Annotated in this window: 51 protein-coding genes and 3 pseudogenes; 38 read left to right on the top strand and 16 right to left on the bottom strand. The window is 29.4% G+C overall.

The features are described from left to right. Window positions 1-215: 215 nt before the first annotated feature. From AC5EAH_RS02055 to AC5EAH_RS02065, 3 genes and pseudogenes are all read left to right on the top strand, one after another. Window positions 216-428 carry a hypothetical protein gene (locus tag AC5EAH_RS02055; RefSeq protein WP_493493088.1) on the top strand — a complete coding sequence of 71 codons (213 nt, stop codon included), beginning with the start codon at window positions 216-218 and terminating at the stop codon, window positions 426-428. A gap of 150 nt (window positions 429-578) precedes the next feature. Further along, window positions 579-716 (top strand): annotated as a pseudogene (locus tag AC5EAH_RS02060) (transposase); the annotation flags it as partial. Window positions 717-951: 235 nt separating this feature from the next. Next, window positions 952-2,706, top strand: a complete 1,755-nt coding sequence (locus AC5EAH_RS02065) for a restriction endonuclease FokI C-terminal domain-containing protein (protein ID WP_493493089.1) — start codon at window positions 952-954, stop codon at window positions 2,704-2,706. 63 nt (window positions 2,707-2,769) lie between these two features. On the opposite strand, the gene AC5EAH_RS02070 is transcribed toward AC5EAH_RS02065, so the two are convergent. The 3 genes and pseudogenes from AC5EAH_RS02070 to AC5EAH_RS02080 all read right to left on the bottom strand — a co-directional run. Continuing rightward, window positions 2,770-4,722, bottom strand: a complete 1,953-nt coding sequence (locus AC5EAH_RS02070) for a Dam family site-specific DNA-(adenine-N6)-methyltransferase (RefSeq protein WP_493493090.1) — start codon at window positions 4,720-4,722, stop codon at window positions 2,770-2,772. A 208-nt stretch (window positions 4,723-4,930) separates the two neighbouring features. After that, window positions 4,931-5,131 carry a hypothetical protein gene (locus AC5EAH_RS02075; RefSeq protein ID WP_493493091.1) on the bottom strand — a complete coding sequence of 67 codons (201 nt, stop codon included), beginning with the start codon at window positions 5,129-5,131 and terminating at the stop codon, window positions 4,931-4,933. A 279-nt stretch (window positions 5,132-5,410) separates the two neighbouring features. Continuing rightward, window positions 5,411-5,980 (bottom strand): annotated as a pseudogene (locus AC5EAH_RS02080) (transposase family protein); the annotation flags it as partial. Between the two features lie 662 nt (window positions 5,981-6,642). Here AC5EAH_RS02080 and AC5EAH_RS02085 point away from each other — a divergent pair. The 10 genes from AC5EAH_RS02085 (at window position 6,643) to AC5EAH_RS02130 (ending at window position 20,410) form a co-directional block, all read left to right on the top strand. Next, window positions 6,643-8,382 (top strand): hypothetical protein, encoded by a 1,740-nt coding sequence (locus tag AC5EAH_RS02085; protein ID WP_493493092.1) that lies wholly within the window; start codon window positions 6,643-6,645, stop codon window positions 8,380-8,382. An 89-nt stretch (window positions 8,383-8,471) separates the two neighbouring features. Next, window positions 8,472-9,401 carry a DUF4268 domain-containing protein gene (locus tag AC5EAH_RS02090; RefSeq protein ID WP_493493093.1) on the top strand — a complete coding sequence of 310 codons (930 nt, stop codon included), beginning with the start codon at window positions 8,472-8,474 and terminating at the stop codon, window positions 9,399-9,401. 97 nt (window positions 9,402-9,498) lie between these two features. Continuing rightward, entirely contained in the window at window positions 9,499-9,798 is a 300-nt protein-coding gene (locus tag AC5EAH_RS02095) for a hypothetical protein (RefSeq protein WP_493493094.1), read from the top strand. Between the two features lie 221 nt (window positions 9,799-10,019). Continuing rightward, window positions 10,020-11,057 carry an AAA family ATPase gene (locus AC5EAH_RS02100; RefSeq protein ID WP_493493095.1) on the top strand — a complete coding sequence of 346 codons (1,038 nt, stop codon included), beginning with the start codon at window positions 10,020-10,022 and terminating at the stop codon, window positions 11,055-11,057. Then, window positions 11,057-13,300, top strand: a complete 2,244-nt coding sequence (locus AC5EAH_RS02105; RefSeq protein WP_493493096.1) for a S8 family peptidase — start codon at window positions 11,057-11,059, stop codon at window positions 13,298-13,300. The genes AC5EAH_RS02100 and AC5EAH_RS02105 overlap by 1 nt, the downstream gene beginning before the upstream one ends. 53 nt (window positions 13,301-13,353) lie before the next feature. Further along, window positions 13,354-14,607: an SIR2 family protein gene (locus tag AC5EAH_RS02110; protein WP_493493097.1), complete on the top strand. Its 1,254-nt coding sequence runs from the start codon at window positions 13,354-13,356 to the stop codon at window positions 14,605-14,607. Then, a complete protein-coding gene (locus tag AC5EAH_RS02115; protein ID WP_493493098.1) occupies window positions 14,597-16,237 on the top strand; it encodes an ATP-binding protein in 1,641 nt (546 codons plus the stop codon). The genes AC5EAH_RS02110 and AC5EAH_RS02115 overlap by 11 nt, the downstream gene beginning before the upstream one ends. Before the next feature lie 377 nt (window positions 16,238-16,614). Continuing rightward, window positions 16,615-17,427, top strand: coding sequence for a hypothetical protein (locus AC5EAH_RS02120; protein WP_493493099.1), 813 nt, complete (start codon window positions 16,615-16,617; stop codon window positions 17,425-17,427). Between the two features lie 486 nt (window positions 17,428-17,913). Beyond that, window positions 17,914-19,545, top strand: coding sequence for a Na/Pi cotransporter family protein (locus AC5EAH_RS02125; RefSeq protein WP_493493100.1), 1,632 nt, complete (start codon window positions 17,914-17,916; stop codon window positions 19,543-19,545). A gap of 52 nt (window positions 19,546-19,597) precedes the next feature. Further along, window positions 19,598-20,410, top strand: coding sequence for a hypothetical protein (locus AC5EAH_RS02130; RefSeq protein WP_493493101.1), 813 nt, complete (start codon window positions 19,598-19,600; stop codon window positions 20,408-20,410). 156 nt (window positions 20,411-20,566) lie between these two features. On the opposite strand, the gene AC5EAH_RS02135 is transcribed toward AC5EAH_RS02130, so the two are convergent. The 7 genes from AC5EAH_RS02135 to AC5EAH_RS02165 all read right to left on the bottom strand — a co-directional run bounded on the left by AC5EAH_RS02135 (window position 20,567) and on the right by AC5EAH_RS02165 (window position 25,617). Next, the gene (locus AC5EAH_RS02135; RefSeq protein ID WP_493493102.1) at window positions 20,567-20,932 is read right to left on the bottom strand and encodes a PH domain-containing protein; all 366 of its coding nucleotides are present in this window, start codon (window positions 20,930-20,932) and stop codon (window positions 20,567-20,569) included. A 127-nt stretch (window positions 20,933-21,059) separates the two neighbouring features. Then, entirely contained in the window at window positions 21,060-21,749 is a 690-nt protein-coding gene (locus AC5EAH_RS02140) for a TMEM164 family acyltransferase (RefSeq protein WP_493493103.1), read from the bottom strand. A 9-nt stretch (window positions 21,750-21,758) separates the two neighbouring features. Next, window positions 21,759-21,947 carry a hypothetical protein gene (locus tag AC5EAH_RS02145; RefSeq protein ID WP_493493104.1) on the bottom strand — a complete coding sequence of 63 codons (189 nt, stop codon included), beginning with the start codon at window positions 21,945-21,947 and terminating at the stop codon, window positions 21,759-21,761. Next, the gene (locus tag AC5EAH_RS02150) at window positions 21,944-22,591 is read right to left on the bottom strand and encodes a CPBP family intramembrane glutamic endopeptidase (RefSeq protein WP_493493105.1); all 648 of its coding nucleotides are present in this window, start codon (window positions 22,589-22,591) and stop codon (window positions 21,944-21,946) included. Before AC5EAH_RS02150 ends, AC5EAH_RS02145 begins: the two co-directional genes overlap by 4 nt. A 99-nt stretch (window positions 22,592-22,690) precedes the next feature. Beyond that, window positions 22,691-23,386 (bottom strand): LutC/YkgG family protein, encoded by a 696-nt coding sequence (locus AC5EAH_RS02155; protein ID WP_493493106.1) that lies wholly within the window; start codon window positions 23,384-23,386, stop codon window positions 22,691-22,693. Between the two features lie 4 nt (window positions 23,387-23,390). After that, on the bottom strand, window positions 23,391-24,860 hold the full coding sequence (locus AC5EAH_RS02160) for a LutB/LldF family L-lactate oxidation iron-sulfur protein (protein ID WP_493493107.1): 1,470 nt from the start codon (window positions 24,858-24,860) through the stop codon (window positions 23,391-23,393). Between the two features lies 1 nt (window position 24,861). Beyond that, complete coding sequence (locus tag AC5EAH_RS02165) at window positions 24,862-25,617, bottom strand: (Fe-S)-binding protein (RefSeq protein ID WP_493493108.1); 756 nt, start codon at window positions 25,615-25,617, stop codon at window positions 24,862-24,864. A 255-nt stretch (window positions 25,618-25,872) separates the two neighbouring features. Between AC5EAH_RS02165 and AC5EAH_RS02170 the strand changes: the two genes are divergently transcribed. The 11 genes from AC5EAH_RS02170 (at window position 25,873) to AC5EAH_RS02220 (ending at window position 36,598) form a co-directional block, all read left to right on the top strand. Next, a complete protein-coding gene (locus AC5EAH_RS02170; protein WP_493493109.1) occupies window positions 25,873-26,373 on the top strand; it encodes a GNAT family N-acetyltransferase in 501 nt (166 codons plus the stop codon). A 161-nt stretch (window positions 26,374-26,534) separates the two neighbouring features. After that, entirely contained in the window at window positions 26,535-27,239 is a 705-nt protein-coding gene (gene yycF / locus AC5EAH_RS02175; RefSeq protein WP_493493110.1) for a response regulator YycF, read from the top strand. Between the two features lie 9 nt (window positions 27,240-27,248). After that, a complete protein-coding gene (locus AC5EAH_RS02180) occupies window positions 27,249-29,096 on the top strand; it encodes an ATP-binding protein (protein WP_493493111.1) in 1,848 nt (615 codons plus the stop codon). Then, window positions 29,096-30,430: a two-component system activity regulator YycH gene (gene yycH, locus AC5EAH_RS02185; protein ID WP_493493112.1), complete on the top strand. Its 1,335-nt coding sequence runs from the start codon at window positions 29,096-29,098 to the stop codon at window positions 30,428-30,430. The genes AC5EAH_RS02180 and yycH overlap by 1 nt, the downstream gene beginning before the upstream one ends. 12 nt (window positions 30,431-30,442) lie before the next feature. Then, window positions 30,443-31,291 (top strand): two-component system regulatory protein YycI, encoded by an 849-nt coding sequence (gene yycI / locus AC5EAH_RS02190; protein ID WP_493493113.1) that lies wholly within the window; start codon window positions 30,443-30,445, stop codon window positions 31,289-31,291. Between the two features lie 118 nt (window positions 31,292-31,409). Beyond that, window positions 31,410-32,285, top strand: a complete 876-nt coding sequence (locus tag AC5EAH_RS02195; RefSeq protein WP_493493114.1) for an ABC transporter ATP-binding protein — start codon at window positions 31,410-31,412, stop codon at window positions 32,283-32,285. Beyond that, window positions 32,278-32,994 carry an ABC transporter permease gene (locus AC5EAH_RS02200; protein ID WP_493493115.1) on the top strand — a complete coding sequence of 239 codons (717 nt, stop codon included), beginning with the start codon at window positions 32,278-32,280 and terminating at the stop codon, window positions 32,992-32,994. Before AC5EAH_RS02195 ends, AC5EAH_RS02200 begins: the two co-directional genes overlap by 8 nt. 11 nt (window positions 32,995-33,005) lie before the next feature. Further along, window positions 33,006-34,082 (top strand): sensor histidine kinase, encoded by a 1,077-nt coding sequence (locus AC5EAH_RS02205; RefSeq protein ID WP_493493116.1) that lies wholly within the window; start codon window positions 33,006-33,008, stop codon window positions 34,080-34,082. Between the two features lies 1 nt (window position 34,083). Beyond that, entirely contained in the window at window positions 34,084-34,686 is a 603-nt protein-coding gene (locus AC5EAH_RS02210) for a response regulator (protein WP_493493117.1), read from the top strand. A 69-nt stretch (window positions 34,687-34,755) separates the two neighbouring features. Further along, the gene (locus AC5EAH_RS02215; protein ID WP_493493118.1) at window positions 34,756-35,895 is read left to right on the top strand and encodes an ABC transporter substrate-binding protein; all 1,140 of its coding nucleotides are present in this window, start codon (window positions 34,756-34,758) and stop codon (window positions 35,893-35,895) included. A gap of 184 nt (window positions 35,896-36,079) precedes the next feature. After that, window positions 36,080-36,598: a hypothetical protein gene (locus AC5EAH_RS02220; protein WP_493493119.1), complete on the top strand. Its 519-nt coding sequence runs from the start codon at window positions 36,080-36,082 to the stop codon at window positions 36,596-36,598. A gap of 42 nt (window positions 36,599-36,640) precedes the next feature. Here the strand turns inward: AC5EAH_RS02220 and merB are convergent, their stop codons facing one another. After that, on the bottom strand, window positions 36,641-37,252 hold the full coding sequence (merB, locus tag AC5EAH_RS02225) for an organomercurial lyase (RefSeq protein WP_493493120.1): 612 nt from the start codon (window positions 37,250-37,252) through the stop codon (window positions 36,641-36,643). A gap of 106 nt (window positions 37,253-37,358) precedes the next feature. Beyond that, entirely contained in the window at window positions 37,359-38,207 is an 849-nt protein-coding gene (gene ispE, locus AC5EAH_RS02230; RefSeq protein WP_493493121.1) for a 4-(cytidine 5'-diphospho)-2-C-methyl-D-erythritol kinase, read from the bottom strand. A 146-nt stretch (window positions 38,208-38,353) separates the two neighbouring features. Between ispE and AC5EAH_RS02235 the strand changes: the two genes are divergently transcribed. The 8 genes from AC5EAH_RS02235 (at window position 38,354) to mfd (ending at window position 47,937) form a co-directional block, all read left to right on the top strand. Further along, on the top strand, window positions 38,354-39,001 hold the full coding sequence (locus tag AC5EAH_RS02235; protein WP_493493122.1) for a CpXC domain-containing protein: 648 nt from the start codon (window positions 38,354-38,356) through the stop codon (window positions 38,999-39,001). Further along, window positions 38,994-39,533: a GrpB family protein gene (locus AC5EAH_RS02240; RefSeq protein WP_493493123.1), complete on the top strand. Its 540-nt coding sequence runs from the start codon at window positions 38,994-38,996 to the stop codon at window positions 39,531-39,533. The genes AC5EAH_RS02235 and AC5EAH_RS02240 overlap by 8 nt, the downstream gene beginning before the upstream one ends. Before the next feature lie 4 nt (window positions 39,534-39,537). Further along, window positions 39,538-40,473, top strand: coding sequence for a UDP-N-acetylmuramate dehydrogenase (gene murB / locus AC5EAH_RS02245; RefSeq protein WP_493493124.1), 936 nt, complete (start codon window positions 39,538-39,540; stop codon window positions 40,471-40,473). Continuing rightward, window positions 40,454-41,296: a pur operon repressor gene (gene purR / locus AC5EAH_RS02250; RefSeq protein ID WP_493493125.1), complete on the top strand. Its 843-nt coding sequence runs from the start codon at window positions 40,454-40,456 to the stop codon at window positions 41,294-41,296. The genes murB and purR overlap by 20 nt, the downstream gene beginning before the upstream one ends. 6 nt (window positions 41,297-41,302) lie before the next feature. Then, complete coding sequence (glmU, locus tag AC5EAH_RS02255; RefSeq protein ID WP_493493126.1) at window positions 41,303-42,691, top strand: bifunctional UDP-N-acetylglucosamine diphosphorylase/glucosamine-1-phosphate N-acetyltransferase GlmU; 1,389 nt, start codon at window positions 41,303-41,305, stop codon at window positions 42,689-42,691. Window positions 42,692-42,817: 126 nt separating this feature from the next. Beyond that, window positions 42,818-43,771, top strand: a complete 954-nt coding sequence (locus AC5EAH_RS02260; protein ID WP_493493127.1) for a ribose-phosphate diphosphokinase — start codon at window positions 42,818-42,820, stop codon at window positions 43,769-43,771. Between the two features lie 77 nt (window positions 43,772-43,848). Beyond that, complete coding sequence (gene pth / locus AC5EAH_RS02265; protein ID WP_493493128.1) at window positions 43,849-44,415, top strand: aminoacyl-tRNA hydrolase; 567 nt, start codon at window positions 43,849-43,851, stop codon at window positions 44,413-44,415. Window positions 44,416-44,430: 15 nt separating this feature from the next. Further along, window positions 44,431-47,937: a transcription-repair coupling factor gene (gene mfd, locus AC5EAH_RS02270; RefSeq protein ID WP_493493129.1), complete on the top strand. Its 3,507-nt coding sequence runs from the start codon at window positions 44,431-44,433 to the stop codon at window positions 47,935-47,937. Window positions 47,938-48,083: 146 nt separating this feature from the next. On the opposite strand, the gene AC5EAH_RS02275 is transcribed toward mfd, so the two are convergent. Genes AC5EAH_RS02275 through AC5EAH_RS02285 form a run of 3 tightly spaced genes read right to left on the bottom strand, consistent with a single transcriptional unit; the run spans window position 48,084 to window position 50,128 of the window. Next, on the bottom strand, window positions 48,084-48,494 hold the full coding sequence (locus tag AC5EAH_RS02275) for a sensor histidine kinase (RefSeq protein WP_493493130.1): 411 nt from the start codon (window positions 48,492-48,494) through the stop codon (window positions 48,084-48,086). Between the two features lie 17 nt (window positions 48,495-48,511). Beyond that, window positions 48,512-49,420 carry a histidine kinase dimerization/phospho-acceptor domain-containing protein gene (locus AC5EAH_RS02280; RefSeq protein ID WP_493493131.1) on the bottom strand — a complete coding sequence of 303 codons (909 nt, stop codon included), beginning with the start codon at window positions 49,418-49,420 and terminating at the stop codon, window positions 48,512-48,514. Between the two features lie 9 nt (window positions 49,421-49,429). Further along, entirely contained in the window at window positions 49,430-50,128 is a 699-nt protein-coding gene (locus AC5EAH_RS02285; protein WP_493493132.1) for a response regulator transcription factor, read from the bottom strand. A 170-nt stretch (window positions 50,129-50,298) separates the two neighbouring features. Between AC5EAH_RS02285 and AC5EAH_RS02290 the strand changes: the two genes are divergently transcribed. The 4 genes from AC5EAH_RS02290 to AC5EAH_RS02305 all read left to right on the top strand — a co-directional run bounded on the left by AC5EAH_RS02290 (window position 50,299) and on the right by AC5EAH_RS02305 (window position 53,656). Further along, on the top strand, window positions 50,299-51,195 hold the full coding sequence (locus AC5EAH_RS02290) for an ABC transporter ATP-binding protein (RefSeq protein ID WP_493493133.1): 897 nt from the start codon (window positions 50,299-50,301) through the stop codon (window positions 51,193-51,195). A 6-nt stretch (window positions 51,196-51,201) separates the two neighbouring features. Beyond that, a complete protein-coding gene (locus AC5EAH_RS02295; protein ID WP_493493134.1) occupies window positions 51,202-51,951 on the top strand; it encodes an ABC transporter permease in 750 nt (249 codons plus the stop codon). Then, the gene (locus AC5EAH_RS02300) at window positions 51,951-52,676 is read left to right on the top strand and encodes an ABC transporter permease (RefSeq protein WP_493493135.1); all 726 of its coding nucleotides are present in this window, start codon (window positions 51,951-51,953) and stop codon (window positions 52,674-52,676) included. The genes AC5EAH_RS02295 and AC5EAH_RS02300 overlap by 1 nt, the downstream gene beginning before the upstream one ends. Before the next feature lie 299 nt (window positions 52,677-52,975). Continuing rightward, window positions 52,976-53,656 carry a Crp/Fnr family transcriptional regulator gene (locus tag AC5EAH_RS02305; RefSeq protein WP_493493136.1) on the top strand — a complete coding sequence of 227 codons (681 nt, stop codon included), beginning with the start codon at window positions 52,976-52,978 and terminating at the stop codon, window positions 53,654-53,656. Between the two features lie 66 nt (window positions 53,657-53,722). On the opposite strand, the gene AC5EAH_RS02310 is transcribed toward AC5EAH_RS02305, so the two are convergent. Next, the gene (locus AC5EAH_RS02310; RefSeq protein WP_493493137.1) at window positions 53,723-55,093 is read right to left on the bottom strand and encodes an ATP-binding protein; all 1,371 of its coding nucleotides are present in this window, start codon (window positions 55,091-55,093) and stop codon (window positions 53,723-53,725) included. A 483-nt stretch (window positions 55,094-55,576) separates the two neighbouring features. Between AC5EAH_RS02310 and AC5EAH_RS02315 the strand changes: the two genes are divergently transcribed. Further along, on the top strand, window positions 55,577-55,813 hold the full coding sequence (locus AC5EAH_RS02315) for a hypothetical protein (RefSeq protein WP_493493138.1): 237 nt from the start codon (window positions 55,577-55,579) through the stop codon (window positions 55,811-55,813). A gap of 160 nt (window positions 55,814-55,973) precedes the next feature. Continuing rightward, a pseudogene (locus AC5EAH_RS02320) lies at window positions 55,974-56,105 on the top strand (hypothetical protein); the annotation flags it as partial. Window positions 56,106-56,311: the final 206 nt, after the last annotated feature.

Consider the following 56,311-nt stretch of genomic DNA (forward strand, 5'->3'; position numbering starts at 1 on the left):
AGGCTAGTTTTTTCCCAGCCCCTTTTTGTAGGGAAAACACATTGTAAAAGATACTAAAATAAACAGATTTATTGTATAATATATATAAATAAAATTATATGTTTAGGAGAAAATGAATGGATAGATTACAGGAATTGAAAGAAGCTCAAGCAGCAGCAAATGAAGTCCTTGTGAGAATAGATCACGCGATATTATTTTTTGGATAATGCTTGTTTATGGGGCGTAGTAGGATATGTTTAGTAGGAGTGCATTTACCAGGAGAAATTAGTGATGCTGTCAGTGATAATGTTTTAGATGTTAGATTGGATAATATCTTTATAGACGTTACAGTACAAAAAGAAATCAAGACGAGTTTGAATAATTTGAAAGAATTTAGAGAGAGTATAGTGGAAGTATTGAGGGAAGAGGAGGAGATGGAGGAAAAGTAGATGGTATTAATAAAAAATATAAATTAAAATGGTTTAATTAGATGATAGTATATATTAAAGTAGGTGTTATATGTCTGGTTTGGGTATACTAATATAGACAGATAAAATAGTGGTCTTATAATTAAAAAAACAATATCAGGAGAAATTATTATGTCAAATAGAAAAAAACGTCGTCACTTTACATCAGATTTTAAAAATCAAATCGTTAAATTGTATCAAAGCGGTAAACCTAAAATAGAATTAATTAGAGAGTATGAATTAACACCAAGTGCATTAGATTGTTGGATTGGATTATCAACACTTGTCTGAACGAAAACAATTATAACTAGAAAGTTGATTTAGCAGTATGTCTATTTTACTTAAAACTTAGAAACCACAAATATTTGAGTTTTTAGAGGTGTTCATAATTATAAGCAGTAAAATTAATAGCTTACTTTTTATACTAGCTACACTATTGGTATTCTAGATTTTTTTTGGTAAAATATACGTGAGGCTAATAAAATGAGAAATGCGAGGGTATTTTATGAAATTAAGAGCATTTGGCTGGATACAAAACCCATCCAATTTACGTACTTTAAAAAAAGTTGTACAAGTTTTCGACCCAGAGTCCTTACATTATAAAAATTTACGTGATCATGTCATTGTGGATCAAATTATTTACTTTCCAGAAATTCGTGATTATCTATTGAAAAAGCTTCAAGATGGTATCGCAGAATTTAATTATTCAGAACTAGTAGGTAACAGTAGAGATAAAAACGGTAATCCTACTAATTTTAGAAAAAAACAGCAAGCAAATTCACTTCTTCAAATAACTATTTTACCCCAGTCAGTTAATACAACAGATAAACGCTTCACCGATAACTGGAGTTCAGATGGATTTTTAAGATGGGCTGTCAGTTGGAATTTTATCTCACATAATAGAGAAACAGATTTATTTACAATCACTGAATTAGGCATTGCTTTTTCGCGTTCAGAAGATGAATCTTCAGCAGAACAAACTATACTAAAAAAAACAATTCTAGCGTATCCACCAGCAACACAGGTTTTACGTATTTTAAGTGAATTGAAAGAACCTTGCACTAAGTTTTATATAGGTAATAGGCTAGGTTTTTCTGGAGAAAACGGCTTTACATCTTATGAAGAGTCTACAATGTTAGATTGGTTAAGGAATCTAGATAAAGCTGAGGAACAAAAAATTATTCGTACAAATGTTGAGGGAACAAGTGATAAATATGCTCGTATGATTGCTGGGTGGTTAAAACAGTTGGGTTTTGTAAAGCAAAGTTCATTTAAATTAATGACCAATAAAGGTAAGGAGATCACTAGCTTCCCTGTTTATCAAATCACAGCACAAGGGAAACATGCATTGGGACAGTCTGAAGGTGAATCGAAAAATAAAAAAATAACTAAATTTATCAAATGGGAGTTCTTGGCTACAAAAGATTCAAATGCTAACTATTTGCGAACTCGTAGGGCCTACATTTTAAAGTATTTACAAGAAACAAAATCGTTTAAAACCTTATTGGAGAAACTTTCAGTTATTGGATTTGAAGATGAGCCAGAAATCATTAAAAATGACATTCAAGGGTTGAATAATTTTGGAATCCGTATAGAATTAGATGGAAATAAAATTATTTTAAAGGATAGTATCAATGATTTTGATATTCCTAATCTACAAATCACGCAAATATTAGTAGATATAGAAAAAGAACGAAAAAAAGCTTACTTCTTAAAAGAAACAAGTCTTTCTCCAAGATATATAGAATTGCTTGAAATTGCATTTGATCCTAAACGAAATCGGGATTTTGAAGTAATAACCGCTGAGTTACTCAAAGTTGGGTATGGTCTAAAAGCCAAAGTTTTAGGTGGTGGTCGTCGACCAGATGGTATCGCCTATACTAAAGACTATGGTTTAATTGTTGATACAAAGGCGTACTCAAATGGTTATGGCAAAAACATTGGACAAGCCGATGAAATGATTCGTTACATTGAAGATAATCAAAAGCGTGATAGTAAACGAAATCCGATTGAATGGTGGCGTGAATTTGAGGTGCAAATCCCTGCTAATTCGTACTATTATTTATGGGTTTCAGGAAGATTTACAGGGCGATTTGATGAACAGTTAGTCTATACTTCTTCTCAAACAAACACTAGAGGCGGGGCTCTAGAAGTAGAACAACTGTTGTGGGGAGCTGATGCCGTAATGAAAGGAACACTTAATGTGTCAGATTTACCTAAATATATGGATAATAGTATCATTAAATTGACTAAAAAATAAAAAAGAGCATAGTTGCTCTTTTTTATTTTTACGAAAACATAGCACTGAGTGACTCACTTTTTTTTATGACATAGGTTCGTAGTTTGTAATCAATACCTCAGTACTACCACTGCCAATTGTATTATAAGAAGAATGATTGTAATGATAATCAAGATGGTGGACATAAACAGGATGGTCATCAATAAAATTAGTTAGTAGATCATTTGTACGACCTTTGTGTGTTAGAACATTGCTAAGAGCATATCTAATACCACGTTCAGTTAGGTTATTCATTAGCTTATACATAGCAATTTCTTGCTTTTCACCCCAGTTTACAAAACCTCTATTCCCATCATTATAGTTTCCTGTTGTAATTAGATAAGGAGGATCCAAATACACGAAATCATTTTCAGATAGGAAATCCAAATTTAAATCAGTAAAAAGATGGTCAGTAAATAGAGCATCTATTTTACTCAATTTATTGACAAATAATCGTAAATTCTTCTCCATATTTTCACTAAATTGACTGCGGTTTCTTCCAAAGGGATTGTTAAACTCCATTGCATTATTAAATCTGAATTGATAGTTATAGCTATAGGATACTAGTACATATAAATCCAAGGGATTAGGATTACTATTATAGTCTGTTCTAAATTTAAGATAAGCATTTTCATTGGTTTTACTCAAACCATATTCGTGTATCCTTGATTTGATTTTTGTAATTAAATCTTCCGCTTCATGGTTATTAAAGTAGCGAAACATCTCATTAATTTTGTTATTCATATCATTAAAAATATAGTGTTTTGCTGGTACGTTTATCCCAACATTTGCTCCTCCACTAAATAAATCAACAAATGTATCGATATTGTCAGGGAATAGAGGAATAATTTGATTTAATAGTTTATACTTACCACCGATGTAATTTAAGGGACTCTTTAAATATTTTTGAGTTTGTGGTTGCCATGAAGTTTCCTTTGTTCTTGTTGTTTTAATAGGTACTTTTAGTTTTGGAATAGGTTTTCGTTGTATATAAATTAGTAATTCGTAAAGATTATCATTTTTAGTTGGTACTTTTGATTTATATTTTCTATAAGGTATTCGTTTTACTTCGATATTTCCATTAACTGCGTATTCTGATAATAACCCAATTAGGTCATTTTCTTTGATAATTCCCTCGTTGTTGTAGCTGACAATAATATGAGTAGCATCAATGTTTTTAATTAAGTTGGTCATCGCATTCATCGCATTTCGTTTCATGGAATAATCGCTTCTCAAATCCGACCAATCAAAGATTTTTGTTTTTCCGTTTAAATCAGGTTGCTCATTTCGAGCGATATTTTCTAGTAAATGGTAGTTAGATGCATATTGACGTGTATTATAGGGTGTATCAATATATGCAATATCGGCTGATATGTTTTTAACTAGTTCATTTGCATCTTGATTAAATGCAATATTTTTCTTTTGATTATCAATGATTTCAAGGGGAACTAGCTCCAAAGGTTTTAAAGCACGTTTGTCCCAATGTTTCAAATAAGCTCCATATGTGCCAGTTGTATTGCTTACAAATGGAATGGCTTCAATTAATGACGATAGTAAGTAATAATATTCTACGTCAGTAATCCAAGCGTCTGTCTTCCATTCTTCTAACTTACGTCGAATGAAGTCAATTTTTTTACCATTCTCAATAGATAAATACATTGCGTTCCCTTTTGGGGTATAAGCGTTTTGATAATAGTCACATTTATCTGGTATAATATTTTCTTCATTTTGAAGATAAGTGAATGGATTTGAAATACCATTTTTTTTTAAATTAGAAAATTCTAGTTCTTTGTTGTTTTCAATTACAGCTTTAGCATGAATATAACTAAAATAAAGTAAATCATTTGAAAAAACAGTGTATCTATTTTTAAAGTATAATCCTACGCTGTTAGTGCCACCAAACAAATCTAAGAAAGTTTCTTCATTGCCTGATAGATATTTTTGTAGTAAAGTTTTGATTTCTTTTAGCAATAGTTGTTTTGATCCGATGAATCTCAAAAACACATCCCCTTTCATCCTACTTATAATATATCATAACATTTGAAATTTGTTAAGAGTAAGTTTGTCCTTTTTAAATGATGAATTGCAAATATATTGCGACACTTATAACATATTAAGTTCGTGCATAAATATTTCAAAAGGAGTTTGATAGCCAAGATATTTTCTCGATCTGCTATTAAGCTCTTTTAAATTTTCAATTAATTCTTTAACTGCTACTTTTGCTAAGTCTGTTTTTTTTAGGATAGTATTCTATCAATAATCCATTTGAATTTTCATTACTACTTCTTTGCCAAGCCGAATAAGGACCTGCAAAATAAAAATCTATGCTATGATCTTCTATTTCTTTGTAACAAGCAAACTCTTTTACTCTATCTGAAGTAAAACTTTTTCTTACTTCTCTTGGCAAAGATTGAATTAACTGGTGTACCAGTTTTAAACATAGAATCTTTTGTTCTAGCTTTCATTGGTATGGAGATATAAAATTTTGTTTTCATTTTTACAAAAGTGGCAAAACATCCTTTGCTTTTTCCTCTTGAAGATACCACTGTATCTACTTCCCAATGACCAAAATTTATTCTTTTCTTCTGAGTTTTGTAATATTAAAATTTTGGATTGTCAGTACTTTTCTAAACAAAAAATATAAGGGTGTTGATATAAATTATATATTATTATTTAAATAATATTTTTTAAAATGATGTTGATAAAGAAATTCTGTTTTAAATGATTTATAGGTTGATTCTGCAAAGGCATTTAATACAAGTTCACTATTTTTATACTTACCTGCTGAATAACCAATAATTTCTCTATTAAATAAATCTAAAATTAAACAAACATAGTGCCATTTATGGTTGACCTTTACGTAAGTTAAATCTGTCACAATCGCACGAAGTGGTTGTGATTGTGTAAATTCTCTATTTAATTCATTACCTATTAATGATTCATTCACTTTACAAGCATGATTTTTGTAACTTTTACATTGATAAGTTGAACGATTCATATTTAAAGCTTTACACATCGCTGATATTGAGTATTTATGTGCATTCTGTTGAATGATTAGCCTTTTCGTCCCATTATCAGCGCCTCTTGCTTTAAAATATCGTTCTCCATTTCTAATTGTTTGTTTCTTTTACGTAAGTTAATCAATTCTTTATCTGTATTCAATAAATTATCTTGATGTTTAAAAGAACCTGTTTGTGTGGCTTATTTAATCCAACGATCTAATTAATTCTATTTTAGGTTTACCACTTTGATACAATTTAACTAGTTGATTTTTGAAATTTGATGTAAAGTGACGATGTTTTTTCTATTTGACATAATAATTGCTCCTGATGTTGTTTTTTAAATTATAACACCCTTATTTTATCTGTCTACATTAATATACCCAAACCAAGACAAAAATCTAAGAAAATAGAGAGAATTACACAATGTGTTGTGAAAAATAGTAAAAAGAAAGATTATGCGAGATGAGGACATTTATCATCATTAATGCATAGTAAAACAGCGAATACAAGAAAGTACTATAGGTTATTATTAAGTTAGAGCAAAAAATAACATTTTGAAAAAATGTGCCTTTTTTGACAGGTGCAGCAAGCGAAGCGCGGTAGTATGAGAAGGCACCAACAAAAAGTTGACATTATCTATCAATCACTTTTTGTTGAAAAAAATAATTATTTAATATATGATGAATATATAATTCTATAATTATTAGAGATACATGCATTAGTATTTGAAATAAAGTATGTAAGGATAATTCCTCCAATTGTTTTAGAGTTGTGTTATTTTGGATTAAATGAATATGTCGGATGTAGAGTATCTTTCTGATATATTCATTTTTATATTTTTATTTAATTAAACCTAATTGGAGGAATATATAAAATTATTTATAATTAATTGAATTTGAAAGTATGAGGATAATTTATGTTAAATACATTAAAGAATGAATGGTATTATAATTGTAATCAGAATGAATTGGTAGAGTATTTAAGTAAAACTGATTTTAAAACAACAGTGGATAATATAGAGAAGTTATTAAATTATTATATATTAAAAGATTGGTTTGAAAATTATGAAAGAAGATTATTGCCTATACAAAAAGTATTGAATCAATATCAGAATTTAAATAAAATTTTAAAAGCTACGATAGGAAAATCTTTAGCTTTAATGAGTACAGATGATTGGGTAGAAAAATTTATTAATATTTCACAGGAAGAGTTTAAAGCTATTAATATTGTACAATATTTTTTTGATATGCTTATTGAATATAAGTGTTATAAAAAGATAAGTAGTAGTAAATTTAAAGATTATCTTTGGGGTAATAGAGTATATATAGATCAAATACTACAAAATAAAGATGTAGTAGAGAAGTTTTCCAATATTATCTTTGATTATTTAATAAATAGTGAAAAAGATCTAATTTATAATTTAGAAGTAATAAATAAATTATCATCTTCAGGTAATACAGTATACTTTCCACAGAAATTTGAAAATGAACACGGGTTACAAATTATGATTAATAAGGTTTTAAATAAGATGGAGGAAGGAGATATATCATTGTTTGCTACAGTATGTCAGTTTAAAAATTATAAAAACTTAGATGAAGCAATAAAAAATAGAATTGATAATTATGAGAGACAGTCTTGGAAATATGAATCCCCTAGTATGATAACTACAGAATATAAATATGGATTTAGTATTAGTGATGAGTGCAGTAACCCTATAGAATATGCATTTATAGGAGATACCCCACGGATTACAGTAAGTAGAAAATGGTTAGATACTATTCCAAACAGAGAGATTATTGGCATGCTCATATCGAAGTTTATGTTAGATAGATATAATCGACCTAATTCTTTACCTGCATATAGCATAATGGAAGAACATATTTTGTATAAAATATTTTTATCAAATCATTCTCAAAACAATAAAAAATATTGTGATGATTTTGTAGCATTTGCTGCTAAATATCAATTGGATTTAGTTATAAAAGGATTAATAGACTATTTAGAAGATCGAGATGAGTTTTTTGAAAATTTAATTGCAGATTATTTCAATAGAAGAATTAAGGAAATGCATAATGTGGAAGGATTTTCTATGTTAGTAATAGATGGAAATTTGCCTTTAGATTATAAAATAAAGCTATTGTCTATAGAACTAGAATCATTATTAAAACAATTTAAATTATTAGAAAAGTATGGAGAAATAAATTTGGATTATTTATCATATATGGAACCACTTGATTTTAATTCTATAAAATCGATAATCCCTAATAAATATACTCAAATTAACATCACGGAAATTAGAAATATTAAAGATAGTAATTTAGAAATAGTAAAACAAATGTTTCAAGATAGAAATTATTGTTGTACACTAATATTACCGATTGAAGTAATAGAAATGTTAAAAAATACAAAAGGGTTTAAACAGTATTCTAAATTATTTTCAGAAGAAGAATTGAATTTCTTACATTATTGTTTGAAAAATAAACATACCAATAGTCTTGCTATAAGAAATAAATATCTGCATGGATCAACTATTCAATTGAATGACGAGGAACATTTGTTAAATTACATCACATTAATTCAAGTTTTTTTAATAGTTATTGCTAAGGTAGAAGAAGAATTATTGTGGAAAACAAAATTTGATGATAGAAATAATTGATTTCTATTTGATATTGTATATAAATTAATATAAGTTAGAATAGTAAGAATTAATTTAAATTATAGTTATGAATATGGGAGGAGCTACATATGCTGAAACTCGGTAAACTTAAAGAGGTAGACATTAGAACATTATGGCAACATGAACAGTATGATTTTTCTGAATGGTTGGCTCGTGCAGAAAATATTGAAATGTTAAATGAAGTAATTGGGCTGACTTTAACAGATATCGACAAAGAAGTGTTTGTGGGCAGCTATCGTTGTGATTTAGTTGCAGAAGATGAAACATCAGGTACGAAAGTCGTCATTGAAAATCAATTAGAGGCAACGAATCATGATCATTTAGGTAAGATTATTACCTATGCTTCTGGGTTGGATGCGGATGTCGTCGTGTGGATTGTTAAAGAAGCACGTGAAGAGCATCGTAGTGCTATTGAATGGTTGAACAATAAAACAACTGATATTTCATTCTTTTTAATTGAAATTCATGCTTATAAAATAGGTGATTCTGTGGCAGCGCCTAAATTTGAAGTCATTGAAAAACCTAATGATTTTTCAAAAAATAGTAAGCGACTTAGCTCGAATATTGAGTTAAGTAAAGTACAGGCTGAACGTTTAAATTTTTGGACACAATTAAATGAGACATTATTAGCTAAAAATAAACCTTTTAATATTCGTAAGGCATCTATAGATCATTGGTATTCTGTAGCTATTGGTACAAGTGAAGCACATATCTCTATTACACTTGTTAATAAAGATAATATGATAGGTGTTGAAATTCAAATACCGGATAATAAAGCACTGTTTGATAAGTTATATGAACAAGCAAAAATTATTGAGCAACAGTTGGGTTTTACAATGAAATGGGATAGAAAAGATAACAACAAAGCTGCTAAAATTCTTTATTATATATCAGGTCTTGATTTTAACAATCATGATAATTATCCGGAACTAATTAATGAAGTCATTGAAAAAGTCGTTAAAATGAGAAATGTATTTAGAAAATATATAAATAATTAATGTTATATAATAAAATTATTTAAACTTTATTTTCACAAGATTTTCAAAGTCAATTATTGTATAATTAATTTAAATATAGTTTAAAAGGAGTCATAGTATGAATACATTTGATCCAACATATAAAAATATTATTAAATTGGCGTTCGTATTTCCTATAGTCATTAAGATTGTAGAGTATTATTTAATGAATGGTTATGATGGTATTTTTAATCATTTAAATAGTCAAATTTTTTTGGCAGCAATAGCTATTATCAAAGATAATATGACGTATTATGCGATTGTTTTTGCTACGGCAATAATTGCATATGCTATCGCATATACGAAGGGATCTGAAACCAAAGAAGATGGACTAGGTATATCTGTTAAAGTAAAGAGAGTCGTTGAAGAAAGTAAGTAATTGATAAAATTAATGATTTTTCATTATGAGAAATGTACTGATTCAAATATTAATTACAAAATATTGTTTGATGAATGATATAAAGATAAATATCAATTGTTAAAAATAATTAACTCTAATATCTCAAGTATGTATGCTTGAGATATTTTTTATTTTTTAGTCTTAAATTTATTGTTTTTGTCCCAAGATGAATGTATACTAAATTATAAGGAGGTACTGTCATGAAAAAAGAAGATATTATCAATTTAATAAAGTATCATGTAGAGCGTCGAGAGAGCGAGTTTAAAAATCAGGCGATTAATATTGCTAGGGATTTTAATAGAATTGGTGATTCACAGTTAGCACAATATATTATGGGATTATTATCTCAGGTTGATCAATTTGTGCCACAAAATGCTGATTTTAGTCATTATTTAATACCTATGAGTAGTAAAATAGGTGTTTTACCTTTACCTACGGTAATACTTAATGATTTGAAAGGTATTATTAATGCTGTTAATCATAATGTAGGTATTAATAAATTTTTGTTTGTGGGGGCACCGGGTACTGGGAAGACGGAGAGTACTAAAAAAGTAGCTGAATTATTAAATAGAGAGTTATTGATGGTTGATTTTAGTCAACTTGTTGATAGTAAATTGGGTCAGACTAATAAAAACTTAACGGCTTTGTTTAAAGAAATTAATGAATTGCCTTTTTTGAATAGGTATATTATTTTATTTGATGAAATTGATACGATTGCTTTGGATAGGATTAATCAGAATGATATTAGAGAAATGGGTAGGGTAACGTCTACATTTCTGAAGTTACTTGATAATTTAAATCCAGAAGCGATGCTTATCGCAACAACGAATCTTTACGCTAATTTAGATAAAGCATTAGTTAGAAGATTTGATGCAACGATTGATTTTAATCGCTATGCGAATAGTGATAAAGTTGAAGTGGCTGAATTGATTTTAAATGATTTTTTAAAACAGTTTAAATATGCTAAGCGAAATATGAGATTGTTTAGAAAAGTTATTGAAAGCGTTGATAACATTCCGAATCCGGGTGATTTGAGGAACTATATTAGAACATCACTTGCATTTAGTGATCCACAGGATCCGTATGATTATTTAAAAAGATTACTTAGTAATCTGCATAATGGTAAAACTTTGTCGATATTAGAATTATCTAAAAAAGGATTTACGGTGAGAGAAATCGAACTTTTAACGGGTGTGTCTAAAAGTAGTGTGTCGAGGGAATTACAAGAGGTGAGGTAATGAATCATATTTTAAAGTTAAGTGGTAATAAATTTACGCAAGAGAGTAGATCAGGCAGTATGGGTGGCATATCTATTCCTAAAAATTCTGAAGTTACTTTACAAAAATTACAAAGTATTCATGAATCATTATTGAAGTTAAGAGAATATTGGCAAGGTAAACAAATTATTAATGGTATTTTAGTGAGTGTTTATTACAATAGAATTGTAGCCAAAAGCAATCGAATTCAGGGCTATTTTAGGAGTCAAAAAGAGCCTAATGATTCTATTGTAGGTGCAAAATTTGATGAAAGTCAAACGAAGCATATTATTACGCATTATGTAAGTAGAGATATTTTAGATAAGACAATTAAAATGTCTAATGAAGTGATAGAATTGTTCTTACTAAATTTTTCTAGTGAGGTGCTTAATCAAAAGCAATTTGATGATGTTGAAATTTTTAATAGGATTAACTATGATGATTACACTTTGTCTAAAACGATTTTCAAACAATATTTACGCGATTCAGTTTTTATTGAGAAGTTTGATGTTGAATATGTGAAGCAAGAAGATTTGAAGCGATCTATTATTACATTTTATGATATAAAAGAGAATATTCAAGCTGTCTTGAAAAAGATTGATATAGATGTAGCTATAAGTGACATTTTAAATGATACGACAGTGTTATTAGATGCTAAAAATATATCATTATTATTAATGAAAGCACCTTATTTAGTTTCTATGGCTGTAGAAGATTTTTCTGCACTACATTCAGATGATTTTTATATGCAGAGTCATGAAGCAATTCATTCTTTACCTGAACCGACTAATGAACCTTGGATTGGTGTTATTGACACTTTGTTTGATGAACGTGTTTATTTTTCAAATTGGGTTGAATATCATGAGATGGTAGCAAAAGATATTCCTAGAGAAGCAAAAGATTATCGACATGGCACAGCAGTAACATCATTAATAGTTGATGGTGAGAATTTAAATCATCGTTTAGATGATGGCTGTGGTCATTTTAGGGTTAAACATTTTGGTGTGGCCTTGCATTCAGGATTTAACTCTTTTACGATTATTAAACAGATAGAAGAAATTGTTTCACAGCATCGTGAGATTAAAGTGTGGAATTTATCTTTAGGGTCAAATGAAGAAATTAGAGCGAATTTTGTATCGATAGAAGCGGCGTTACTTGATGATATTCAAGCTGAATACGATGTGATTTTTATTATTGCGGGTACGAATTCAAATAAAAAAGGAAGCGTAAGAGAGAGAATTGGGGCACCGGCAGATTCGTTAAATTCTATTATTGTCAATTCAGTGGATTTTAATGATCAGCCTGCTGATTATACTAGAACCGGTGTGGTGTTATCATTTTTTATTAAACCGGATGTTGCGTATTATGGCGGTGGAAATGGTGATTTTATCAATGTATGTGAACCATTAGGCTTAGCTCAAGTCGCTGGTACAAGTTATGCCGCACCATTGATCGCTCGAAAAATAGCGTATTTAATTTATATTATAGGTTTAAGTAGAGAAGAAGCAAAAGCTTTATTAATAGATTCAGCGATTGGTTGGCATCAAAATCATACATTTGAAGAATTAACTTTAATAGGTATGGGCATTGTGCCGATTAATATACAAGATATATTATCAGCACCAGATGATGAAATTAAATTCATTATTTCAGATGTCTCAGAAAAATATAATTCATATAATTATAATTTCCCTGTACCAATCTCACAAGATAAGTATCCTTATGTAGCAAAAGCGACAATGTGTTATTTTCCAAAATGTTCAAGAAATCAAGGTGTAGATTATACCAATACGGAATTAAATTTAACATTCGGTCGTTTAAAACCAAATGGAAAAGAAATTCAAGCCATTAATAATGACAATCAAAATACAGAAGATGCACCGGGCTATATTAGAGAAACTACAGCACGTAATATGTTTAGGAAATGGGATAATGTTAAGCACGTAAGGGAAGCTTTTACACCACGAAGTCGTGCAAAGAAGATTATTAATACTGATAATCCTCAATGGGGCATGAGTGTTAAAACAATCGAACGTCTTCAAAAACGTGACGGACACGGTATTCGATTCGGCGTAGTTGTGACCTTAAAAGAAATTAATGGTAAAAATCGTATTGAAGATTTCATTAATCGTGCACAATTACGTGGGTGGCTAGTAGAACAATTACAAGTAGAAGCAAAAATTGACATTTATAATAAACTGACAGAAGAAATAGAGTGGGAGTAGAGGAAGCTTTGGGAAATTGTAATATAAAAGTTTAGATGATTGGAGATGAAGATATGACAAATCAAGTAGAATGGTATTATAAATCATACACTAAAAAATATGGACAAGAAAATAGTAAGACGTATGTAAAATTTTTATCTGATTCGGAGAATGAAGAATTAAAACATGATACTGGTGATAAGTTGGAAGAAGTAGAATTTAAAAAATTAATTCAAAAAGAGATAGATACTATTATTAATGTGAGATATGATAACATTATTTTACTGGCTGGAGCAGGAGCTTCAGTAGTTGTTCAAAAAGAAGATAAAGCAATTGATAAAAAATATGGAAAAACCGTCAATATGATTGCAGAAGATGTTTATAATCAATTGAATAAAGACAATAAAGACAATAAAGATAATAATGTATATTCAATAAAAGAATTATCAGAAATAAGTTTATTTAAAGAGTGCATAGTAGAGGATTCAAAGATATATTATAATTTAGAAGATTTTTTATCTAATCTCTTAAATTTTAAGCCGTATGTAATAGAAGATAAGTTGAAAAAATACACAAATTCAATTAATAAGATATTGGAAATTGTAAAAACTAATACAAAGTATGATTATAACTCTACAGAATTAAAACATGGTACATTATTAAATATATTGTCGAAAAAAATTAAAGCACCTAATAAACTATCTATAGTTACCACTAATTATGATACTCTTTTTGAAGAAGCAGGAGCAGATTTGAATTATATAGTTTTTGATGGATTTAATTTTTCCGAAAAACCAAAGTTCGAAAGTGATATTTTTGATTGGAACTTGGTAAGAAATATATCAATAATGAAAACAAATGAAGTTGAATATCATAGCAAAGTTTTTAATTTGATAAAAATACATGGTTCTTTAACTTGGATGAGAGATAATAAAGGTAATATTTATAGAAAAGATAAAAACGAAATTCAAAATATAGAGGATACAGTGATGATTTTCCCAAGTTCAAATAAATATGCACAAAGTTATCAAGCACCTTATTTTGAGTTATTTACTAAGTTTCAAGAGCTATTAAAAAAGAAGAATACATTATTAATTACTACAGGATTTAGTTTTTCAGATAATCATATTTTCAAGATGATTACACAAGCAATTAAAAATAATGCTACTTTAACAACACTGATTTCTGATTATGATATTGACCAGAAAAGTGAAAATTGGCAAGAGTTAATTAAACTAATGGATGCGCACAAACCTGTTTACTTTTTAAAAGCTACATTGAATGATGAATTAACGAAATATTTAGGGGGAATATATCATGAGAATTGATGAGTTCTATGAAACTATAAATAAAAGTCATGTTTATTTAGGTATGATTTCACAAGTGTATCGTAGTCATGTTGTTTTACAAGTGGAAAATTTAACTTTATTAACTTTTAAAAAAATAGAAGGAAATATATTTATTCCAAATACAATAAATTATTATGTATTAGTGGATTCTGCTAATGGTATATATTTTGGGGAAGTTTATGCATCTAAAGTTCCTAATAATGATAGTGTACATGAAGTATTGAGAGATGGTTATCAAGAAAAAGTGTATCCTAAAATATCTATAAATATTTTAGGATATCTCCCTATAGGAGAACAAAATTTTCAATTACCAGGAAGTAATACGGTAGGAATTACAGATAAAGTATATTTGGCAAGTGAAGAAATAATTAAACGTTTTATATCTTCAATTGAAATTGGAAAAAACTCTGAAAAGAAATTATCATCATTTTGCAAATTATATGTAAATACTCATAAATATCCCATTGAATTACAACCTAGAACATTATTTAATAGACATTTGATGACAATAGGTACAACAAATAGTGGGAAATCTACTTCTGCGTTATCAATATTAGATAAATTAATTCAAGATAAAATAAAAATGTTAATCATTGATCCAACAGGAGAATATTCAGAATCTTTTTCAGAAGAAGAAGTTGATAAATATACACTAGGCATTGATACAGTTATCTCGACTTCTGAAATATCTATGCAACAATGGTGTCTTCTATTTGAAACGAATGATGGTACACAACCAGCATTTTTATCAGAAGCAATTAAAAGTTTAAGATACCAATATAAAAAGAAGGAAGAGTCGGTATTAAAAAAAGATGAGGAAAATGCTTTGGATATAGAAAGATTATTAAATGAATTAACGAAAAAAGATAAGGCATTTAATTTATCTTTATTAGCTCAACAAATAAAAGAAGAGTCAGTACGACTAAAAAGTAAGGAAAATGTTGGATATTATGCTAAAGATATAAATAAATTAAATTATAATCAATATTTAATAAATAAAGTTGACAATAAATTAAAAAATACGAGTTTGTTAGAATTTTTTCAACCAACAAAAGATGAACGCAAAAAAAATTTATTGGATATCATTTCTGAATTTGCAAAGAATAGTAAAAAATCGCTGTATATTAATGTGTCAAATATAGGTGCTACAGATGGTGTAGGTAAAATGATTATTGATTTAATTGCTAATTATATTTTAAATATTACAGAAAAGATTAATCCGTTTATTCTTTTTATAGATGAAGTACATAGATACACAACGTCAATGATATTAGGAGATTTTGAGTACTCAGGGTTGGCAGGAATAGCTCGAGAAGGAAGAAAAAAAGGCATATTTCTTTTTTTAACAACACAAAATCCTAAGGATGTTGACAATATTTTGTTTGGTCAAATTGGGACGATGTTAATTCATCGTATAACAGCCTTAGATGAATTAAAAGCTATCAGTAATCATTTGTCAATACAAGAGTTAGAACAAGTAAAAAATCTTAATACAGGTGAAGCTATTTTAAGTAGTGTTAACTTGCTGAAAAATTTAAATTTAAAAATTGAAAAGTGTAATAGAATTCATAAAAATGAAACACCTAGTTTGTGGGATGTTAAAGAATAAAATAGATTAAAAGAGTTGCACAAATGAAAAATTAAACAATATAAATTCGAAATAATTAATTGCAAAGATTGTTTAATTGTTATATTCTAAAAATATGATTTTAAAATTATAAGTATTTATTTTATGATTTACAGGTGAAGCTTTGTCAAAGCAAATAACGTATTTATAGTATTCTATAAAGTTGTGTAATTTCAAATATAATTATGCTTATACAAGAGATTTTTCTCTCCAGTTATTTTAGAGTCATGTTATTTTGATATTTATAAATGTTGGAAATGATAGAGATTATCTTTTTCGACATTTATTTTAAAAATATGTTGAAAAAAACCTAACTGGAGAATATAATTAATTTATAAACTAGAAAGGATAGATTAATTATGTTTAAATTAACACTTAACGAAATTATAAATAAATATGACTTTATTATAAAAGTAATAGGAATTATAGGTATATCTACAATTATATCATCTATATATCAATTTTTTAAAAATGTATATGCTATAAATTCACAGTTTTACTATCATATATCAGGGAAATATTTTTTAAATATATCCTATTCAAATATATTATATTTTTGGGGTAACATATTAGTAATAACATGTGTGATATTATACGTAGTTTACCGAACAAAAGTATCGAATTATATGATAGATGCTTTAGGGAGAGGAATGTATAAAATTTTAGAGTGGCTGATGAGTATTATTGTAACAGTAATTATATATGTAATGACTATCAATAATTTAATTAGCTTAATGAATAGATATCCTATATTGAATTATTCTATTTCAGAATTTGGGGATTATATTCATACAATATGTCTTATATTTTTATTTATATTAACTATGTTATTCATTCAATTTTTTAATAACACAAAACGAAAATATTTACAAAGATTATTGAAAATATCTGCACTGATAGTGTTAATTATGTGTTTATTCAATGTAATTATGGCTTTTTGTAGTTTACTAACCCCTGAATTCAATAGGAATTATGAATGTGTGGAGATAAATAATAGAGAAATGATTGTTTTATCGGAGTATGATAATAAATTTTTAGTTGTAGAATTTAAAGAGGATAATCAAAATAAAAAATTTGAAATTAATACAGGCAATTATAAGTTAGTAAATAAAGATAATCAGATGATACATATTATTCATATTAATAATGGTTACGAAAAAATAATTAAGTAAGGAGGTGTAAGTTATAAGAAATTAGTTCGTCTCGGTGTCAAATATAGTTGATATAAATTTGATTAATTACATATAAGTAATAGACATTCAGAGCACTAATATAATTCTATCTTTAAAATTAGAAAATTATGATGACCAAAAGTGATATGTTTTAATATTTCATAATGAACTAATAGTATAACGATGTCTCATCATATTATCAATCTATTCAAAATTTAATCTTTGTCAGAGCAAATGACAAAAATCTAAACTCAGTTTTCGATAGCTTTAGAGTTATGTTATCTTGAATAATTTCAAAATGTATTATATGTAAGAGAAGTTATAGTAAATAATCAGATACCGAGTCTTAATATTAGATTTGGTATCTTTTAATGTAAGTTGTGTTAACTTTATCAAATTTATTTTGAATTCACTTGAAAATGTGGTCTATATTGCATACAATGAGAGTAGGTAGTAATATCTAATTAAGGTTTGGAGGACAAAGAAGTGTCAGTTAATTGGCAAGAAATTATTTTCACCTTTCTGGGTGGATTAGGGATGTTTTTATTTAGTATTAAATTTATGGGAGACGGGCTACAACAAATTGCTGGTGATAAATTAAGATACTATATTGATAAATATACGAGTAATCCATTTCTAGGTGTTTTAGTGGGGATTGGATTTACAGCTTTAATTCAATCGAGTACGGGTGTGACAGTTATTACAGTTGGTTTAGTGAGTGCAGGTTTACTAACATTAAGACAAGCTATTGGTATTGTAATGGGTGCCAATATTGGAACAACTGTAACGTCATTTTTAATTGGATTTAAATTAGGTGACTATGCATTGCCAATTATTTTTGTTGGGGCAATGTGTTTATTCTTTACAAAGAAACGTTCAATTAATAATATAGGTCGTATTTTATTTGGGGTAGGTGGTATTTTCTTTGCTTTGAAATTAATGAGTCAAGGGATGGCGCCATTACAACAAGTACCTGCATTTAAAGAAACGATGTTATCATTAAGTGCTAATCCGATTTATGGTGTAGCGGCTGGTGCGATTTTAACGGTTATTATTCAATCATCTGCTGCAACAATTGGTATTTTACAGAGCTTATATGCGAGTGGATTAATGGACTTACATGCAGCTTTACCTGTATTGTTTGGTGATAATATCGGAACAACTTTAACTGCTGTTATTGCGGCATTAAGTGCTAATATTTCTGCTAAGCGTGTAGCTGCATCTCACGTGATGTTTAATGTTTTAGGAACAATCATTTGTTTAATTTTATTGTCACCTTTTACGAGTTTAATTCAATGGTTCCAAATGCAATTAAGCTTATCACCAGAAATGACGATTGCTTTTGCGCATGGGACATTTAATATTACGAATACAATTGTTCAATTTCCATTTATTGGTTTCTTAGCTTATATTGTAACGAAAGTTGTACCTGGTGAAGATGAAATTATTAAATATGGAACAGTTTATTTAGATAAAGAAATGATTAAACAATCATCATCTATTGCGGTAGGTCAAGCTAAAAAAGAATTGCTGCATATGGGTGGCTATGCTTTAGAAGCACTTGAAATTTCTTATCGTTATATGACTGAACGTAAAATTAAAATTGCAGAAAAAGGTAGAAAATTTGAAAATGCAGTGAATCATTTAGATGAAGAATTGACAGAGTACTTAATTGATTTATCACGTGAATCATTAAGCCAAAAAGAAAGTGAAATTTTAACAAACTTACTTGATAGTTCTCGTGATGTTGAACGAATTGGTGATCATGCTGAAGATTTATTAAATTTAATTGATTATCAAATAGAAAAAAATATGATCTTCTCATCAACTGCATTGAAAGAATTAAATGAAATGTATGAATTAACAACAGATATGTTAAAACGTTCATTAGTTGCAGTAGAAAATAATGATGTTGCATTAGCCAATGAATTGATGACACAGCACCACCAAATTAGAAAATTAGAACGTACATTACGAAAAACGCATATTAAACGTTTAAACAATGGTGAATGTACAGCACAAGCAGGTGTCAATTTTGTAGATATGATAGGTCACTATACAAGAATTGCCGATCATGCTCAAAATCTAATCGAAAAAGTGATTGTTAATCAAATATAGCTATAGTTAAAGTGAGGAAGAAATTCCTCACTTTTATTAAAGGAGTAGAATAATGAAAAAAATTATTAGTATAGTACTTGTTGTAGCAATGGTGCTAGGTATGGGCTATTATTTTATGATTGTAAAACCTTATAATGAAGCGGCTAAAAATTTTAATGAAATGATGATACCTATTAAAGAAAAAAATAAAAAATTAGACGAATTAATTAAACAAGCCGAGATGACTTTAGCAAATAAAGAACAGGTGTTAGATAATCAAGTCAAAATTGAATTAGAACAATCATTAAAAAAAGCTAAAGTAGTTTATGTTCATGTACCTGAATTACCTAAAAGTACTGAAAAAATAGAAAAATTAATTAAAGAATTATCTCATCCTATTGATTATTCTGAAGTGCAAACAACTTTAGAAACTGCAATGAATAATTATCAAACTAGTATGAAACAATATAAACAAGTGATAAATCCAAATCAGTCTTTTATTATCGATAGATTAAAATTAGTTAATACGATTACTGAATGGCAATCTGTGACAGAAGATAATGATCCAAATGGTGGATTGAATAAATCGGGTGGTTATACATCAACAACATATTTTATTAGTAGCCAAGTTACAGAACCAATAAGTGGTCGAGATATTATAGATAAAGGAACTGATGCAGGTGGTGCGATAGAAGTCTATAAAACAGAACAGGAAGCTCGGAAACGTGAAGCTTATTTATCAAATTTTGATGGTGTAGGTGTATTAAATTCAGGTTCACATAAAGTTGTAGGTACTATCATTATACGTACATCACGTTATTTGACGGCAAGTCAACAAACAACATTAACACAACAAATAGAAACAGAATTAATAAAACTGAAGTAATATAATAAAATGGTTAGTATTAAGCATAGTTTTATTTATCTTTGGTAATTTTCATGAAAAATATTATCTTGAAATGTTGTTAGGTTAAATTAATAGAATATAAAAAAGCCCTTAACATTGTGGAATAAAGTTGCAATGTTAAGGGTTTTGTTTATTTTACAACACACACTCTGCAAGTAAGCGATTAAAAGCGTGTACGTCGATGCCTTTTTTTAGATTGATTTTGATGTGGCCTGCACGTGTCCATAATTCAACTTCTGAATTGAAGTCGAGTAGGCGACCGGCATTTTCTGTTGACCACATATTAATGGCGTTATAAGGTAAGCTATAAATTTCTTTTTTGCGTCCTGTGATACCTTGTGCATCACGAATAATTAAGCGTTTGTTAGTGAATGTAGCACTATCTCTTAATGTGGCATAAGATGCTTTAGCAACCTCACCATCAATTAAAATATCGTGGATATCATCAGGTGTGGGGCATTCACGTATAAATGTCCATGATAATAAATTAAGTTCGTTCATTGTTAAGTTCCTCCTATTGTTCTGTTGAGTTATAGTAGTACATGTATGTTATTGTTTAAAAGTATATGTAATAGTAGATAAAAAATCAACTACTGTATATATTTAAATATGTACAAAAATTTGAACATTATTTCATCTTTTTTTGATAAATCATAAACAACCAACCAAAGAAATAAGTAATACTGTTGAATGCGATTAGTAATAATATTTGTTTAACAATAAGTGGTTCGGGATTAGGAATAATAGGTACTTCCATGAAGAAACCGTAATTAGCATTTATCATAAAATTAATAATAATGAGACCGATGTTTATTGCTAAAATAATAAAATGATTACGTAATAAATCATGCTTTGTAAATAGGGGACGTTGAGTAAGTATTAGCCACCAAACATACCATCCTAAAAAAGCATGACCGATAACATAAGTGAATTGTGTAATATGTGGAAATAAAAATGGATCGGGTACGAACATAGTAATGGAAATGATACTACCAAACAATCCGATTTGTGTAGCTACTTGAGCTAACAAAGGTTGACGAGTGAAGTAATAAATTGTTAACAATAAAATAGCAATACGACAATGATATAAAGGTAAACCTTCCGTGAGTAAACGATAACCTGACAAAAGGTACCAACCATATAGTAATAATTGATGAATAATTAATACACTAATAAATAATTTTTCTAGATAAGGTTGATAGGCATATTTTTTTACTAAAATAAAACCTAATAAGAAAATAATAAAAATCAATAGATGCACACCTGGACTGAGAATATTTGAGGTTGTATCAGGTATCGTTCTAAAAATATTTGGCATATGACCTCCTTATTTATGGCGTTTGATATTTAAGTAATAAATTAGGTAACTAACTGTAATGATTAAGTATAAACCGCCGATAGTACGTAATAATGTTTGACTTAAATGATTAGTTAAGTCGGCAATGACTAAGATGGCTGCTAATAGTAAATAAATAATAATAACAATAAAATAGATTTTTTGTTCTAATGTTTTCATGAACCAAAATAAATCATGACAATTGCTGAAACACCGTTATTGATGACATGTAATATCAAACTACCTATCATGCGTCCTTTCGTTAAAAAGTAAGCACTAGTTAAACCGACAGTCAAAGGTAGATAAATGAATAAAGCTTTAATGTCATTACCAGCATGTGCACCTGCAAAAAGTAACATTGATATAATAGTGGCTACTGGAACTGGCATGATATGACCTAATTTATTAATCAAAATATGACGAAAAATCAGTTCTTCAACAAAAGGTATAGTTATGGCAACAGTTAAAATTAATAAAACCATGGGCATATATTGTACAATTGCTTCTAGAGTTGCTTGATTGTCAGTTTGTTTAACTCCTAAAAGTGTTGAAATAATACCCATTAATAAGCAAGCAGTTAACCACATACTAACAATGAAAAATAAAGGTAATTTCCAATTAGTTTTGAATTGTTGAAATAAGGGGATTAAGTCGTTACGATACATAAAATAACCTAATATAGCACATAGTAAAGCACTAAATGCCATTGCATAACTTACATAGTTAAGTTTTTGTGGATACATCAATAAGACAATTAAAGGTACTAATTGTGTTAATGCTAAGTAAAGAATAATAAAGCTAAAATGTTTAAAAAATTTTTTCATAATGCCTCCTAATTAAAATATATCTTTAGTATACATGAAAGTGTGCCGATTTTTAAGAAAATTCCACATATTCATCAATTTTGAATATGTGGAAATTATTTATTGATCTTCAATTAAAATATATGTAGAAGCAATTGGACCGTGCACACCAACTAGCAAGTTCATTTCAATATCTGCTGAATTAGAAGGGCCTGAAATGAAATCAATACAACTTGGTGTTGTACCTGTTTGACGTTGCATTTCTGTAATTTTGTTAGCAACTTGTGTAAAACGTGGGACCAATTGTGATTTTTTTATAATTGCTACGTGTTTTTCTGGAAGGTAAGCGACTGAACGACCACGTTGACTATCAGCTAAAATTGTTAATGTACCTGATTCAGCCATACAGTAATCACAAAATGTTAAGCCGACTGTTGCATTTGTACCAAAAGCAATATTTTCTTCAAAATTATCTGACCAACCTTTAATTGTGACAGTAGGGTCAGCTGCTTTGTGTGCAAGATCTAATAATTCTTGATTGTTCCACGTGAAAACAGAAGTTGTTTTGTATTCTTTGAAAGTATCTGCCAAAGTTGCAACAAGTTGTTCACTTGTTGTCTTTTTGAATTTTGTATGGATGACTTGACATTGTTCTTCTAGCATGATTGCCAAATCATCTTGAGTTAAACCTTGATACATTTCGTGTTGGGGTGAATATTTATAGTTTTTGACAGGCGGTTGTGTTGGAATTGGACGACCTAAAGCTTCTGACACATTATTTAAAAATTCTTGTTCATTTTGAATTAAATTTGTCATATCATTACTCCTTTTCTACGAGTTCTTTATCACGTTCTTTTTGACGTTTTTTAAACCAACTTCTAAATGAAGTATATTCAGGTTTAGCTAAGTCACGATCAGCTTCTGTCCAAGCTTTTACTGGACCTAAACCACTTTTAACAAATTTATCTGGATGATGTTCGGCATTACGGCTAATCATATTCATACCGATACCTGCCATTTTTCCTGTCATATCCCATAATTTATTGTTGTTAAACATGAAGTTAACACCACCCATAGATGCTTTTTCAAGGAATGGTGCACCACCATATTGTTCCACAATGACTTGGCGATGTTTATGAATCATTTCGTATAATGGAATTTTAACAGGACAAGCTTCACTACATGCACCACAAAGTGTTGAGGCGTAAGGTAACTCTTTAAAGTCTTCGTAACCACCTAATAATGGCGTTAAAACAGCACCTACTGGTCCTGGATAAATAGCACCATAAGCATGACCACCAATATTACGGTAAACAGGACATACATTAATACATGCAGCACAACGAATACATTGTAAAATCGGTCTAAAATCAGGCTGTGCTAAAATTTTCGAACGACCACTATCAACAATAACAACGTGGAATTCTTCTGGACCATCAATTTCACCTTCACGGCGTGGTCCAGTAAATGTATTAATATATGAAGTTAATTTTTGCCCAACAGCTGAACGTGTTAACATAGATACCAATACTTCTACTTCATCATATGATGGCACAATACGTTCCATACCCATCACGACAATTTGCGTTTTAGGTAAGTTAGCGGTCATATTAGCATTACCCTCATTAGTTACAACACAAACACCACCTGTTTCTGCAATGGCAAAGTTACAACCTGTGATACCTACTTCAGCATCGATAAATTTTTGACGTAACACGCGACGTGCAAAACCACCCAGATGTTCAGGTACTTCATCACCATCATAACCTAATTTATTATTAAATGTATCTCGAATTTGATAACGATTTAAATGTAATGCAGGTGCAACAATATGTGAAGGTGGATTGTAATCATCTACTTGTAAAATCCATTCACCTAAATCCGACTCAGTAACTTCCACACCAATGTCTTCTAACACATGGTTCATGCTAATTTCTTCAGTTACCATTGATTTTGATTTAATTACACGTTTAGCATTTTTACTTTGAACGACGTTTTTAATATAGTCAGCAGCATCTTCTTTAGATTTAGAGAAATAAACATGACCACCTAGTTTAGCAACATTTTGTGCGAATTGGTTTAAATAGTAATCTAAGTTTTCTAAAACGTGTTGACGAATTTCTTCGGCATGATTACGCCATGTTTCCCAATTACCTAATTGTTCCATGGCTAAATATTTTTTACCACGTAATAAATCTTGAGCATTAACCATTGATTGACGCATTTGTGTGTCTTTTAAGCCTTTTTCTTCACGTTCTTTAAAGGATGCATTACCTATTTTTAATGACATATTAAACACCTACCTTTTGTTGTTTTTTTGCAAGCAGCGCATCACGCAATAAGACCATTAAATGAACAGGTTGAATTTGTGAACCTAGACGATTTAATTTTCCAGAAATATTTAATAAACATGCCATATCATTACCTACAAGGTATTCGGCATCAGTTTTCATAATATCGTGTGCTTTTTCATCGACCATGGCACCTGAGATATGAGGCATTTTAATTGAGAATGTCCCACCAAAACCACAACAATTATATGGGTATTTTAACGGTGTATATTCAATACCTTCGATATTTGTTAGTACAAATGTAGGTTCTTCAGCAACACCTAGTAATCGTGTCATATGACATGATTTATGTAGTGTTACTTTGTGTGGGAAGTAACCTTCAAATTGTTTAACACCTAATACATTAATAATAAAGTCTGTTACTTCATAAGCACGATTTGCTAAATTAACTGCACGAGGATACCATTCAGGATCATCTTTCAAAATGTGTGGGTATTCTTTTAACATATAAATACATGAACCTGAAGGTGATACGACATAACTATCGCCTTCAAAAGCTTCGATCATATGCTTCATTAATGCTTTTGTATCTTCTACATAACCTGAATTATACGTAGGTTGTCCGCAACAACTTTGTTGTTCTGGAAATGATACATCACATCCATAATGTTCAAGCACTTCAACAGTTGCTTGACCTACAGATGCGTACATAACATCAGTAATACAAGTAATAAATAATTGTACTTTTGTTTTCATGGCAATTCCTCCTTAAATTTTAATTTCATCAATAAAATTAGTCTTTTCTTATTATAATGCTTTATAAGATGATTTGAAAGATTAAACCCACTATTTTTGTTCACAAATTCGACAAATTTATGGACAATGTTAATGATAATCATTATCATCTGGAATATATTAAGATAACAGTTGTTACAATACTTGAAACGCTTACAAAAAATGTGTTAAAATGATAATGGAAAAATCAAAAATTGTATGATGCGGGGGATAATAATGAAAAAAGTTAGAAAAGCCACATTTAATGATATCCAGCAAATTGCAACGATACAAGTCGTAACTTGGCAACAAAGTTATCAAAATATACTAGAACCTGAATATTTATCAACAATGACGATAGCATCGCAACAAGAAATGTGGGCATATATTTTTACTTCTACATGTCATCATATTTTTGTTTGCGAAGAAGATGGACAAATTCTAGGATTTTTAATGATAGGTCAAGAAAGAAATCAAAATATTGATATTGATTTAGAAATTTATGCACTGTATGTTTTACCACAATATCAACAACAAGGTGTAGGAACCTTACTATTTAAACAGGCCATTGTTTATTTACAATCGCAACAAGCTAAATCAGTGATTATTTGGATATTATCAGAAAATCCATCCATTGATTTTTTCCGACATCAAGCTCAAATAGAACGTCAAGAGCGTATACAATTAGGACAACAATCATATATTGAATTAGGTTTTGTTTATAGAATAGCTTCATAAAAAGGCTTATCCTCTACAATAGTTAACAGATGTAAAACTATTGTAGAGGATAATTTATGGATATGAGTAGGGACATATTATCAAAGATGTTCTATGAATAGACTGTTATTAGGGCGTGTGTTAAAATGTAGTTATAAATATGCTTGAAAGGAGTTAAAAGTATGAGTCATAAAAAAATATTAGTAGTGGATGATGAAAAACCGATTGCAGATATTTTGCAATTTAATTTAGAGAATGAAGGTTTTGAAGTGCGTTGTGCTTACGATGGGGTAGAAGCAATTGAAAAAGTTAATGAGGCTAAACCAGATTTAATATTATTAGATGTGATGTTACCTAAAAAAGATGGTATGGAAGTATGTCGTGAGTTACGTAGAACATATAATATGCCAATTATTATGTTAACAGCAAAAGATTCAGAAATTGATAAAGTTTTAGGGTTAGAACTAGGTGCAGATGATTATGTTACAAAACCATTTAGTACGAGAGAATTAATTGCACGTGTTAAAGCTAATTTACGTCGACATTATAATGATAATAATGAAGCATCAAAAGAAGAAACAAATGAAATAAAAATTGGAGATATTACAATCTATCCTGATAAGTATATGTTGAGAAAAAAAGGAGAAGAATTAGAATTAACACATCGTGAATTTGAATTATTTTACTTTTTAGCACAACACCGTGGGCAAGTGCAAACACGAGAAGATTTATTACAAACAGTATGGGGTTATGATTACTTTGGTGATGTGCGTACAGTTGATGTAACAGTTCGACGTTTACGTGAAAAAGTAGAGGATGATCCATCCCAACCTTTCTATATTATGACCCGTCGTGGTGTAGGTTATTTTGTAACTGATCAAGATTAGGATAAGCTAATGTGGAGAAATGGGTTTAAAAAATTAAAATCAATTCAATTTCGTTTTATTATTATTTATTTACTAGTGATTATTATTGGTATGCAAATTATTGGTATTTATTTTAATAATCAATTGAATGAACGTAATCAAGAGCAATTTAAAATTACTGTACAGAATCAAGAACGCTTATTGGCTACGTTAGTGCGAGAAGAAATGTTGAAAGATAGAAATGTATCAACGCAACAAAAAAATGTTAATCAGATTTTAAATAACTTTTCAACAAACGGTACAAATATTTTATCTATTAACATTATCGGTGTTGATCGCTTAGTCATTGCTTCTAAAAATAATACAATTGATTATAATACAGGTACGTTAAATTTAACGAATGATGATAATATTAAACAAGTATTAGCGACAAGTGAAAATATAGATAAGGTGACAATAGATCATCAAACTAATAAAAGTATTTATACACGTATGTCAGCTATTAAAGATGATAAAGGTAAAATTTTAGGTGTTATCTATATCACTGCAAATATTCAGGAAGTATATGATAATATAGATGCGATTAATAATATTTTTATTATCGGTACATTTATAGCGATTATTGCGACGACAATTATTGGTTTCTTTTTAGCAAGAACAATTACACAACCGATTAAAGAAATTCAAACACAAGCTAAAGCCATGGTGTCGGGTGATTTTTCTAAACGTGTGATTGTTAAAGATGCAGATGATGAATTAGGACAATTGAGTACAACATTTAATTTATTATCAGAGCGTGTACAAGAAGCACAGAGCAATATTGAAGAAGAAAGACGAAAATTGGCAGCCATTATCACAACAATGGGTGATGGGATTATTGCTTGTGATACAGAAGGACGTATTAGTTTGATTAATGCTAGTGCAAGAGAGTTACTTAATCTAGGTGAACGTCCAGTTATCGGTACTTCTGCTTTATTATTAGTTGGACAAGCTGCTAATAAAAAAATTGATGATATTATTTCACAAGATGAGCCGATTATTTTACAACAAGAACATGATGACTTGATTTTACGTGTAGAATTTAGTTCGATTTTAGATGATAATGATCTAGTTACTGGTTATATAGTTGTATTATATGATATTACTGAACAAGAGAAAATTGATTTAGAACGTCGAGAATTTGTATCTAGTGTGTCACATGAATTACGTACACCGTTAACAACAATGCGTGGTTATATTGAGGCATTAGTAGGTGGTGCTTGGCAGCAACCGGATATTGCACCTAAATTTTTAGAAATTACTTATACTGAAACAGAACGTATGATACGTTTAGTTGAAGAATTATTACAATTATCAAAAATGGATAGAAATATGGAACATTTTGAAAAAGAGTTTGTAGATATTAATCAATTAATTCATCGTGTCATCGATCGTTTTGAAATGTCAACAGATAATGACAAAATTTTCCATCGTCATATTTTAAATGAACCTGTTTTTGTAGAAGGTGATCCAGATAAATTGATTCAAGTATTTGATAATATTTTAACGAATGCGATAAAATATTCACCAAATGGTAAACATATTACGATACGTACACGTACGAACTTCCAACATGATCGTGTATCAATTAGTGTGAAAGATGAAGGAATCGGTATACCAAAAGCTAATCTTGAAAAAATCTTTACGCGTTTTTACCGTGTGGATAAGGCACGTACGAGAAGCATGGGTGGAACTGGTTTAGGACTAGCGATTTCGAAAGATATTGTTGATGCACACAAAGGTAGAATTTGGGCGCAAAGTCGTGAAAATTTCGGAACAACACTTTTTGTAATGTTGCCTTGTGAGAAAAATATTATAGATGAGGAAGAGTGGCTATAATGTTATCAAAATTAACAATAAAACAATTATCTATACTATTAGTCATTTTAGTTGTATTGAGTGAAGTATTTAGTTATGTCTTGTTAAAAGGGAGTCGTTTTATGATGACGATGGATAATCGTACGAATGAAACGACTGTTAAAGTTGCACAAACAGAAGATTATCAAAAAGTTATTCGACCAACTACTTTTTTATGTTATCAGTACCAATCTACTAGTGGCACAACGAATATCGATGATGTAGCAAGTGTGAGTAAAAAACTTGAAGGCTTAGTGATATCTGATGTACAAGATGTAACGGATAAAATAAATGTTAATGATATTTATAATGAGAGTGAAGTATTTGAATATCAATTTCCTGGCGCGATTAGTCATTATATTTTGGCTGATATTTATCATATGACATTTAGAAATGTTTCAGATGAAATTAATTTTGATACTATTTTAGTGGTCAATAATAATACAACGCAGTCTATGTATTTTTATCATAAAATTACTAATCAATTGTATCAAGTCATGAGTGAGGCCACACCTGATATTGATCAACAATTAAGAAAAATGACGTCATTACTTAATTTATCATCTTATACAGCATTATATTTAGAGAATCGTATGTTCGCATTACCGAGTAATGTAGATGTTATTAAACCTTTAAAAATAGCGACGCAAGATTTTAATTTGAATCATTTAAAATCTCAAGTATTTTTTAAAGCACATACTATTAATCAGCAACAAAATTCTGATATTGTAGAGTATAATAATGGTGCGGCGTTGATTCGTTTAGATAATAAAAATAATACGATGAGTTATATTAATCCATCGATTAATAGATTAAGTGAGGCGACGCCAGATGATTTAATTAGTAATAGTTTGAATTTTCTAGTTCAACACCAAGGACATACATTAAACTATTTATATTCCGGGATGATAGTTGATAAATCTTTGATAGAGTATCGTTATTTTTATAATAATATTCCAGTCTTTGGTAGTGAAGGGAATATTAGTAAAATTACGATGGTAGTTGGTGAAAACCAAGATATGTACAGTTATAATCGTAGTAATTTCATTTTAGATGTATTATATGATGAATCTAACAGTAAGTATCATTTGTTAACGCCAGATGAAGTCATTAATTATATACAAGCACAAGGTATTGATGGAACTCAAGTTTATAAAATAGCATTAGGTTATGAATTACAACATGTTGATACAAATAAGGCGGTATATGATTTAATACCTACTTGGTATTATTATTATCAAAACCAATGGGTAAAAATAGAAGATACAACACTTTCGTTAATAGATGATAATAATGAAATAATTAATCAAGAATAGGAGGAAGTGACGATGAATTGGCGTAGAGCATTATCTATTTTTATTGTTATCTTTTTAATATTAGATTGCCTTCTATTAGGATTAATTATTAAAAATATTTATCATGCAAATCATTTAAAAGAACAAAATGTAGATAGTTTAGAACAACGTTTAATTAATCAAAATATTAAATATAGTTCGTCTAATATAGATATTAATAATTTTTCGTATATTACCGCACAACCGACGACATTTACAATAGCTATTTTAAATAATAAGATTGGTCCGGGAGATAGTTATACGATAAGTGAAGATAACAAACTCTTAGAAGTGATGATTGGACAGACAATTAATTATACTAATGAGAAGACAACACGTTTAGCATTAGATGAATATATTTCACGCTATGTCGTGAATGGTGAAACATATCAGTTTTTTAAACGTGAAGGTAATAAAATCATTTATGAACAGTTACTTAATCAATCACCTGTCTTTAATAATGATTATGGCCAATTAATTTTTCATATAGAATATAATAAAATTGTTCGTTATACGCAAAGTATGCTTGGTGAAGTGACAACTAAAAAATTAGAACATCCGATTGTCGTACCTGAAAAAGCCATTAATATTTTATGGAATGCAAATTTACTGCCGGAGTATAGTAATGTGCGAACAGAATTAGGTTATTTTACTTCTATACCGAATCGAGATACACAAATTTTAAGCCCGAGTTGGCGTGTTGAAGTGGTGAGTAAAAAAGGGCAAGTAGCCTATTATTATATTGATGGTATTCGTGGTAAATTGTTAAATATTCAAGCGATTGAGCGTGATGATACGAGTACACTGAATGAAGTGACAACAACCATAGATAGTTTTGAATAAGTCTAGACAGATGTCTAGGCTTTTTTATTATGACTTTTGTCATATTGAGTCGTGACAAAGTCATCTAGGCTAGCTCAAACGAATTTGAGATAATAAAACTATCTTAAGGAGGGCTATTATGATTCGTATTCAACAAGTTAGTAAAAGTATTGATAAAAAGAAAGTATTAGAGGATATATCATTTGAAGTAAAACGTGGACAATGTGTGGCGTTAATAGGAGAAAATGGTGCAGGTAAAACAACTTTAATGAATTGTTTGTTGGGCGCTTCAGTAGATAATGGTCATATTTTAATAAATAATACTGTACCACAGTCGGCACAATTAAAATGTCAACTAGGTGTCTTAATGCAGGATAATATTTTAACTGATAAGTTAACAGTACAAGAATTAATTCATTTTTATCGTACGCTTTATCCAAAACCATTGTCAGAAGATAGTATAAAACAATTATTAAAATTTACTTCTCAACAGTTAAAACAATTTGTGGCGCATCTGTCGGGTGGGCAAAAAAGATTATTGTCATTTGTTTTAACATTAATAGGTCACCCTAAAATTTTGTTGTTAGATGAACCAACGGCAGCAATGGATACTAATACACGTCTACATTTTTGGCAAATTATTGAAGCGTTAAAAAAACAAGGTGTTACAATTTTATATACTTCACATTATATAGAAGAAATTGAACATACAGCAGATTATGTAGTGGTATTAAATAAAGGTAAATTAGTACATCATGATACGGTATATCATTTGCGTCAAGCAAATATTATGAAATTAATAACGGTACCTATCAGATTTAAGGAAGTAGTAATGAATTATAATAAAGCAACACATATTGAGGTGCATAGTGATCATATTAGTTTTATGACCGAGCGTGTTGGAGAGATTTATCAGCAGTTAACTGAAGCGGGCTGCACAATAGAAGATATGGAAATTAGTCGTCAAACATTATTGAATACATTATTTAATATAAAGGAGTCAGCACATGAATAATATAAAAGCTTTAATGAGAGTAGAATGGTTGCTAAGTAAACGTAATAAAATGAGTATTATTTTAGGGATTGGGATGCCATTAGGATTTTTCATTTTCTTTACTAATATATGGCAATTTGATCAACAGTCACTAATTAGAACATTGATTTCAATGGCTGCTTTTTCTAGTATGAGTTTTGCAATTTTTACATTTCCAGCTTCATTATTAGAAGATAAACAAACACAATGGACAAAACGTTTAATGAATACACCCGTAACATTAGTACAATATTATATTGTGCGAGTGCTACGTTTAATATTAAATTTCTTCGTGGCGATTGACATAGTATTAGTTGTAGGTCGATGGTTGAAAGATATTCATTTAAGTGGTCAACAATGGTTGATGATAGTTATTTTATTATTATTTGGTAGTATTTGTATGATTGGTATAGGTATTGTATTAACTTTAATTTCATCAAATGAAACATTAGCCATCGTGAGTAATATATCTTATATGTTATTAGGTATTGTAGGCGGTCTATGGTTTCCACTAGAGATTTTTCCTAAATGGTTACAAGCAATTGGTCATTGGACGCCATCTTATCATGTTGTTAATCTAGTAACGCATTATTTAATGAATCAAACTATTAATTTGTTATCAATCGTTATATTATTAGGTTATAGTGTTTTAAGTATCATTATCACTTACGCTATTAAAAAAATTAAATAAGGGGAAGTTATATGTTTAAACATTGGAATAAGATGTATTATATTACTTTAGTATTTACATTATTACCTATATTAACGACATATCAACAATCGAATTATGTATGGATTGTGATAGGTACAATTTTATTTGTAATAGCGTATTTAACAGTACTGAATGTATCAAATAAATGGCTGAGTTATTTTTCATGGTTGATGATGGGCGCTTATATTATTTGGTGTAGTTATACTGGCTTGAATATGTCAATGTTTCTAATGTTTCAAATAAATGTTTTAACTTTTCATTTTTCTAAGCATACTTATCGTTCTATCTATTGGATAATATTTTATTTAGAGATTGTCGTGTTATATATCGTGTTAATTTATTTACAGTTAACATTACTCGAGATATTACAAGTGACAATTATTTGTATGTTTATCTTTTTAAGTCATGTGATTTTAAAAAGTAATATGCAACGTACACAATTAGAAAAAACATTAAGAGAACGTAATCAATCATTAAATTTACTATTAGCAGATCATGAACGTCAGCGTATTAGTCAAGATTTACATGATACATTAGGGCATGTTTTTGTTACATTAACTATTAAGAGTGAGCTAGTTGCCACTTATTTACAAACAGAAAAATATGAACTTGCTTTGAAAGAAGTGAATGATTTACGTCATATTACACAAACATCTATGAAAGAGGTACGTGAAATTATTCATAATATGAAACAACTAACTTTATCAGATGAATTACAAATTATTCAAGAAATGCTAACATTAGTCAATATTCAATTGACGATTAAAAATCAATATGACATTAATAAATTATCTATGGCAGAACAAGCAAGTTTATCAATGATTTTAAGAGAATTAGTTAATAATTTATTAAAGCACAGTGGCGCGAGTGTGTGCCACATAAGTTTATTAGAAAAAAATAAACAAGTTGTGATGTTATTTGAAGATAATGGTTGTGGATTTAATCAAGTGAGAGGCAATGAATTACATAGTATACGTGATAGATTAGCTAAACATCAAGGACAAATGACTATTGTCTCACTTGCGAAACCAACTCAAATTGAAATAGTAATGCCAGTGGAGGGATAAGATGAATTTAATCATTATAGAAGATCAACAGATGTTAAGGGATGCCTTATCGCAATTATTACAATTACAAAATGATGTAGAAAAAGTTTATCAGAGTGCTGATGGTAAACAAGCAATTAGTGATCTACAAAAATATGATGTGGACATTGCTTTAGTTGATATTGAGATGCCTTATTTGAGTGGTTTAGATGTTTTAGAATGGGTTAAACAAAATAAGCCACATATTAAAGTTGTTATTATGACAACTTTCAAACGACCAGGTTATTTTGAACGTGCGATTAATGCAGATGTCGATGCGTATGTCTTAAAAGAACGTAGTATTACAGAATTAATGACAACTTTACATCGTGTACTTGCAGGTCAAAAAGAATATTCACCTGAATTAGTAGTGTCTATGATGAATCAGAATAATCCTTTAACGAAGCAAGAACAAATTATTTTAGGTTATATTGAACAGGGCTTAACTAATCAAGAAATTGCCCAAGAAATGTTTTTATCTCACGGCACTATTCGTAATTATACTTCTATTATTTTGAATAAATTGAACGCTGATAATCGTTTGACAGCAGTGAATTATGCACGAAAACAAGGTTGGTTAAGATAGAGAAAGTATCCCATTTGTTTATATACTGTGATAAAATAAATAAAAATAGTCGAAGAGGAGTATATAAAAATGAAGAAGTTAATATATTCATGTGGCTTAGTGAGTTGTTTATTGATGGGGTGTCAGTCAATGTCTAAAGTTGAACCTGTCTCATCATCAGTACAACAACCAACTGCCTACATAGAATTTGATCAGCACTATAACATGATTTTAGCAGATGGTTCTGTCAAACCTGTTAACGAGCATATTAGAATGGCTAAATTGCCTAATAAAGTCATTGTGTTAGATATGGCAACACTAGATTCATTATATGCAGTGAATATTTATCAACAAATTGTTGGTATACGTGCTGATGAAACTAAGTTAAAGCAACTACCAGAAAGTTTGCGTCGAGAATTTTCTAAGTCACAATATATTTCAGTAGGTAATCATGAACAAATTAATTTTAAGATGATTAATAAATTAGCACCTGAAGTTATTTTTATTGGTAATAATGAGTGCAATGAAGCAACTATTCAACAGTTAAAACAAGCCGCACCGCAAGCTAAAATCATTTATACGGGTATTGATAATAAAAATTATTTAACGTCTTTACGTCAACAAAGTCAGTTGTTGGGTGATATTTTTAATAAGGCATCTTTGTACGAAACATATTTTAAAAATATTGACTTAGATGTTGCTTATATTCGTGATTTTGATAAAAAAGATATTAAACTAGCTGTGATAAATATACAAGGCTATAATATTCATTTAACGACAGAATATAATGACTTATTAAAGCAATTAGGATTGGGAGATAATATTTATAGCACAGATTTAAAAATAGAACCAGTGAGTGATGTACAAACAGAGGAAGTAGCTAATCAAAAAATCATGATAGCTAGAGAAAGTGCCACTGAAGATGAACAAGTAGTAGCAAATAGACAACAACAAATAGATAAAGAAAAACAAATTATCTTGAATTTTGATAAAAATATTGCGATGTATCAACCGACCAGTGTTATTATTGTTGATGATGCCGTTGAAGAACATGAATCTAATATAACAACAATATTAAGTGCACAATATATGCAAGATTTATCGGCAATTAAAAATAATCACTATCGTATTACAGAAGCAAGTGAATGGCATACAGTAAATGGAGGAATTTATAGTTTATATATACAAGTAGAAGATGTTGTAAAATTACTTCAAAAGATATCTAAATAACTTGTAAGCAACTAGCAATCTTATTTATCTGTATTAATCATATATAGTGCTTACATTTGATAACTATATGTTATTTTACTACAAAAAGATATTTATTATTGACAAAATTTAAAGATTGGGTTTATAATTAAAATATCTTAAGGAAATCTTAAGAATTATAAAAAGAGAAAGTTGGTATTATATTATGAAAAAAATTGCAACAGTAGGTTTAGCATCATTATTATCATTAGGCGCAGTAACAACTTATGTACACGCTGCAGATGAGCAAGTGCAAGGTAATGACATCAGCATTCAAGCGTTATTTAATCAAGCAGATAAAGAAGATGCAGCTAGAGAAGAAGCAGCAAAAGCGGCAGCAGCAAAAGCAGCAGAAGAAAAAGCAGCAACTGAAAAATTCTTAAACCAAAACCAAATCGTTGAAAACGGTGGTACTTATGTAGAAGAATCAGCACAAGCTGACAAAAACCCAAATGAATTCAAATTCCAAGGATTTGATCAAAACCACGAAGGTGAGCAAGCTTACACACCTAAAGCTGAATCAAAAGAAGAAGCTAAATCAGAAGCAAAAGCTGAAATGAAAGCAGAAGCTAAATCATCAGCAAAAGCAGCAGCAACAACTAAAGCAGCTGCAGTATCATCAAAAGCAGCGCCAGCAAAAGCTGTAGCTAAAAAAGCTTTACCAAAAACAAGTGCTGTAAAATAATTATTTTAAAAATCGCCTAACTCAATTGAGTTAGACGATTTTTTATTTTGTATAAAATAATTTTTTGGCAATTTGGTGTGCTTGCTCTAATGACAGTTGATAGTAAGTTTGACTAGAGCAACCATATTGTTTTATCCATTGTTGGAGTGCTTGTTCATTAATGAAAAAATGCATTTGATTACAACAAGTGTTAGCCCAATCAGAAATATCTGATAGGTCTGTATGTAATACACAAATATGAGGTGTGTTATTTGAGGTACTGATTTTATCAGTAGTTACATTAATTTGAATGGGTGTTTTAGTTAGTTCACATTGTGTTTCAATAATTAAATTTTGATGGTATGTAAAATTTATGCCGATGGCATCTATTGCACACATAGCAAAAAAAGGTGTCGGATGTTGTTCTAGATGTACTTGTTTATTTGTCTTAGACATAGAAAATGGATAAAGATTAATAATATGATTGTTATCATCTAATGTGAAAATATGTTTGTGGAGTAAAGTGTGATATTTTTGATCATACTTTAAAGGTGATGGATAGATAGCAACTAATTGTTCGATTAACGTTTTTCTTAATTGTTGTTCTTCAATAGTTAATCTTGTATTAATATTTTCAATTGTTTGATAAGCTTGTTGAAAATCAGTAGATAACATGATAGACCCTCCTATAAAACGTAATGATTATTATTTATAACAATAAAATAACATGATTAGAAGTGTTTGTAAATAGAAAAAAAGATCTCCAAAATATGGAAATCTTTTATTTTAATAATCTAACAGCATATACTTCTTGGCAGCAACCACGTAACGCATTATAAATTCTTCTGACTTGATTTTCATGATGAACTAAAGCAAAAACTGTTGGACCACTACCACTCATTAATACAGCATCGGCACCTGCTTTTGTCATAATTTGTTTTAATTGAGTAACTTGTGGATATTTCGTCAATGTGACACTTTCTAAACTATTACCTAATGATTGGCATAGTAATTTATAATCCTTGTTTGCAATAGCAGTTAAGGCTTGAGATGTATTAGGGTGAGATGCTTGTTGACAGTTTAAAGCACCATATATTTCGGCAGTCGATACACTAATATTTGGTTTGGCTAGGATGCACCAAGCATTAGGTAAAGCACTTAGAAATTTTAATTTTTCACCACGTCCTTGACATAAAGCTGTTTTATTATAAATACAATAGGGAATATCGCTCCCTAATTGACTAGCTAGTTCTGCAAGTTGATCTAATGTTAGATTTAATTGCCATAATCTGTTTAAACCACGAAATGCTGCAGCACAATCAGCACTACCACCTGCTAAACCAGCGGCCACAGGTATTTTTTTTTGTAAATTAATTTTAACACCTTGTTTGATATTAAATGTTTGTTTTAATAATTCAGCAGCTTGATAGACGAGATTACGTCGATCAGATGGAATGTAGGCTGAGTCACAATGTAATTCTATTTTATCTTGTGCTAATGGTTCAAAAGATAATCTATCAATTAAATCTACACTCGTCATAATCATTTCAACTTCATGAAACCCATCTTCTCGTCGATATAAAGTATCTAAAGTTAAATTTATTTTTGCAGGTGCTTGTTCATAAATCACTGAAAAACCTCCATTTTATTTATTGTTATTATTATAACGATTTCTACACAGTTGTTCAATCAATTAGTGATTAACGAACGTTCGCTATTGTATCGGCTCACTTCTATGATATAATTAACATATATTACGAAAGAGAGGGTATAATGATGTCGTATCGACAAGAACGAGTGACTTGTTCATCATGTAAAAATTCTCAAACAATTACGATTTATCCTCATATTGATGTTGAAGCAATGCCACATTTAAAACAACAAGTATTAAACCGTACATTATTTTCTCCAAGTTGCATCTTTTGTCATCAACCATTAGAGATAATATATCCTTGTATTTATCATGACCAACAAGAAAAATTGTTAGTTTATTTGGCACCATTTTATCAACCTGGCGATGAAAAAACATTAAAGTATGATTTGTTTGAAGATATAGAAGAAAGTGTCACATATCATTTGAGAGTAGTTACTGATTTTGTGAGTTTATCAGAATGTTTACAATTATTTTATCATCGTTTAGATGATCGTGTTTATCACATTGCGAAAGAAGTCATTGCTGCAGAAATTCAATCTCAAATTGCGCCACATCTTGTGACAAGTGGTCGAATTGAACTTAATCAAGACAATCAATTATGTTTTTGTTATCAGGATGATCAGCAACAACACTATGATATTGCGATTGATCATGACATTGTCAAAATCATTGAAGAAACTTACGCCGATAGATGGTTAGAGAGTCATGATTTTGAGTTAATTGATTTTGTGTGGGCGAGACAAATGATTGAGGTATTTGAAAATGAATAATTTATTAATTTCAGCAATCAAATATGAAACACATGACACGGAACAATGCTATCAAGATTTTTTGCACCAATGCCAATTGTTAAAAAATATTCCTGACATGCCAATTTGTTCCATGCATCATATTGGGAGTACCGCACATGAGATATTACAAGGTCGCCCGATAGTTGATATTCTTATCGGTTTAAAAACTTTACATGATGTGACTAATTTAGATGAAAAACGCATGAATTATCATAATTATTATCGAATTCATAGACATTTAGTTAAAAAATTACTCTACGCTAAGTTTGCTGAATGGCATCAATTAACGCAGTCACATCAATTGCATATTGTCGAACAAGATAGCGAACTTTATTATCAACATTTACAATTTCATCATTTAATCATTCATGATGAAAATTATCGTGAAATGTATCATAATTATAAACAACAATTGATTATTGAACATGGTAAAGAAATTAAATTATATAATGCTAAAAAACAACAATTCATTCAACAATTATTACAGAAAGCAAATCAGGAGAAAGGATGATGTTATGAATAGAGAACAATTTAAAATATTTGCTGCACAACTCATCGATACAGCTATTTATTTTGATGAGCCTTTAAGAAAATATTCTTTTACTAAAACGGGTGGTAATGCAGATGTTTATATGGTACCTAAACAGTCACAAGATGTAATTAGTATTGTTAAATATTGTGATGAACAACAAATTCCACTAACAGTTTTAGGAAATGGTTCTAATATTTTAATTAGTGAACGTGGTATTCGTGGTGTTGTATTGAGTTTATTAGGTTTACAAAATATACACCAACAAGGTCATCAAATTATCGCTGATAGTGGTGCTGCAATTATTGATGTATCTGAGTTTGCTTGTCAAAAAGGATTGACTGGCTTAGAGTTCGCTTGTGGTATTCCAGGTTCTATAGGTGGTGCCATTTATATGAATGCAGGTGCTTATGGTGGTGAAGTTAAAGATATTTGTACAGCCGTGACAGTAGTACAAAGAAATGGTCAAATTGTGACATATCATAGTGATGATTTAGCTTTTAGTTATCGTCATAGTAAAATTCAAGATGAGCAATCAATTGTGTTACAAGTAACATTTGATTTGAAGCCAGGTGATATTACAAATATTAAAGCGATTATGGCTGATTTAACTGAAAAACGTCAAAGTAAACAACCTTTAGAATATCCTTCTTGTGGTTCTGTTTTTAAACGTCCAACGGGTTATTTTGCAGGTGCTTTAATTCAACAAGCTAATTTACAAGGCTATCGTATAGGTGGTGTTAAAGTATCAACGAAACATGCAGGTTTTATGGTTAATGTAGATCATGGAACGTGTGATGATTATATTCAATTGATTAATCATGTACAAAAAGTCGTGCAGTCACAATTTGGTGTGTTATTAGAACCGGAGGTACGTATTATTGGAGAAGAAGGAGAAGTTTATGACAAAATTGAAACGTAGTGAACGAATTGTTGTAATGACACATTATTTATTGCAACACCCTAATCAATTAATTTCTTTATCTTATTTTGTAGAGAGATTCTCTCAAGCAAAATCTTCTATTAGTGAAGATATTCAAATTATTAAAGATAGTTTTGAATTGGCGCATATTGGTGATGTTAGAACGATTGCAGGTGCTGCGGGTGGTGTGATTTTTAGCCCTAAATTATATTTACATGAAGCTCAAAATATAGTGAACAATGTTTGTGATTTATTGCGCCAAAAAAATAGATTATTGCCAGGTGGTTATCTATTTATGTCTGATATTATGGGTAATCCAATGATTATTTCACAAATTGGTAAATTAATTGCAACGCTTTATCAAAATAAAGATATTGATGTCATTGTCACTGTTGCAACTAAAGGTATTTCTTTAGCTCATGCAGTAGCCGCAGTATTAAATGTACCTGTTGTTGTCATTCGTCGTGATAGTAAAGTGACAGAAGGTACGACGATATCAATTAATTATGTGTCTGGCTCAACACGTAAAATTGAAACGATGGTTTTATCGAAACGTACATTAAAAGAAGGGGCGAACGTCTTACTTGTAGATGATTTTATGAAGGCAGGTGGCTCTATTTCTGGTATGATGTCATTAATGGATGAATTTAATGCTTGTGTTAAAGGGATTGCTGTATTAGTAGAAGAAAAAGATGTTGCACATAAATTAATTAAAGATTATACCTCAGTAGTTAGATTATCTAAAATTGATGAATTTACAGGTGATTTCACAGTAGAAGAAGGTAATAGTTTACAATTATTAACAGAAATAGAAGGAGTGTAAAAGTGTATGATGAATAAGTATGCAATTATTTTAGCAGCAGGTAAAGGGACACGTATGAAATCGAAGTTGTATAAAGTACTTCATAAAGTATGTGGCACAACAATGGTTGAGCACGTATTAAGTAATGTTAAAGCAGCAGGTGTTATAGATGTTGTGACTGTTGTTGGTCATGGTGCTGAAACTGTTAAAAGTCATTTAGGTGAAGCTAGTCATTTTGTATTACAAGAACAACAATTAGGCACAGCACATGCTGTTAAACAAGCTGAAAATCTATTGAAAGATAAAGAAGGCATTACAATAGTACTTTGTGGTGATACACCATTGATTTCATCAGAGACAATTAATGCAATGATTGAACGTCATATTGAAATGAAAGCTAAAGCAACGATTTTAACTGCTATTACTGATGATCCTACGGGATATGGTCGTATTATTCGTAATAGTGCTGGTTTAGTAGAAAAAATTGTTGAACAAAAAGATGGTTCACCTGAAGAATTGAAAATTAAAGAAATTAATTCAGGTACTTATTGTTTTGATAATAAAGCATTGTTTGATACTTTATCAAAAGTAAATAATGATAATGCACAAGGTGAATATTATTTACCAGATGTGATTGGTATTTTAAAAGAACAAGGTGAAGTTGTGACAGCGTATGTGACAGCTGATTTTGATGAAACATTAGGTATTAATGATAGAGTAGCATTATCTCAAGCAGAACAAATTATGAGACGTCGTATTAATCACCAACATATGTTAAATGGTGTGACGATTATTGATCCGGAGAATACATATATCGGTAAAGAAGTAGTTATCGGTGCAGATACGATTATTTATCCAGGATCTACTATTTTTGGTCGTACGGTGATTGGTGAGGATTGTTTAGTAGAAGGTGCTTGTCATTTTGACAATGCTGTTTTAGGTAATAGTGTTAAAGTGTCGCATTCAGTAATTACGAATAGTACAGTAGGTCATGAAACAATGATAGGGCCATATGCACACTTACGTCAAAATTGTGAGATAGGCGATAAAGCACGTATTGGTAATTTTGTAGAAATGAAGAAAGCTAAATTTGGCAATGAAGCTAAATCAGCGCATTTAACTTATGTTGGTGATGCGACAGTAGGTGAACGTACGAATTTAGGTTGCGGCACAGTGACAGTGAATTATGACGGTAAAGATAAACACCATACTACTATCGGAAAAAATGCTTTTATTGGCTGTAATTCAGTATTAATTTCACCAGTAAATATTGGAGATGAAGCAATTACCGCAGCTGGCTCAGTAATTAGTCGTGATGTACCACAAGGTGCTTTAGCTATTGCACGTTCTAAACAAGAAAATAAAGAAGGCTATGCTGCTAAATTACCACCCTTTAAAAAGAAGTATTTGTTATAAGTAAAAAATCAGAATAATAAAAATTATTTTGTTGTTAATAAAATACTATAAATTTTAAGCAAATTCATGTATTATAATATGTGATAACAGTAGATTACAATTTCACAGTATGAAAGGACTAATATAATGACACAAAGTTTAGATAATTTGAAAATCTTTTCACTAGACTCTAACAGGGAGCTTGCTCAAGAAATTGCCGAACATATGGGTATACCTTTAGGCAAAAGTAGTGTAAAAACATTCAGTGATGGTGAAATTCAAATTAATATTGAAGAAAGTATTCGTGGCTGCCATGTATATATTATCCAGTCAACATCTGCACCAGTAAATGATAATTTAATGCAATTATTAATTATGATTGATGCATTAAAACGTGCTTCAGCAAGTACAATTAATGTTGTGATGCCATATTATGGCTATGCACGTCAAGATCGTAAAGCAAGAAGTCGTGAACCAATTACAGCAAAATTAGTGGCCAACCTAATTGAAAAAGCAGGTGCAACACGTATGGTGACTTTAGATTTACATGCTTTACAGATCCAAGGTTTCTTTGATATTCCAGTTGATCATCTATTTGGTGCACCGATTATTGCACGTTATTTCAATGATAAAGGTTGGAACACTGATGATATTGTTGTTGTATCTCCAGATCATGGTGGGGTTACACGTGCACGTAAATTAGCTGAACGTTTGAATGCACCAATTGCAATTATAGATAAACGTCGACCAAAACCAAATGTGTCTGAAGTCATGAATATTGTTGGTTCAGTAGAAGGTAAAATTTGTATTTTAATTGATGATATTATTGATACAGCTGGGACTATTGTTTTAGGTGCACAAGCATTAAAAGATCGTGGTGCTAAAGCAATTTATGCAAGCTGTACACATGCTGTATTGTCTGGTCCGGCGATTGAAAGAATTGAAGTTTCACCAATTGAAGAATTAGTTATTACTAATTCAATTAAGCAATCAGAAGAACGTAGAATTAATAAAATCACGCAGTTATCAGTAGGCCCATTACTAGGTGAAGCTGTGAAAAAAATTCATGCCAATGAACCATTAAGTGTATTATTTGAATAAATAAGTGCTGATTAGTAATTAATAGGCAGGGGTGGCATTCGCCACTCCCTTTTTGTATTGGATAAGAGGAGGTTAAAATGAAAGCATTAGTAGGATTAGGTAATCCTGGAAAACAGTATCACTATACACGACACAATATTGGTTTTTTAGTTATTGAAGCTATTTGTCGTCAGTATAATTTGCAATTAGACAAAACAAAGTTTAAAGGTGTTTATACTTTTACTTATATTAATGGTGAAAGATTTTTATTAATTACACCATTAACTTATATGAATTTATCAGGCGAATGTGTGCGACTATTACTTGATTATTATGATATTGATATTGAAGATTTAATTGTTTTTTATGATGATTTAGATATTCCATTAGGGCACATACGTATGCGTCAAAAAGGTTCTGCTGGTGGGCATAATGGTATTAAGTCATTAATTCAACATTTAGGGACAGATAAATTTAAACGTGTACGTTTAGGCATTGATCGTCCAAAAAATGGTATGAAAGTCGTTGATTATGTTTTACAAAATTTTGCTAAAACAGAACAAGAAGTTTTAGAAAAAGTGCTGGCACATTGTTTAGAAATAGTAGACTTATTGCCACAAAAAAGTTTTTTAAACATTATGAATACGCATAATGGTGAAATATAAACAGGGGGCAGATGCATGACAGGTCAATTAATTCGGCATATTCAACAAGACGGCCAATTAGATAAAATTTTGAAACAAAGTAATGTCTTAGTGACGGGTTTAGGTAAATCTGCAAAAGCAGCACATATTGCTGCAATTTATCAACAACAACCACGACCAATGATTATTGTGACGTCAAATCTATTACATGCTCAGAAACTAGCTGAAGATTTATTATGTTTTACATCAGATGTTTTTATTTATGGTGCAGAAGAATTGATTATGTCGCAAATGGTGACTAAAAGTCCTGAGGAGATGTATACACGTATTAATGTAATTAATCGTTTGTTATTATCAGAAGCAGGTATTTATTTCATACCATTAGCTGGACTATATCAATTATTACCGACTAAATCACAGTGGCAACAATCACAATTAGTTCTGCAATTAGGTGAAACATTAGACGTTAGTCAATTAGCTAGTCAGTTAATTACAATGGGTTATGAACGTACAGATCATGTAGATTCATTAGGTCAATTTAGTTTGCGTGGTGGTATTTGTGATATTTTTGCACCTTTTCAATCTCATCCAATTCGTATTGAATTTTTTGATGATGAAATTGATTCAATGCGATTTTTTGATGAAACTTCACAACGATCATTAAAAAATATAGAAAATGTGACGATTAGTCCAGCTAATGATTATTTATTGAGCGAAGAGATTGTAGATAATATCATTAAGCAATTAACTTATCATCAACAACATACCCTTATTAATTTTGATGCTGAGTTACAACAATTAGCAATGAAACATTTGGATAATTTAATGCATCAAGTCAATGATTTAGGTCAAAAACAAGTGCTATTACCTTATTTATCTTATGGTTATCAACAAGAAACGACGATTCAAGATTATTTCCCAGACAATAGTGTTATTATTTTAGACGAACCTTCACGTCTTATAAGTATAGATCAACAGTATCAAGTACAAGCACAAGAATGGCTAGTGACGATGATGTCACAGGGAGAAGCCTATGCCGATCAGCAAATCATTGCACAAAATAGTTTGAAAAATGTTAGCAATTCAACATTAACTAAATATTATTATGCACATTTAACAACGAGATTAGACATGCCAATTGATGAACATATTAGTTATAAATATATTGAGGGGCAGAATTTATTTGGCAAATATGATTTATTATTAGCAGAGTTAGAGTATTATTTAACGCATGATTATTATGTTAATATTCAATTAGCAACAAAACATGCACAAAAAAACTTAGTACAAATTTTAGAGGATATGCAATTTACTTCGTATCGTTTGGATGAAGGGGATAGTGGCATTGTAATAACTGTAGGTGATGTGTTATCTCATGGGTTTTCATTATCTTATGCTAAAGTAGCGGTTATTACAGAACAAGCCATATTTAATCAAAATACACGTAAAAAACGACGTGCTTCTAGTCACTCAAATTATTCTAATGCTGAAAAAATTAAATCTTATCAAGAATTACATGTTGGTGATTATGTTGTACATACAGCTAATGGTATTGGTAAGTATTTAGGTGTTGAGACGTTAGAGCGTCAAGGCATACATAGTGATTATATTAAAATTCAATATCAAGGGACAGATATTTTATATGTGCCTGTTAATCAAATGGCTAATGTTTTAAAATATACCGGTGCGACTGAAGGCACTGCACCTAAATTATATAAACTTGGTGGTACTGAATGGCAAAAAACAAAACGTAAAGTACAACAGTCAGTAGATGACATCGCAGATGAATTGATTAAAATTTACAGTGCACGTGAAAAAGCACAAGGCTATGCTTTTAGTGCAGATACAGTAGAACAACGTGATTTTGAAGCGGATTTTCCTTATGAACCAACTGAAGATCAGTTGCGTTCAGTACAAGAAATTAAGCAAGATATGGAAAGTACACGACCAATGGATCGTTTATTATGTGGTGATGTTGGTTTTGGTAAAACAGAGGTCGCTTTACGTGCAGCATTTAAAGCTGTGATGGATGGTAAGCAAGTTGCTATTTTAGTGCCGACAACTATTTTAGCACAACAACATTATGAGTCATTGATCGAGCGTATTGGACAATTTCCTGTTAATGTTGCATTAATGAGTCGTTTCAGAACGAAACAACAGCAACAACAAGATTTAGAGATGCTGGCTAAAGGGCAAGTCGATATTATTGTCGGTACACACCGCCTATTATCTAATGATGTAAAATATAAAGACTTAGGTCTATTAATTATTGATGAAGAGCAACGTTTTGGTGTACGTCATAAAGAAAAATTAAAAGCATTAAAGGCGAATGTAGATGTGTTAACTTTAACAGCGACACCTATTCCAAGAACACTACATATGAGTCTAATTGGTATACGTGATTTATCAGTTATTGAAACACCACCGTCAGAACGTTACCCTGTACAAACTTATGTCATGGGCTTTCATGCTACATTTATTGCTGAAGCCATTATGCGTGAATTAGCACGTGGGGGGCAAGTCTTTTATTTATTTAATAGTGTAGAGCATATTGAAATGAAACGTGCGGAATTAATGGCTTTATTACCTCCAGATACTGTTGTAGAAATTGCACATGGTCAGATGACTGAACGTCAATTAGAACGTGTCATGCTTGATTTTATAGAAGGAAATATTGATGTGTTAGTGACAACAACGATTATCGAAACAGGTGTTGATGTGCCAAATGCAAATACGTTAATTATTGAAAATGCAGATCGTTTCGGTTTATCACAACTTTATCAATTAAGGGGGCGTATAGGACGTTCAAACCGTATTGCCTATGCTTATTTTACTTATCCAAAAGATAAATTATTGAGTGAAGTCGCAGAACAACGTTTACAAGCTATTAAAGAATTTACTTCATTAGGTAGTGGTTTTAAAATTGCAATGCGTGACTTATCAATTCGAGGGACAGGTAATTTACTTGGTAAGCAACAACATGGTTTTATTGATGCTGTTGGTTATGATTTATATGCACAAATGTTAGAACAAGCTATCGATCAAAGAAAAGAAGATATTAGCGAAGCACCAGAAATCACCACACCAAAATTAGATATGAAACTACATGTTGATGCCTACATCCCATCATCATACATTTCAAGTCAACAACAAAAAATTGAAATCTATCAAAGATTACAAAACATCACTACATTATATGATTTACATGAATGTAGAGACGAATTATTAGATAGATACGGTAATTATCCACAAGCCGTAGCTGACTTATTAGCCATTGTAGAATTAAAAATAGCAGCCCTTTTATTAGGTGTTAATCAAATAAAAGAACAAGATAAGTCTGTTATCTTTACTATTTCAGAAGCTAATGCCAATCAATTAGATGGTTCAAAATTATTCGAAGCCTCACTCGCTTTCGGTCGCCAACTGAAAATCGACTATAAAGATAAACAATTCATCTTACAATGTACAAAACAAGGTAAATATTGGTTAGCACCAATGGTCAAACAATTAGATGTGTTGGTAGCAAGTCAAAGTGAAGGGTAGTAAAAATTTCTATAATTTAAAGTGTTGATGACAAAATCATCAGCACTTTTATTTTTTGAGAAGGTAAAGTTAATTTAGAAAAATATAACGAATAAACCACGTACTGTTTGAATAGTGCGTGGTTTTAAGTTTGCATGATTATTAATTTATAGTGGTAAAATAATAGTATTTTTAAAGTATTGATGAGGTTGACTATCAATTGTAAAGCTACCTTGATGTAACTCAATAATTTGTTTTACAATTTTAAGTCCTAAACCACCTTGACGAATAGAAGATAAATCAATAAAATTTATTTGATTTAAAGTTAAAAGTTGTGAATGAGTGACACCTTTTCCATCATCTTTGATGATAATTTGTATAGTAGTATTTATTTTTTTTATAGATATGCTAATGTTACATTGTTGTTTATTATGCAAGACAGAATTGTACAGTAGGTTATGAATAACACGAGACATAAGTGCTTCATCAATTTCAATTAATTGACTATTCGGATTTAATTGATGCTGAAAGTCAAAAGTTACATTGGTCCAAATTTCTTGATTCAGAATATCAATCATCATTTCTTTAATGAAGGTCACGATATTAATAGATTTTTTCTTAAGATAAAATTATTATTGGTAATACGTGCAAAAATATTTAAATCATTCAGTACGTTTTGTATGTAATAACTTTCATTTAAAATATGTGACATATGTTGTGCAATCTGATGATGAGGATTTAATGTTTTAGCTAAATCAGCATGACTAATAATGACGGATAAAGGTGTTTTAATGTCATGTGCAATGGCATTAATCCACTGTTCTTTAAAATAGGCATTTTTCTTTAATAAACCGTCAGTATGTGTAATAGCTGTAGTTAAATGATTTAACTCATCTATACTTGTAATAGGTGTTTGTAAACCATGCGGTAATTTATCTATGGCATTAACTAATGGTGTTAAGTGTTTAGAAATACGTCGTGTACTGTAAAAATATAAGAAACCGAAATAGAAACAATTAATAATTAAAATTATAAGTACAAACCAAGGTATAAGTTTAATGGTAGGGAGATTTAAATAATTATGTTGATAACGTACGATTTTATCTTTTGGGAAAGCAATTAAAGTAATATAATTATCATTTATTTTGCTAAAAATAGGGTAATCTTGCAAATAATATTTGGAAAATTGTAAAGTGTCAGCATAATTATATTTATTAGCAATATTATGTGGTTTATTAATATTGAATAATTCAGTTCCCTTATTTTTATCTATAATTTGTACCCATAAATGATGTTGTTTAATTAAATCTCGACCTGATTCAGAAATTATAAATTGTTTATTAATATAATGGATTTGGTGATCAATTTGTTCAACTAAAGATAAAGTATTTTGGCCATTATTAATTTTTAATACTAAAGTACCAATTAAAGCAAAGTTAATAATAATAATTAAAATAAATGACAAAAGAAATTGAATGATTGATTTTTTAATGAAAGCGTACATATTTTACCTCTATATAACTAGTTTATAGCCTAAACCTCTTATTGTGATAAGTATTGTTGGTGTTGAAGGGTTGACTTCAATTTTTTCTCTAATTTTACGTATATGTACCATTAAAGAATTTTCATAACCAAAATAATCAACACCCCAAATTGTTTGACAAAGTGCTTCAATAGATACGATATAATTTTTGTTAGCATATAATTTATGAAGTAATTTTAATTCAATAGGTGTCAAAGCATGTTGATTATTAGGTTTGATAATTACCGCATTTTTAAAATCTATTATCATATCATTTATAATTATGTTATTACAATCATTTTTATAACTGCGTCTTAATAAAGATAAAATACGATAAACAAGATTTTTAGGTAAAAATGGTTTTGGAATATAATCATCACCACCAATTTGTAAACATTGAATCTCATCTTCGGGATTATTTTTAGCAGTGAGAAATAAAATAGGTAGGTCATAATATTGTCGAATATATTGTGCGACAGTATAACCACTGTCATCAGGTAACATAACATCTAAAATAATTAAATCAAATTCTTTAGTATTAATAAGATGAATACTTTCTTTAGCAGAAAAAGCACATGTAATTGATTGAAAACCATATGTTATTAGTATTTCTTTTATTGAATGATTTAAAGCATTATCATCATCTACAATTAAAATTTTCTTTCTTAATAAATTTTTCTCAAAGTCCATAAAATCACTTCCTTTAATAAAATTAAGGTAAATTTAAGAATATATTAAACTAAATTTTAAGTTAATCTAGTAAGTTAATATTACAGTAAAAATAATATCTTCATAATTAAATATTAGAGTAGAAAAATTAAAAATGCAAGCGTTCTTTAAATAGATTAAAGGAGATAAATATGATAGAAATTAGTAATTTAAAGAAAAAATATCATGATAAAATTGTTGTAGATATTTCAAATTTATCTGTAAACGAAGGAGAAATTTATGGGTTCCTTGGTATTAATGGTGCTGGAAAAACGACAACAATGAAATTAATATTATCTTTAATTAAAGCAGATGAAGGCCATATTAGTGTGTTGGGTAAAAATATTAATCATGATAAAAAGTATTTGGAATATATCGGATCAATAATAGAAGAGCCGTCATATTATCCTAATTTAACTGCTTATGAAAATTTATTAGTCTTACAAAAAATAGTGGGATTTTCAGAGCATAATATAGAGGAGACATTAAAACTTGTAGGATTATCAGATTCGTCTTTAAAAAAGAAATTAGTTAAAAACTATTCTTTAGGTATGAAGCAACGTTTATCATTAGCTTTTGCGCTAGTGAAAAAACCTAAAATTTTAATTTTAGATGAACCTACTAATGGCTTAGATCCAGCAGGGATACATGAAATACGTCAATTATTAATAAAATTAGCTAAAGAAAAGGGTTTAGCTATATTAATATCAACACATATTTTATCAGAGATTGAGAATATTGCAGACAAAGTAGGCATTATTCATTGTGGAAAGCTAGTTTATGAAAATACGATGAAAGATATTCATTTAAATAGGTGGATAGATATTCGAGGTGATTTTAGTAATAATCATAATTTATTAAATTTAATAGAAACTATGGATGTTAATGTTTTGAATTTAACACAAAATCATTTACAGCTTAATAATATAGCTGATATTGAACTGAGTTTATTAATTAAGCAACTTATAGTCAATAATTATGATCTAACTGAAGTGGTGAAAAAACAAGAATCATTGGAAAACATATTTTTAAAACTGATAGAGAGGTAATGAAATATGAATATGATTAGTATTGAAAGACTTAAAGCAAAGCGTACTAAATCTTATATTATTGTTTATAGTATATTAATCACAGGTATTTTATGGATGATGATGACAGTAGGAAGATATATTAATTTACCACAGTTTCATTCTAGTCATGTTATTTTTTACATGGTGAAAGAAATTAATAGTTTATTATTACCTATTTCTATTTCATTATTTTGTTCTAAAATAGTTATGAACGAAGTACAGGGAACCACTTTTAAATTATTATTAATAAATGGTCAAGAATTTCATGAGATTTTTAATCAAAAATTATTATTTTCAAGTTTAGTATATATAACAATAGCTATTTTAGAAACCTTATCAATTTGGTTAATTAGTAATATGTATTCGTTATCGTTAAATTATCATTTATTATTTTTGTATGTTGTTTCGATTATAATGATTTCTTTTTCTTTGGTTTGTTTATACTTGGCTTTAAGCATGTTTATTCAAAAACAGTCCATTGTTGTTGCATTAGGTTTATTAGGCGGTTTTTTTGGAATAATATCAAGCCAAGCACCAAATATTATAAAGCTACTTTTAGCTTGGGGACACACAAACTATTTATCACTTTTTAATTATCAAATACACCAAAATCAATTTCAGTATGTATTTAATCAACAGATAGGTATAAGTTTAATTATATATTGTCTGTTAATGCTAGTATATTATATTTGTGCGTACTGTTTAATGTTAAAGAAAGGTAGGTATATAAAATAATGAGTTATTTATATGTAGAATGGAAGAAAAATCAAAATATTGTAATGATATTAATTTGCCTTAGTTTTCTTTTCTTTTGTACTATGCTAGGATTAAGTTTATATTTTAGTAATATTGATTTAATGGATAAAGAACATCAAGTTGTTTTATTATGGGGACAATTGTCTTTTTATTACAGTCAATTATTTTTTCCAATCATGATAAGTATTCTTGTAGCAATGTCTTTAGAACAAGAATTTCAACGCAATAACTTACAAATGTTATTAGCTAATAATATTTCATTACATAAATTGATTGTTGCTAAAGTATTACACTTATTGGCGATTGTTATCATACCACAAATAATATTATTTATAATTTTTTATACAGTTATTGTAATCAATAATATGGAAATCACCTTACTAGAAATAAGTCAATATTTTTTATGGTTGGGGTTTAGTCTACTATCAATTGTTTCTACTACTAGTCTACAATTAGCAATTATGGCAAAATTACGTAGTTTTAGTCGTTCAGTAGGTATAGCAACTATAGGATCTTTTATAGGTTTTGTTATTATTTTTATAAGTGATAAATTATCAACATTTTATCCATATTCACAAGGTATGATTAGTTTGAGAGCACGTCAACTAACAAATTTTACACACTTAGAATTTTTTATGTTTTTAATCATCAATAGTTTTATTATACTTATAAGTTATTACACTGCGATTAAAAATTTGAAGTAGACTATAATAAAAAATAGTGTAAATGTATTTTATTTTAAATTAAGTATAATAGAGATATAAAAATGATGGCATTGATAGATTAAGACAATGGATGTGAGTAACTATGTTTTTAGAAGTAAGTCTTAAAAAATTAACTGACACTATATATTCAATTATATACTACATTTGTTTAAAAAGGTGTTGGTGTAAGTTTGTTGGTTAAAAGAAGGCAATAAACTAGCAATGTGCGGATGAGTAATGATTTATTATGATATACTAATAAGAGTATTAGATAAATAAAACATAGATGAGGGAGAACTATGATAACAACAGAGCAATATTATATATTGAGAAATTATGATGCGTTTAAGTATTTGACAGTGCAACAATATGATAAGTTGTGTGAACAAATGATTTTTCGTCGAATTCCTAAAAATCAAATTTTATTTTTTGAAGGTGATGTGAGAGATAAATTATATTTTGTTTATAAAGGTTATGTAAAAATTGAGCAGTATAATGCCTTAGATGAATTTGTTTACTTAGATTTTATTAAAGCAGAAACATTTTTTCCATACGGTGGTATTTTAGTTGATGAATTTTACCATTATACTGCAAGAGCTATAACAGATGTTGAATTATTTTATATTTCTAAAGAAATTTATGAAGAAATGGTATTAAAAAATTCGAATCAAATGCAAAATATTTGTCATAAATTATCTAATATTTTAAGATTTCATGAATTAAAATTGAGAAATACATTAACAAAAAATGCAACAGATAGAGTGATTCAAGCATTAACGATTCTTTATTTAGATCTTGCTAAAAAGAGTAATAAAATACCTTTTCCTCTCACAACATTAGAACTGGCAAAATTAAGTGCTACGACACGTGAAACAGTTAGTAAAGTAATAAAAAATTTAGAGCAGCAACAAGTGATAAAGTATGATAAAAAAGTAATTACGTATCTAGATAGTAATTTCTTTTCACAACATATTCAATAACAACAGGGGGCTAGTTTTTCCCCAGCCCCTCTGTTAAATTATTAATTCATCTTCATTTATTTAATATCACTTATAATAATCACTTAATGAAACAGTAATAATATCTTCACTTTCTAGTTGTTGTGATACTTTAGTAAACAAGTATTTGTAAATTTTATCATGATTGAAAATACCACCACGTTGGTTTAATGTATTCATTACTTTATTCGTTTTAATATTAGATTGCCATTTACACTCACCTATCAATAATTCTTGTCCTGACATAGATTCAAGAATAACATCAATCTCTTGTACTTGACCTGACTTATCTTTGCCCCACCACTTGCCAAATGATTTAGCAATAAAAGGCAATGCACCTTGACTATTCTGTCTTCTTAAATACTGTAGCGTAATTTCTTCAAAAATACTACCTATAAATTCATTCAGATTAGCTAAAGCTGATGAAAAATAAATATCACCATAACCACGTTCAATCTCACTGCGAATAGAAAATATGTATCGATACCAAAAAGCAATGAAATTTTCTGTAATTCTATATTGACCTTTTTTACCTTTTAATGGATTAGCACCAAATGGAATGACTCTTTCTATATAGTTTAATTCTTGTAAAGTTAATAAATATTTTGATATTAAACTATTTTGTAATTTAGTAAATCCAGCAATTTCATTTAACACATTAGCACCGCTCGCAATAGCTTGAAGCACTGCATTATAATTCGCAGGCTCTCTAAACTCTTGTTTCATTAGTAGTACACCTTCGTTTAACAAATAACCATTAATATTAAAATATAGTTCTTTTAAATTTTCTTCAAATGTTAAACTATCATCAATCAACGATAAATAATATGGCGTACCACCAATTGTTGCATAATATTTCACTTTATCTTCATCACTTGCATTTGGATAAAACATTGCTGCATCATAGTAATCCAATGGTGTAATTTTTAATTGTCCTGTACGTCTACCAAATAATGGGCTCTTTTCACCTAATACTTGATTTTCCATAAAACTCATTGATGAGCCACATAAAATCAAAAAAATATTAGTATGTTTAAATTGATAATCAATCACATGTTGTAAAATTGAATTTAAAGATTTGTTGGCATTTGCTGTATATGGATATTCATCAATAATCATTACTAAATGATCATTACCAAATTGTTCTTCAATCACTTTAAAAAAATTATTCCAATTTTTAAACGGCGGAAATTGATTGATACCTAACATTTCACCTAATATCTTAGAAAATTTCTCTAAATTTAGATAATCATTAACTTCTTCTGCAGGAAAATATAACGATGGTTTATCTTTGATAAATTCATTTAATAATGATGTTTTACCTATACGTCTTCTCCCATAAACTACTGCCATTTGAAAATTATTTTTATCATACATTTTTTCTAAAGCTTGTAATTCTTGTTCTCTACCTAAAAACATAATAGCCTCCCTAAATAATACTACTTTAGATTATTATACTTTAGAGTAGTATAATCTTCAAATTATACTGTTAATAGTATCAACTTTTTGTTGGTGACTTCTCATACTATCGTGCTTCGCTTACTGCACTCGTCAAAAAAACATCTTTCTTCAAAATGTTATTTTTTGACAGATCTACTTTTTGTTTTAACTTGATAATAATCTATAATACTTTCTTGTATTTGTTATTCTACTATATGTTAAGGCAGCTAAATGGCCCCATTTGGATAATCTTTCTTTTTACTATTTTTTACAACACGTTGTATAACTAGTGGTATGCTTTCCACATAGTGGACACTAAAAAATAAAAAATTTTAGTGAAAATATCAAGGGAGTTTACTATGCGTAAATATAGAAAATACGGTTTAGGAGAAAAAATGATTTCAATTTAATAGAATTTTAAATCAAGGTGTTTCTTGTTATGCAGAAGCAAGAAGAATTAATGTGAGTACAAGTATATTATTTCAATGGATTTATAAATATCAAAATGGCGGGACAGAAAGATTGTATATAACAAAAAATAATACGAAATATAGTGAAACAATTAAATTAAAAGCCATTCATGATAGCGTAGTGAAAGGTCAAAGTAAATTGTCGTGGCAAAAATATAATATTTCATCAATAAGTGTTTTATATGACTGGATTTCTAAATATACTAGTAGTAAGAATGTAAGAATGTAAGAATGTAAGAATGTAAGAATAACTAGAAAAAGAAGTTCAAAGATGATGACAAAATATCAAAAAAAGATAATGCTAAAAGAAAGAATTGAAATCACACAATATACGATTGTCAATGAGTGAGACTATGGAAAAATATAATGGGAGTTATTAACAAGTTTATACATGGGTAAGAAAATATCAGAAAAATGGTGACCAAGGTTTAGTTGATCGACGTGGTAGAGGCAAATATATTGATGAATCACTAGAATTAACAGAAATTGAAAGATATCAATTGAGAATTTTTAGCGATTAGAGAAGTCAATCAAAAATATGGTTGGTCAATCTACCAACTTTGTCAAATACGTCAAGTATCTAAATCTAGTTATTATAATTGTACTCAAGGGAACTTCTCTTTTAATTTTGTCTGCAAACTAATTATATCAGAGGTTCTCTTTTTTATATTATTTTTTGTCACACATGTATCATAACCCTACATATGATACATTAATTCAAGAAGGT

It is taken from the genome of Staphylococcus sp. B1(2026) (genome assembly GCF_058895785.1).

Excerpts from the sequence above, each read along its gene's own strand:
- AC5EAH_RS02055 (WP_493493088.1), top strand. The coding sequence starts at position 216 with ATGGGGCGTAGTAGGATATGTTTAGTAGGAGTGCATTTACCAGGAGAA.
- AC5EAH_RS02065 (WP_493493089.1), top strand. The coding sequence starts at position 952 with ATGAAATTAAGAGCATTTGGCTGGATACAAAACCCATCCAATTTACGT.
- AC5EAH_RS02085 (WP_493493092.1), top strand. The coding sequence starts at position 6,643 with ATGTTAAATACATTAAAGAATGAATGGTATTATAATTGTAATCAGAAT.
- AC5EAH_RS02090 (WP_493493093.1), top strand. The coding sequence starts at position 8,472 with ATGCTGAAACTCGGTAAACTTAAAGAGGTAGACATTAGAACATTATGG.
- AC5EAH_RS02095 (WP_493493094.1), top strand. The coding sequence starts at position 9,499 with ATGAATACATTTGATCCAACATATAAAAATATTATTAAATTGGCGTTC.
- AC5EAH_RS02100 (WP_493493095.1), top strand. The coding sequence starts at position 10,020 with ATGAAAAAAGAAGATATTATCAATTTAATAAAGTATCATGTAGAGCGT.
- AC5EAH_RS02105 (WP_493493096.1), top strand. The coding sequence starts at position 11,057 with ATGAATCATATTTTAAAGTTAAGTGGTAATAAATTTACGCAAGAGAGT.
- AC5EAH_RS02110 (WP_493493097.1), top strand. The coding sequence starts at position 13,354 with ATGACAAATCAAGTAGAATGGTATTATAAATCATACACTAAAAAATAT.
- AC5EAH_RS02115 (WP_493493098.1), top strand. The coding sequence starts at position 14,597 with ATGAGAATTGATGAGTTCTATGAAACTATAAATAAAAGTCATGTTTAT.
- AC5EAH_RS02120 (WP_493493099.1), top strand. The coding sequence starts at position 16,615 with ATGTTTAAATTAACACTTAACGAAATTATAAATAAATATGACTTTATT.
- AC5EAH_RS02130 (WP_493493101.1), top strand. The coding sequence starts at position 19,598 with ATGAAAAAAATTATTAGTATAGTACTTGTTGTAGCAATGGTGCTAGGT.
- AC5EAH_RS02135 (WP_493493102.1), bottom strand. The coding sequence starts at position 20,932 with ATGAACGAACTTAATTTATTATCATGGACATTTATACGTGAATGCCCC.
- AC5EAH_RS02140 (WP_493493103.1), bottom strand. The coding sequence starts at position 21,749 with ATGCCAAATATTTTTAGAACGATACCTGATACAACCTCAAATATTCTC.
- AC5EAH_RS02145 (WP_493493104.1), bottom strand. The coding sequence starts at position 21,947 with ATGAAAACATTAGAACAAAAAATCTATTTTATTGTTATTATTATTTAT.
- AC5EAH_RS02150 (WP_493493105.1), bottom strand. The coding sequence starts at position 22,591 with ATGAAAAAATTTTTTAAACATTTTAGCTTTATTATTCTTTACTTAGCA.
- AC5EAH_RS02155 (WP_493493106.1), bottom strand. The coding sequence starts at position 23,386 with ATGACAAATTTAATTCAAAATGAACAAGAATTTTTAAATAATGTGTCA.
- AC5EAH_RS02160 (WP_493493107.1), bottom strand. The coding sequence starts at position 24,860 with ATGTCATTAAAAATAGGTAATGCATCCTTTAAAGAACGTGAAGAAAAA.
- AC5EAH_RS02165 (WP_493493108.1), bottom strand. The coding sequence starts at position 25,617 with ATGAAAACAAAAGTACAATTATTTATTACTTGTATTACTGATGTTATG.
- AC5EAH_RS02170 (WP_493493109.1), top strand. The coding sequence starts at position 25,873 with ATGAAAAAAGTTAGAAAAGCCACATTTAATGATATCCAGCAAATTGCA.
- yycF (WP_493493110.1), top strand. The coding sequence starts at position 26,535 with ATGAGTCATAAAAAAATATTAGTAGTGGATGATGAAAAACCGATTGCA.
- AC5EAH_RS02180 (WP_493493111.1), top strand. The coding sequence starts at position 27,249 with ATGTGGAGAAATGGGTTTAAAAAATTAAAATCAATTCAATTTCGTTTT.
- yycH (WP_493493112.1), top strand. The coding sequence starts at position 29,096 with ATGTTATCAAAATTAACAATAAAACAATTATCTATACTATTAGTCATT.
- yycI (WP_493493113.1), top strand. The coding sequence starts at position 30,443 with ATGAATTGGCGTAGAGCATTATCTATTTTTATTGTTATCTTTTTAATA.
- AC5EAH_RS02195 (WP_493493114.1), top strand. The coding sequence starts at position 31,410 with ATGATTCGTATTCAACAAGTTAGTAAAAGTATTGATAAAAAGAAAGTA.
- AC5EAH_RS02200 (WP_493493115.1), top strand. The coding sequence starts at position 32,278 with ATGAATAATATAAAAGCTTTAATGAGAGTAGAATGGTTGCTAAGTAAA.
- AC5EAH_RS02205 (WP_493493116.1), top strand. The coding sequence starts at position 33,006 with ATGTTTAAACATTGGAATAAGATGTATTATATTACTTTAGTATTTACA.
- AC5EAH_RS02210 (WP_493493117.1), top strand. The coding sequence starts at position 34,084 with ATGAATTTAATCATTATAGAAGATCAACAGATGTTAAGGGATGCCTTA.
- AC5EAH_RS02215 (WP_493493118.1), top strand. The coding sequence starts at position 34,756 with ATGAAGAAGTTAATATATTCATGTGGCTTAGTGAGTTGTTTATTGATG.
- AC5EAH_RS02220 (WP_493493119.1), top strand. The coding sequence starts at position 36,080 with ATGAAAAAAATTGCAACAGTAGGTTTAGCATCATTATTATCATTAGGC.
- merB (WP_493493120.1), bottom strand. The coding sequence starts at position 37,252 with ATGTTATCTACTGATTTTCAACAAGCTTATCAAACAATTGAAAATATT.
- AC5EAH_RS02235 (WP_493493122.1), top strand. The coding sequence starts at position 38,354 with ATGTCGTATCGACAAGAACGAGTGACTTGTTCATCATGTAAAAATTCT.
- AC5EAH_RS02240 (WP_493493123.1), top strand. The coding sequence starts at position 38,994 with ATGAATAATTTATTAATTTCAGCAATCAAATATGAAACACATGACACG.
- murB (WP_493493124.1), top strand. The coding sequence starts at position 39,538 with ATGAATAGAGAACAATTTAAAATATTTGCTGCACAACTCATCGATACA.
- purR (WP_493493125.1), top strand. The coding sequence starts at position 40,454 with ATGACAAAATTGAAACGTAGTGAACGAATTGTTGTAATGACACATTAT.
- glmU (WP_493493126.1), top strand. The coding sequence starts at position 41,303 with ATGATGAATAAGTATGCAATTATTTTAGCAGCAGGTAAAGGGACACGT.
- AC5EAH_RS02260 (WP_493493127.1), top strand. The coding sequence starts at position 42,818 with ATGACACAAAGTTTAGATAATTTGAAAATCTTTTCACTAGACTCTAAC.
- pth (WP_493493128.1), top strand. The coding sequence starts at position 43,849 with ATGAAAGCATTAGTAGGATTAGGTAATCCTGGAAAACAGTATCACTAT.
- mfd (WP_493493129.1), top strand. The coding sequence starts at position 44,431 with ATGACAGGTCAATTAATTCGGCATATTCAACAAGACGGCCAATTAGAT.
- AC5EAH_RS02275 (WP_493493130.1), bottom strand. The coding sequence starts at position 48,494 with ATGATTGATATTCTGAATCAAGAAATTTGGACCAATGTAACTTTTGAC.
- AC5EAH_RS02280 (WP_493493131.1), bottom strand. The coding sequence starts at position 49,420 with ATGTACGCTTTCATTAAAAAATCAATCATTCAATTTCTTTTGTCATTT.
- AC5EAH_RS02285 (WP_493493132.1), bottom strand. The coding sequence starts at position 50,128 with ATGGACTTTGAGAAAAATTTATTAAGAAAGAAAATTTTAATTGTAGAT.
- AC5EAH_RS02290 (WP_493493133.1), top strand. The coding sequence starts at position 50,299 with ATGATAGAAATTAGTAATTTAAAGAAAAAATATCATGATAAAATTGTT.
- AC5EAH_RS02295 (WP_493493134.1), top strand. The coding sequence starts at position 51,202 with ATGAATATGATTAGTATTGAAAGACTTAAAGCAAAGCGTACTAAATCT.
- AC5EAH_RS02300 (WP_493493135.1), top strand. The coding sequence starts at position 51,951 with ATGAGTTATTTATATGTAGAATGGAAGAAAAATCAAAATATTGTAATG.
- AC5EAH_RS02305 (WP_493493136.1), top strand. The coding sequence starts at position 52,976 with ATGATAACAACAGAGCAATATTATATATTGAGAAATTATGATGCGTTT.
- AC5EAH_RS02310 (WP_493493137.1), bottom strand. The coding sequence starts at position 55,093 with ATGTTTTTAGGTAGAGAACAAGAATTACAAGCTTTAGAAAAAATGTAT.